Origin of the sequence: Novosphingobium resinovorum, from assembly GCF_001742225.1 — a bacterium.
Taxonomy (GTDB): domain Bacteria; phylum Pseudomonadota; class Alphaproteobacteria; order Sphingomonadales; family Sphingomonadaceae; genus Novosphingobium; species Novosphingobium resinovorum_A.
This window is the reverse complement of the sequence record NZ_CP017075.1, coordinates 229742-283612: the sequence shown is the minus strand read 5'-3', so window position 1 is coordinate 283612 and position 53871 is coordinate 229742. Positions and strand designations below refer to the sequence as shown.

General features: G+C 64.8%; 64 protein-coding genes and 2 tRNA genes (2 of these 66 only partly in view). 26 read left to right on the top strand and 40 right to left on the bottom strand.

Annotation, left to right across the window (positions count from 1 at the left end):
- From BES08_RS01195 to BES08_RS32605, 3 genes are all read left to right on the top strand, one after another.
- Positions 1-203, top strand: the 3' portion of a protein-coding gene (locus BES08_RS01195) for a hypothetical protein (protein ID WP_156799749.1). 100 nt of this gene lie to the left of the window's left edge; only the last 203 of its 303 coding nucleotides appear in the window; its start codon lies beyond the left edge, outside the window; its stop codon occupies positions 201-203.
- Positions 204-293: 90 nt separating this feature from the next.
- Positions 294-563, top strand: a complete 270-nt coding sequence (locus BES08_RS01190; RefSeq protein ID WP_069707472.1) for a hypothetical protein — start codon at positions 294-296, stop codon at positions 561-563.
- Between the two features lie 169 nt (positions 564-732).
- Positions 733-996: a hypothetical protein gene (locus tag BES08_RS32605; protein WP_155986139.1), complete on the top strand. Its 264-nt coding sequence runs from the start codon at positions 733-735 to the stop codon at positions 994-996.
- Here the strand turns inward: BES08_RS32605 and BES08_RS01185 are convergent.
- The 3 genes from BES08_RS01185 to BES08_RS01175 form a co-directional block, all read right to left on the bottom strand.
- Complete coding sequence (locus BES08_RS01185; protein ID WP_081798894.1) at positions 920-1696, bottom strand: CDP-alcohol phosphatidyltransferase family protein; 777 nt, start codon at positions 1694-1696, stop codon at positions 920-922. The two genes, BES08_RS32605 and BES08_RS01185, sit on opposite strands and share 77 nt — an antisense overlap.
- 77 nt (positions 1697-1773) lie before the next feature.
- Complete coding sequence (locus tag BES08_RS01180) at positions 1774-2523, bottom strand: phosphatidylserine decarboxylase (protein ID WP_069707471.1); 750 nt, start codon at positions 2521-2523, stop codon at positions 1774-1776.
- Positions 2524-2737: 214 nt separating this feature from the next.
- A tRNA-Tyr gene (locus BES08_RS01175) sits at positions 2738-2823 on the bottom strand.
- A 188-nt stretch (positions 2824-3011) separates the two neighbouring features.
- On the opposite strand from BES08_RS01175, the gene BES08_RS01170 reads away from it, so the two are divergent.
- Positions 3012-3851, top strand: a complete 840-nt coding sequence (locus BES08_RS01170; RefSeq protein ID WP_069707470.1) for a TrmH family RNA methyltransferase — start codon at positions 3012-3014, stop codon at positions 3849-3851.
- Positions 3852-4076: 225 nt separating this feature from the next.
- On the opposite strand, the gene BES08_RS01165 is transcribed toward BES08_RS01170, so the two are convergent.
- From BES08_RS01165 to BES08_RS01115, 11 genes are all read right to left on the bottom strand, one after another.
- Entirely contained in the window at positions 4077-4349 is a 273-nt protein-coding gene (locus BES08_RS01165) for an HU family DNA-binding protein (protein WP_008829169.1), read from the bottom strand.
- Positions 4350-4682: 333 nt separating this feature from the next.
- Positions 4683-5048: a 50S ribosomal protein L19 gene (rplS, locus tag BES08_RS01160; RefSeq protein WP_008829168.1), complete on the bottom strand. Its 366-nt coding sequence runs from the start codon at positions 5046-5048 to the stop codon at positions 4683-4685.
- Positions 5045-5791 carry a tRNA (guanosine(37)-N1)-methyltransferase TrmD gene (trmD, locus tag BES08_RS01155; RefSeq protein WP_069707469.1) on the bottom strand — a complete coding sequence of 249 codons (747 nt, stop codon included), beginning with the start codon at positions 5789-5791 and terminating at the stop codon, positions 5045-5047. Before trmD ends, rplS begins: the two co-directional genes overlap by 4 nt.
- A gap of 338 nt (positions 5792-6129) precedes the next feature.
- On the bottom strand, positions 6130-6597 hold the full coding sequence (locus BES08_RS01150) for a hypothetical protein (protein WP_069707468.1): 468 nt from the start codon (positions 6595-6597) through the stop codon (positions 6130-6132).
- 83 nt (positions 6598-6680) lie between these two features.
- Complete coding sequence (locus tag BES08_RS01145; RefSeq protein ID WP_197524412.1) at positions 6681-7058, bottom strand: type II toxin-antitoxin system VapC family toxin; 378 nt, start codon at positions 7056-7058, stop codon at positions 6681-6683.
- Positions 7055-7333: a hypothetical protein gene (locus BES08_RS01140; RefSeq protein ID WP_069707467.1), complete on the bottom strand. Its 279-nt coding sequence runs from the start codon at positions 7331-7333 to the stop codon at positions 7055-7057. The genes BES08_RS01145 and BES08_RS01140 overlap by 4 nt, the downstream gene beginning before the upstream one ends.
- Positions 7334-7387: 54 nt before the next feature.
- Positions 7388-7903 (bottom strand): ribosome maturation factor RimM, encoded by a 516-nt coding sequence (gene rimM / locus BES08_RS01135; protein ID WP_083274559.1) that lies wholly within the window; start codon positions 7901-7903, stop codon positions 7388-7390.
- 3 nt (positions 7904-7906) lie between these two features.
- Complete coding sequence (rpsP, locus tag BES08_RS01130) at positions 7907-8338, bottom strand: 30S ribosomal protein S16 (RefSeq protein WP_069707465.1); 432 nt, start codon at positions 8336-8338, stop codon at positions 7907-7909.
- Positions 8339-8375: 37 nt separating this feature from the next.
- On the bottom strand, positions 8376-9830 hold the full coding sequence (gene ffh / locus BES08_RS01125) for a signal recognition particle protein (RefSeq protein ID WP_036522535.1): 1455 nt from the start codon (positions 9828-9830) through the stop codon (positions 8376-8378).
- A gap of 161 nt (positions 9831-9991) precedes the next feature.
- Positions 9992-10067, bottom strand: a tRNA-Ala gene (locus tag BES08_RS01120).
- A 390-nt stretch (positions 10068-10457) separates the two neighbouring features.
- Positions 10458-10781, bottom strand: coding sequence for a TIGR02300 family protein (locus BES08_RS01115; RefSeq protein ID WP_008829084.1), 324 nt, complete (start codon positions 10779-10781; stop codon positions 10458-10460).
- A 221-nt stretch (positions 10782-11002) separates the two neighbouring features.
- Between BES08_RS01115 and aroA the strand changes: the two genes are divergently transcribed.
- Both aroA and BES08_RS01105 read left to right on the top strand, forming a co-directional pair.
- Positions 11003-12319 carry a 3-phosphoshikimate 1-carboxyvinyltransferase gene (aroA, locus tag BES08_RS01110; protein ID WP_069709105.1) on the top strand — a complete coding sequence of 439 codons (1317 nt, stop codon included), beginning with the start codon at positions 11003-11005 and terminating at the stop codon, positions 12317-12319.
- On the top strand, positions 12316-12942 hold the full coding sequence (locus BES08_RS01105) for a (d)CMP kinase (RefSeq protein WP_069707464.1): 627 nt from the start codon (positions 12316-12318) through the stop codon (positions 12940-12942). Before aroA ends, BES08_RS01105 begins: the two co-directional genes overlap by 4 nt.
- Here the strand turns inward: BES08_RS01105 and BES08_RS01100 are convergent.
- Positions 12930-13433: an Mpo1 family 2-hydroxy fatty acid dioxygenase gene (locus BES08_RS01100; RefSeq protein WP_069707463.1), complete on the bottom strand. Its 504-nt coding sequence runs from the start codon at positions 13431-13433 to the stop codon at positions 12930-12932. The genes BES08_RS01105 and BES08_RS01100 overlap by 13 nt on opposite strands.
- A 218-nt stretch (positions 13434-13651) precedes the next feature.
- On the opposite strand from BES08_RS01100, the gene BES08_RS01095 reads away from it, so the two are divergent.
- The 7 genes from BES08_RS01095 to BES08_RS01070 all read left to right on the top strand — a co-directional run bounded on the left by BES08_RS01095 (position 13652) and on the right by BES08_RS01070 (position 18943).
- Positions 13652-14656 carry a beta-1,6-N-acetylglucosaminyltransferase gene (locus tag BES08_RS01095; RefSeq protein ID WP_231958122.1) on the top strand — a complete coding sequence of 335 codons (1005 nt, stop codon included), beginning with the start codon at positions 13652-13654 and terminating at the stop codon, positions 14654-14656.
- Positions 14657-14693: 37 nt separating this feature from the next.
- Positions 14694-14822: a hypothetical protein gene (locus BES08_RS34460; protein ID WP_256434545.1), complete on the top strand. Its 129-nt coding sequence runs from the start codon at positions 14694-14696 to the stop codon at positions 14820-14822.
- 12 nt (positions 14823-14834) lie between these two features.
- Complete coding sequence (locus tag BES08_RS01090) at positions 14835-15089, top strand: hypothetical protein (RefSeq protein WP_008829089.1); 255 nt, start codon at positions 14835-14837, stop codon at positions 15087-15089.
- A gap of 257 nt (positions 15090-15346) precedes the next feature.
- On the top strand, positions 15347-17059 hold the full coding sequence (gene rpsA, locus BES08_RS01085) for a 30S ribosomal protein S1 (RefSeq protein ID WP_008829090.1): 1713 nt from the start codon (positions 15347-15349) through the stop codon (positions 17057-17059).
- Between the two features lie 132 nt (positions 17060-17191).
- Entirely contained in the window at positions 17192-17593 is a 402-nt protein-coding gene (locus BES08_RS01080; RefSeq protein ID WP_069707462.1) for a VOC family protein, read from the top strand.
- 46 nt (positions 17594-17639) lie between these two features.
- Positions 17640-18401 carry a hydroxyacylglutathione hydrolase gene (gloB, locus tag BES08_RS01075; RefSeq protein ID WP_069707461.1) on the top strand — a complete coding sequence of 254 codons (762 nt, stop codon included), beginning with the start codon at positions 17640-17642 and terminating at the stop codon, positions 18399-18401.
- Positions 18402-18403: 2 nt separating this feature from the next.
- Positions 18404-18943, top strand: coding sequence for a nucleoside 2-deoxyribosyltransferase domain-containing protein (locus BES08_RS01070; RefSeq protein WP_069707460.1), 540 nt, complete (start codon positions 18404-18406; stop codon positions 18941-18943).
- A gap of 4 nt (positions 18944-18947) precedes the next feature.
- Here the strand turns inward: BES08_RS01070 and BES08_RS01065 are convergent, their stop codons facing one another.
- The gene (locus BES08_RS01065) at positions 18948-19136 is read right to left on the bottom strand and encodes a hypothetical protein (protein ID WP_008829093.1); all 189 of its coding nucleotides are present in this window, start codon (positions 19134-19136) and stop codon (positions 18948-18950) included.
- A 143-nt stretch (positions 19137-19279) separates the two neighbouring features.
- On the opposite strand from BES08_RS01065, the gene BES08_RS01060 reads away from it, so the two are divergent.
- Positions 19280-19969 carry a DUF2490 domain-containing protein gene (locus BES08_RS01060; RefSeq protein WP_069707459.1) on the top strand — a complete coding sequence of 230 codons (690 nt, stop codon included), beginning with the start codon at positions 19280-19282 and terminating at the stop codon, positions 19967-19969.
- Positions 19970-20100: 131 nt separating this feature from the next.
- Here the strand turns inward: BES08_RS01060 and BES08_RS01055 are convergent, their stop codons facing one another.
- Positions 20101-21366 carry an amidohydrolase family protein gene (locus tag BES08_RS01055; protein ID WP_008829095.1) on the bottom strand — a complete coding sequence of 422 codons (1266 nt, stop codon included), beginning with the start codon at positions 21364-21366 and terminating at the stop codon, positions 20101-20103.
- Between the two features lie 191 nt (positions 21367-21557).
- Between BES08_RS01055 and BES08_RS01050 the strand changes: the two genes are divergently transcribed.
- Entirely contained in the window at positions 21558-22838 is a 1281-nt protein-coding gene (locus BES08_RS01050; RefSeq protein ID WP_069707458.1) for a cytochrome P450, read from the top strand.
- Positions 22839-22972: 134 nt separating this feature from the next.
- Here BES08_RS01050 and BES08_RS01045 read toward each other — a convergent pair whose 3' ends face one another.
- The 6 genes from BES08_RS01045 to ykgO form a co-directional block, all read right to left on the bottom strand.
- Complete coding sequence (locus tag BES08_RS01045) at positions 22973-23713, bottom strand: proteasome-type protease (protein WP_008829097.1); 741 nt, start codon at positions 23711-23713, stop codon at positions 22973-22975.
- A 60-nt stretch (positions 23714-23773) separates the two neighbouring features.
- A complete protein-coding gene (locus BES08_RS01040) occupies positions 23774-24634 on the bottom strand; it encodes a transglutaminase family protein (protein WP_069707457.1) in 861 nt (286 codons plus the stop codon).
- 12 nt (positions 24635-24646) lie between these two features.
- Positions 24647-25594 carry an alpha-E domain-containing protein gene (locus tag BES08_RS01035; protein WP_069707456.1) on the bottom strand — a complete coding sequence of 316 codons (948 nt, stop codon included), beginning with the start codon at positions 25592-25594 and terminating at the stop codon, positions 24647-24649.
- A 31-nt stretch (positions 25595-25625) separates the two neighbouring features.
- Positions 25626-27062 (bottom strand): circularly permuted type 2 ATP-grasp protein, encoded by a 1437-nt coding sequence (locus BES08_RS01030; RefSeq protein ID WP_008829100.1) that lies wholly within the window; start codon positions 27060-27062, stop codon positions 25626-25628.
- A gap of 77 nt (positions 27063-27139) precedes the next feature.
- Positions 27140-27838 carry an HAD family hydrolase gene (locus tag BES08_RS01025; RefSeq protein ID WP_231958121.1) on the bottom strand — a complete coding sequence of 233 codons (699 nt, stop codon included), beginning with the start codon at positions 27836-27838 and terminating at the stop codon, positions 27140-27142.
- An 85-nt stretch (positions 27839-27923) separates the two neighbouring features.
- Positions 27924-28049 (bottom strand): type B 50S ribosomal protein L36, encoded by a 126-nt coding sequence (ykgO, locus tag BES08_RS01020; RefSeq protein ID WP_003046794.1) that lies wholly within the window; start codon positions 28047-28049, stop codon positions 27924-27926.
- 206 nt (positions 28050-28255) lie between these two features.
- On the opposite strand from ykgO, the gene BES08_RS01015 reads away from it, so the two are divergent.
- The 3 genes from BES08_RS01015 to BES08_RS01005 all read left to right on the top strand — a co-directional run bounded on the left by BES08_RS01015 (position 28256) and on the right by BES08_RS01005 (position 30865).
- Positions 28256-28999 (top strand): DUF4136 domain-containing protein, encoded by a 744-nt coding sequence (locus BES08_RS01015; RefSeq protein ID WP_069707455.1) that lies wholly within the window; start codon positions 28256-28258, stop codon positions 28997-28999.
- Between the two features lie 121 nt (positions 29000-29120).
- Entirely contained in the window at positions 29121-29726 is a 606-nt protein-coding gene (locus tag BES08_RS01010) for a DUF4136 domain-containing protein (RefSeq protein ID WP_069707454.1), read from the top strand.
- On the top strand, positions 29723-30865 hold the full coding sequence (locus BES08_RS01005; RefSeq protein ID WP_069707453.1) for a M14 family metallopeptidase: 1143 nt from the start codon (positions 29723-29725) through the stop codon (positions 30863-30865). Before BES08_RS01010 ends, BES08_RS01005 begins: the two co-directional genes overlap by 4 nt.
- Positions 30866-31071: 206 nt before the next feature.
- Here BES08_RS01005 and BES08_RS01000 read toward each other — a convergent pair whose 3' ends face one another.
- The 4 genes from BES08_RS01000 to BES08_RS00985 form a co-directional block, all read right to left on the bottom strand.
- Positions 31072-31683, bottom strand: coding sequence for an RBBP9/YdeN family alpha/beta hydrolase (locus BES08_RS01000; RefSeq protein WP_069707452.1), 612 nt, complete (start codon positions 31681-31683; stop codon positions 31072-31074).
- 137 nt (positions 31684-31820) lie between these two features.
- The gene (locus BES08_RS00995) at positions 31821-32252 is read right to left on the bottom strand and encodes a cytidine deaminase (protein WP_069709103.1); all 432 of its coding nucleotides are present in this window, start codon (positions 32250-32252) and stop codon (positions 31821-31823) included.
- Between the two features lie 8 nt (positions 32253-32260).
- The gene (locus BES08_RS00990; RefSeq protein ID WP_069707451.1) at positions 32261-32977 is read right to left on the bottom strand and encodes a glycoside hydrolase family 25 protein; all 717 of its coding nucleotides are present in this window, start codon (positions 32975-32977) and stop codon (positions 32261-32263) included.
- Positions 32978-32984: 7 nt separating this feature from the next.
- The gene (locus tag BES08_RS00985; protein ID WP_008829108.1) at positions 32985-33467 is read right to left on the bottom strand and encodes a UPF0262 family protein; all 483 of its coding nucleotides are present in this window, start codon (positions 33465-33467) and stop codon (positions 32985-32987) included.
- A gap of 245 nt (positions 33468-33712) precedes the next feature.
- On the opposite strand from BES08_RS00985, the gene BES08_RS00980 reads away from it, so the two are divergent.
- Together BES08_RS00980 and BES08_RS00975 are read left to right on the top strand one after the other, a co-directional pair.
- A complete protein-coding gene (locus BES08_RS00980; protein ID WP_008832094.1) occupies positions 33713-35227 on the top strand; it encodes a replicative DNA helicase in 1515 nt (504 codons plus the stop codon).
- Positions 35228-35376: 149 nt separating this feature from the next.
- Positions 35377-36117, top strand: a complete 741-nt coding sequence (locus BES08_RS00975; protein ID WP_069707450.1) for an SDR family NAD(P)-dependent oxidoreductase — start codon at positions 35377-35379, stop codon at positions 36115-36117.
- A gap of 4 nt (positions 36118-36121) precedes the next feature.
- Here BES08_RS00975 and BES08_RS00970 read toward each other — a convergent pair whose 3' ends face one another.
- From BES08_RS00970 to BES08_RS00960, 3 genes are all read right to left on the bottom strand, one after another.
- Positions 36122-37615 carry an NCS1 family nucleobase:cation symporter-1 gene (locus BES08_RS00970; RefSeq protein ID WP_069707449.1) on the bottom strand — a complete coding sequence of 498 codons (1494 nt, stop codon included), beginning with the start codon at positions 37613-37615 and terminating at the stop codon, positions 36122-36124.
- A gap of 99 nt (positions 37616-37714) precedes the next feature.
- Complete coding sequence (locus BES08_RS00965) at positions 37715-38236, bottom strand: GNAT family N-acetyltransferase (RefSeq protein ID WP_069707448.1); 522 nt, start codon at positions 38234-38236, stop codon at positions 37715-37717.
- Positions 38218-39399: an aminotransferase gene (locus BES08_RS00960; protein ID WP_069707447.1), complete on the bottom strand. Its 1182-nt coding sequence runs from the start codon at positions 39397-39399 to the stop codon at positions 38218-38220. Before BES08_RS00960 ends, BES08_RS00965 begins: the two co-directional genes overlap by 19 nt.
- Positions 39400-39627: 228 nt before the next feature.
- On the opposite strand from BES08_RS00960, the gene BES08_RS33855 reads away from it, so the two are divergent.
- From BES08_RS33855 to BES08_RS00935, 6 genes are all read left to right on the top strand, one after another.
- Positions 39628-39789 (top strand): hypothetical protein, encoded by a 162-nt coding sequence (locus BES08_RS33855; protein ID WP_231958119.1) that lies wholly within the window; start codon positions 39628-39630, stop codon positions 39787-39789.
- Between the two features lie 142 nt (positions 39790-39931).
- On the top strand, positions 39932-40177 hold the full coding sequence (locus tag BES08_RS33850; protein WP_231958118.1) for a hydantoinase B/oxoprolinase family protein: 246 nt from the start codon (positions 39932-39934) through the stop codon (positions 40175-40177).
- A 56-nt stretch (positions 40178-40233) separates the two neighbouring features.
- A complete protein-coding gene (locus BES08_RS34600; RefSeq protein ID WP_338043846.1) occupies positions 40234-40797 on the top strand; it encodes a hydantoinase/oxoprolinase family protein in 564 nt (187 codons plus the stop codon).
- A 147-nt stretch (positions 40798-40944) separates the two neighbouring features.
- A complete protein-coding gene (locus tag BES08_RS00945) occupies positions 40945-41991 on the top strand; it encodes a sensor histidine kinase (protein ID WP_008829528.1) in 1047 nt (348 codons plus the stop codon).
- Between the two features lie 122 nt (positions 41992-42113).
- Positions 42114-44042, top strand: a complete 1929-nt coding sequence (ftsH, locus tag BES08_RS00940; RefSeq protein ID WP_008829529.1) for an ATP-dependent zinc metalloprotease FtsH — start codon at positions 42114-42116, stop codon at positions 44040-44042.
- Between the two features lie 156 nt (positions 44043-44198).
- The gene (locus BES08_RS00935; RefSeq protein WP_231958117.1) at positions 44199-44420 is read left to right on the top strand and encodes a hypothetical protein; all 222 of its coding nucleotides are present in this window, start codon (positions 44199-44201) and stop codon (positions 44418-44420) included.
- A gap of 18 nt (positions 44421-44438) precedes the next feature.
- Here the strand turns inward: BES08_RS00935 and BES08_RS00930 are convergent, their stop codons facing one another.
- The 10 genes from BES08_RS00930 to BES08_RS00885 form a co-directional block, all read right to left on the bottom strand.
- Positions 44439-45500: a DUF3667 domain-containing protein gene (locus BES08_RS00930; protein ID WP_069707444.1), complete on the bottom strand. Its 1062-nt coding sequence runs from the start codon at positions 45498-45500 to the stop codon at positions 44439-44441.
- Positions 45501-45571: 71 nt separating this feature from the next.
- The gene (locus BES08_RS00925; protein WP_231958115.1) at positions 45572-46402 is read right to left on the bottom strand and encodes a ParA family protein; all 831 of its coding nucleotides are present in this window, start codon (positions 46400-46402) and stop codon (positions 45572-45574) included.
- Positions 46403-46481: 79 nt separating this feature from the next.
- Positions 46482-46826, bottom strand: coding sequence for a DNA-directed RNA polymerase subunit omega (gene rpoZ, locus BES08_RS00920; RefSeq protein ID WP_008829533.1), 345 nt, complete (start codon positions 46824-46826; stop codon positions 46482-46484).
- Between the two features lie 315 nt (positions 46827-47141).
- Positions 47142-48215 carry a phosphotransferase gene (locus BES08_RS00915; RefSeq protein ID WP_069707443.1) on the bottom strand — a complete coding sequence of 358 codons (1074 nt, stop codon included), beginning with the start codon at positions 48213-48215 and terminating at the stop codon, positions 47142-47144.
- Entirely contained in the window at positions 48212-49426 is a 1215-nt protein-coding gene (locus BES08_RS00910) for an acyl-CoA dehydrogenase family protein (protein ID WP_069707442.1), read from the bottom strand. The genes BES08_RS00915 and BES08_RS00910 overlap by 4 nt, the downstream gene beginning before the upstream one ends.
- On the bottom strand, positions 49426-49986 hold the full coding sequence (locus BES08_RS00905; protein ID WP_008829536.1) for a VOC family protein: 561 nt from the start codon (positions 49984-49986) through the stop codon (positions 49426-49428). The genes BES08_RS00910 and BES08_RS00905 overlap by 1 nt, the downstream gene beginning before the upstream one ends.
- A 55-nt stretch (positions 49987-50041) precedes the next feature.
- Positions 50042-51496 (bottom strand): dihydrolipoamide acetyltransferase family protein, encoded by a 1455-nt coding sequence (locus BES08_RS00900; protein ID WP_069707441.1) that lies wholly within the window; start codon positions 51494-51496, stop codon positions 50042-50044.
- A 13-nt stretch (positions 51497-51509) separates the two neighbouring features.
- On the bottom strand, positions 51510-52523 hold the full coding sequence (locus BES08_RS00895; protein ID WP_008829538.1) for an alpha-ketoacid dehydrogenase subunit beta: 1014 nt from the start codon (positions 52521-52523) through the stop codon (positions 51510-51512).
- A gap of 17 nt (positions 52524-52540) precedes the next feature.
- Positions 52541-53530, bottom strand: a complete 990-nt coding sequence (locus BES08_RS00890; RefSeq protein ID WP_069707440.1) for a thiamine pyrophosphate-dependent dehydrogenase E1 component subunit alpha — start codon at positions 53528-53530, stop codon at positions 52541-52543.
- 163 nt (positions 53531-53693) lie between these two features.
- Positions 53694-53871 carry the 3' portion of an acyl-CoA dehydrogenase family protein gene (locus BES08_RS00885; protein ID WP_069707439.1) on the bottom strand. Its footprint extends 1031 nt past the window's final position, so 178 of the gene's 1209 nt are visible here — the last part of the coding sequence; the start codon falls outside the window, past its right edge; it ends in the stop codon at positions 53694-53696.

Below are 53871 nucleotides of genomic sequence, written 5' to 3'. Positions count from 1 at the left end.
CACCGGACGATCCGGGCAATCTCTTAACGAACGCGGCGCGCTTAGACGCCTTCGCCATCAAAATCCAGCCCCAATTCGCCGCAAACGTTTGTCAGTTCACCGTCAAAATGGCCGATTCGCACGCGATTCAAGGACTTGAACAGGAACTCGCCGCGCCTGACGGTTTTCTCAAGGCAAAGCTGGTGATAAATTGGCTAACGTAGCAAACATCTCAAATTGCACAGGTTTCGCGCCAAAGGAGGCGTCAAAAGGACGGGGTGGGGCGAAACCGGATACAAGGAGGTCGCTCGCACATGACTATCATTGCATCCATCCTGTTCTCGCTCGCTGCCGCAGCGGCCGCGCTCACGATCTGGAAAAGCCTGACCACCGCCCTACCCGCCGTCCGCGCGATGCACGCGGCGCTTTGCGACAGCGCGGCACCGCCGCCGATCCATGCAAAGACGCTGCAGACCCGGACGGACGGAAAGGTCCGGTCGCTCCGCCGCCCCCGGCGCCAGCTGCACCCCAAGCCCGTCACACACCGTCTGCACCACTATCCGCATCGCAATCACGCAGTGTGAAAGGGCATCGCGACGGGGATTTCAAAAAGCGCTTGACTCGGATGGAACAAAAAGAGAACTAACCGCCATCGGAACATTGTTAGAACAGATTCTCTTTTTCCACAAGCTGTCCACAGCCCTCTACCGACTTCAGGCGAGGGGAGCGGGCGAAGATTCGAAAGGAACGGTCATGACTGCATTCGCCGCCTGTCTCTTTGCCTTCGCCGCGATGGCTTCGGCATTCTCGATCCTGGTGACGATCAGCCGCTATGCGCCGCAGGCTCTGACCTTCCGGGAACAGCTCGCTGCGTGCCCCGGGACGATGGTTGTGACGTGGAAGGTGATCGAACGCGTGCAACTGCCCGCGCTCGGCGCGCTCAGGAAGCGGCCGATCCGTCGTACTGCGGCGCGACTGGAGTGGCCGGGTACGGCATCGATGGACCTTGCCGCCTGACCTTGGCGTAAGTGACAAGGCCGACCGGGATCAACAGCAGATATACGATGGTCACGACCGCAAGCGTGAACCAAGGCTCGATCAGCAGGGCTGCCATCGTCAGGCCAACCAGTGCAAGGACGCCAAGTCGCAGATGCGGCGGCGGACGCATCCGCGACCAGGCGAGCGTCGGAATGCTCGAAATCATCAGGAAGGCCACCAGCACCATCCACCCGCTCACGATAATCGGGTTGGCGAACTCCGGCATGCGCCCGCTCGCTACCCACAGATAGAGCGGCAGGAACGTGAGCCCGGCGCCGAGCGGCGCGGGAACGCCGGTCAGGAACCCGGCATCCTTGTGCGGCTGGTCGAGCATGTCGAGCCGCGCATTGAAGCGCGCGAGCCGCAGGACACAGCAGATCGCAAAGGCCAGCGAGGCGATCCAGCCCATGCTGGGAAGCTGATGCAGCGTCCACAAATAGACGATCAGCGCCGGTGCGACGCCGAAGGAAATCGAATCGGCAAGGCTGTCGAGTTCGGCCCCGAAGCGCGTCTGCGCCTTGAGCAATCGCGCGGCGCGCCCGTCGATGCCGTCGAGCAGACCGGCGAGAATGACTGCCTGCACAGCCTTTTCGTAATCCCCGGCAATGGCGAAACGAATGCCGGTCAGACCGGAGCAGAGCGCCGCCGCAGTGATAGCATTGGGCACCACTGCACGCATCGAAAGGCCGGGAGCCAGACGCCGGCGCGGTGCGTCGCCGGGAGCTTCGTCCAGATCGCTGCCCGGCCGATCGTCGATCACTGGGCAATGCCCTCGATCAGCGGCGCGCTGCCGAGTTCCGCAAGCACAGTTTCACCCGCAACGATCTTCTGACCCATGAGGACTTTCGGCTCAACGCCAACCGGCAGGTAGACGTCCACGCGGCTGCCGAATCGGATGAGGCCGATGCGCTGGCCGGAAGCGATGATGTCGCCCGGCTTCACGAACGGCACAATGCGACGCGCAACCAGTCCGGCAATCTGCGTGAAGCAGATGCGCAGGCCATCGCCGCGTTCGACGAGGATGTGCTGGCGCTCGTTCTCTTCGCTCGCCTTGTCGAGATCGGCATTCACGAACTTGCCGGGAATGTAGATCACCCGCTTGATCGTTCCGCTGATCGGCGAGCGATTGATGTGAACGTCGAACACCGACATGAAGATCGAGATGCGGGTGACCAGATCGGTCGGCATCGGCGCATTGCCGCTTCCGTCATCCATGGTGAGTTCGCGCGGCGGCGAGACTTTGCCGATCAGCGTGACAAGGCCGTCGGCAGGCGCGACGATGGCGCGTTCGTCCTGCGGCGTGACGCGGATCGGATCACGGAAGAACGCCAGCACGCAGACCGTCAGGACCACCAGCGGCCAGCCGAACCACGGCCCCCACAGTATCCAGACAATCGCAGCGACGACGCCCGCGATGGCGCCGAACTTGCGACCTTCCTTGTGAATGGCGGGCCATTGCCACGACGCTTCGCCGCGACCTTGATTATCTAGAATGTTTCCGGGCATCGTTCTCGTCTAGCCAGTGTGCACGTGTACCGCAATGCCACCACGCGCCCGTTGTTCCCTGTCCACGGGAAAGCGCGGGTAGAACCCGCTCGCCGCGAACCACGATCTTTCGTAGACCGCAGCCAGACGGGAACGAAGCCTCGCACCGAGAGACATCTATTTTTCTATGTGAAAACCCTGAACGGGACCGGCGCTCATTCGCCGGGTCAGCTGGTGGTGGACAGGGCTGGATTCGAACCAGCGTACGCTTGCACGGGCAGATTTACAGTCTGCTGCCTTTAACCACTCGGCCACCTGTCCACACCAGTTGCTGGCGGCTGGAAATCCAAGGAAAACCTGGGAAATCCGGCGTTGGTCGGGGCCCCCGAAGGTGCCCCGTTGCCGAGGAGCCGCGCCTTTGCCGAAGCGAGCCTTGCCTGTCAATGCCCTCCCTGTCAGAGGGGGCAAGATTTTTGCATTTACGCTTAGATTTTTCGAAAGGACTACAGATGACCAAGCGTGGCGGACACGTCGGCCCCCAGGGCGGAGACGAAGGCGAAGCCCGCCGGGGCAAGGCGCTGCGCGGCCGCGCAGGCCGGATGAAGAACGGCCGCGGCAGCGGTCGTGCCTCCACGGGCATGGTGCGCCTATGGGGCCGGCACGCCGTCGAGGCCGCGCTCAAGAATCCGGACCGCAGCCATCGCAAGCTTTGGGCGACTCGCGAAGGCGTCGAATCGCTCGACGGCGAACTGCCCAGCGACTTCCCGGTGGAATGGGCGCAGGCCGCCGACCTCGCCCGCCTCGTCGCCAAGGACGCGCCGCATCAGGGTCTCGTCCTGGAATGCGCGCCCCTCGACGACATGTTCCTTGCCGATGTGCTCGACGGCGACCCGGCCCGCCCGGTCGTGGTGCTCGACCAGGTGACCGATCCGCACAACGTCGGCGCGATCATGCGCTCGGCCGCTGCCTTCGACGCCTGCTGCATCGTCACGCAGGACCGCCACGCACCGCCCGAATCGGGCACGCTGGCAAAGTCCGCATCGGGCGCGCTCGAAGTCCTGCCCTGGATCCGCGTGGTGAATCTCGCTCGCGCGCTCGAAGAAATCGCCGAAGCCGGTTACTGGCGCATCGGTCTCGACGGCGCAGCCGAATCCACTCTTGGTGAAGCCCTCCCCACCGGCCCGGTCGCACTCGTGCTCGGTGCTGAGGGGGACGGAATGCGCCACAACATCACCCAGCACTGCGACGCGATCGCGAAGCTGCCGATCAGCGAGGCCATGGAGAGCCTGAACGTCAGCAACGCCGCCGCCATCGCGCTTTACGCAGCGGCGACCCGCGAGACGGAATAGGGAACCCGACCAGTTGCGTATGGCCCCATCATATGAAGGGGCCGTACGCACTGTAACCGAGTGTCCGGGCGCCTTAGCTCACCGCTAGGTGCAGTTAAGTACACTTTGGGTACTCCTATAGAGGCTTGCACCCAAGCCCAAACGACAAACGCCGCGCCGGCCCTGACGGACCGGCGCGGCGCTTATTCTGGTCAACCTGCGAGGCGTTGCAGGCTGCCGTCCGTCTTAGTTGACGGCGTCCTTCAGGCCCTTGCCGGCCTTGAACTTCGGCTGAGCCGAAGCCTTGATTTCCATGGGCTCGCCGGTGCGGGGGTTACGGCCGGTCGATGCCTTGCGCTTGGCCACCGAGAAGGTGCCGAAGCCGACGAGACGCACTTCGTCGCCCTTCTTCAGCGCACCGGTGACCGCGTCGAACACGGACTCGACAGCCTTGGTGGCGTCGCTGCGGGTCAGTCCGCTGGAATCGGCGACTGCGCTGATGAGATCGTTCTTGTTCATTATGGGAACCCCCTTACCTTTCAGTGGAGCGGATGGTTGAGAAATTCTACTCGCCTCGAGAGGGACGGAATTGAGCCGTTTTTCCTGCGGGTGGCAAGGCCCAAATAGAGCCAAAACTCGCAGTTAATCGCGTTTTTCCGCCGTTTTCTCAGAGACAAAGCGTTGTGCGGCGCAGCATCGGACAAAACCCGGCGCTGCGACTCGCTTGCAGGACTCGCGCCAGCCGATCCGCCGAACATGAACATCAATGGATCGGAGACACGAAAAAAGGCGGCCCGAATCCGAACCGCCTCTTCGTGCAACCCAGCGGTGAGACCGGGCCGCTGCTTTCGCTTACGCGTTGTCGGTGATGCGACGCTCGGCGATACGAGCGCGCTTGCCGGTACGACCACGCAGGTAGTACAGCTTGGCGCGACGCACGACACCGCGACGCACGACCGTGATCGAATCGATGTTCGGCGAGTAGAGCGGGAAAACGCGCTCCACGCCTTCGCCGAAGCTCATCTTGCGCACGGTGAAGTTCGAACCCATGCCACGGTTCGAGCGCGCGATGCACACGCCCTCGTAAGCCTGGACGCGGGTACGGGTGCCTTCGACGACCTTCACGCCGACGCGGACGGTATCGCCCGGACGGAACTCAGGGATATCCTTCGCAGCCTTGGCGATTTCCTCGGCTTCGATCTGCTGAATCAGGTTCATGAACCCAAATCCTCGTTTTTTCGCCGCGCGCCAGAGGCAGGCTGAACCCGAGCGTCCCTGTGACGCTCCCAGAGGTCCGGCCTGCGTGACCGTGTGTCGTCCTCCGCCTGTCGTTTCCGCCAGGCGGCGATCTTCGCATGATCCCCCGATCGCAGCACTTCAGGGATCGTGCGCCCTTCCCACTCGGTGGGTCGGGTATAATGCGGGTACTCGAGAAGACCGTCCTCGAACGATTCCTCGGCCCCGCTGGAAGGGGCGCCCATTACGCCGGGAAGCAGCCGAATGCAAGCATCGAGTACCATCAAAGCGGCGCATTCTCCGCCAGACAGGACGATGTCGCCGACCGAGACTTCCTCGACCTCGCGGCCTTCGAATATCCGCTCGTCGAAGCCCTCGAAACGGCCGCACAGCAGGATGACGCCTGGGCCGTCCGCCAGTTCGCGAATGCGCTTCTGCGAGATCGGCTTTCCACGCGGCGTCATGACGATCACCGGCGCGCCCGGGTTGACGCTGCGGGCATGGTCGATGGCGGCGGCGAGGATATTGACCTTGAGCACCATCCCGGCGCCGCCGCCCGCGGGCGTGTCATCGACGGTGCGGTGCCTGTCGGTGGCAAAGTCGCGGATGTGGACGGGATCAATCGACCACGTGCCCTCCGACAGCGCCCTGCCCGCCAGCGACACGGCGAGCGGGCCGGGGAACATCTCGGGGTAGAGGGTGAGCACGGTGGTGGAGAAAGTCATCGCACGCCCTTGGCCTGACACCGCGCGGCGATCAAGGTGCTGACGACGGAGCCGGCCGCGCCGACGAAGGGCTGAGGCCTGCTCATCGGTCTTGTCCGGTTGACACGGATGCGTGTGTGAACCAGCGGAGATTTTCGGTATTAGTAATTGATATTATTATTTTTTCATGGTTAGCACTGTGACCTTTGGCGGAACCGCAAGGTGACAGGTCGGAAAAGCACGGCGGTGTGGTCATGCGGGACATGCTACCGATCTCGCTACGTGTAGGACAGAGCGCGAATTCCGGCACGAAGAAAAGCTCACCGCCCACCGTGGATCGATAGGTCTGGTTTGGGTGGTTAGCGGACATAGGGAGCGATTGGCTCTCCATCCCACTGCGACCGACTTGTAAACGGCCATACGCTTAGATCGCCGTGTTGCTCCATGGCCGCGTCGATCTTGGCGTTCCGCGCTTTGATTATCCGGTCAACTGGCCTCAATAAACCCAATGAAAGCGGCACCAAAGCGCCAAGACCCTCAATACGAATGAAGCTGTCTTCGGGCCATTCGTATGGCAAATCGCCGTGCAGATAGGCTTGGTATCGAGCGAAAAGCGTCAGTTCCTCTGGATTTGCTGCATCTTTTCCCACTGCAAGACGCGGTTTGTGATCATCGTAATGCAGCCAGAGCATTGAACCGACAGCTTCCAACGCTCGATCTTCTTTGGATGTGGGCCAGTCCGATTCCAAGTCGTCACTGTCGATCTCCCCGCTGGCAAAGCGTGCGATCAGAGAGGCAGCTTCATCTCTTTTTTGTCGGTCGATCATCACCGCATAATGCGAGGTTGTTCTACGACTGCAATGGGGCGGAAGCAGTCGCCAGACTTCTCTCCCGACCGCGCCGCCCGGCATTATCTCGTCCAGTTCTCCACCTTCAACCCGGCCACGTCCGCGAAGTCGGCTTCGTTGTTCGTGACGACGATCGCAGCGATGCTCAGCGCGTGTGCGGCCAGCAGGCGATCGAAACGGGCGCGCCTGAACGGCAACCGAGCATATTCGCGCGCGGCCATTTCATCGAACGGCATCAGCGGCACGGCTTCGAGAAATGCCTCGAGGACTCCTGGCGGCGGCGGCTCCTGCAGTTGCACGCCCAATGCGATCTCGGCGAAACTGATGGTCGATATGACCACATCACCCGGTTCGCAATCGGCCAGCCGGGCATTGACCGGACTTGCCTGATCCACCATCGCGTAGATCGAGCTATCGGCGTCGATCATATAGCGCGTCACTCGCCGCTCTCAGCCTTCTCGCGGGCAGCGATAGTGCTCGGCCGTTCCTCGAATTCGCGCAGTTCCGGTGGCAGCGGCTTGAGCCAGGGCGCCTTGCCCGCGAAGCCACTGACGTCGATCTTGCGCCTTGGCTGCTCCTTGGCATGCAGGCGCAAGTCACCGTCGACCCATTCGGCGATCCATTCGCGGTCCGGCTCGATACCCAGACCAGCGGGCATCCGGATCGCGACCGAATTGCCCGACTTGAAGCTTCTGGTGGTGTATACCTTGCCCATGACGCGCTCCGGCAATGTATATATACATCGCCGGACAGCACGCGACAAGGCGAGCTATTCTTCCGCGAAGGCCGCGTTGAGGACGATACGCTCGTCGTTCCATTCGGGCACGGCGGCGGGCGTCATCGGCACCATGAAGCGGCGGCGCTTGCCGTCCTCGCTCACCGGCCGTTCGATCTCCAGCACGTCGCCCGCGCCGAAGTTCTCGACCGCCACGCACGTACCCAGCGCCTCGCCCTCTTCCGAGACAGCGGGCAGGCCGAGAAAGTCAGCGTGATAGTACTCGCCCTCCTCAAGCGCGGGCATCGCCGAGCGTGGGACAGTAAGCACGGTGCCGCGCAGCTTTTCCGCCGCGTTGCGGTCCTTCACCTCGTCGAATCGGGCGATCGCGCCGCCCTTGCCGTCGTCCTTCAGCTTCACGACAGTGAGGCTGGAATCGTTGAAGGCGCGGTAGCGCTTGAGCGCAGCCACGCCTTCACCGAACAGCTTGAGGCGAACCTCCCCCATCACGCCATGCGCGCCGGAAACGGCGGCAAGCGTGACGGGGCGATCCTTACCGGGCTGTACCAAGACTTACGCCTCGGCCGATTCCTCGGTGGCTGCTTCGGGAGCAACTTCCTCGGCCGGAGCAGCGGCTGCAGCGGCAGCGGCAGCGGCTTCTTCGGCTTCGCGCAGCTTGGTCGCGCGGTCTTCAGCGCGCTCCTTGGCCTTCTTGCCGGGCTCTGCCTGCTTCGGGTTGTTGGTAGCGGCGCGCTCCTTCACACCGGCCTTGTCGAGCAGGCGGGCAACGCGGTCGGTCGGCTGGGCGCCAACGCCGAGCCAATAACGCACGCGGTCCTCGACCAGACGTACGCGGTTCTCGTCGTCCTTGGCGAGGATCGGGTTGTAGGTGCCGACCTGCTCCAGGTACTTGCCGTCGCGCGGCGCGGTCGCGTTGGCGACGACGATCTTGTAGTACGGGCGCTTCTTGGCACCACCACGCGAGAGACGGATCGAAACGGACATGAGACTTACCTTTCTATAATTCTGGGAATATTTGAGATTATCGTTTCAGGAATTTGCTGAGATCGGCCCCGCCGCCACCAAGCCCGGGGAAGCCCCCGGCCGAGGGACCGAGACCGGCACCGCCGAGGCCCGGCATCGCGGCATCGAGACCGCCCTTGCCGAACATCGCGGCCAGCCCCTTGAGGCCGCCCATCTTCTTGATCTGCTTCATGGCCTTGGACATCTCCAGGTGCATCTTGAGCAGCTTGTTGACGTCCTGGACCTGGGTGCCCGAGCCGTTGGCGACGCGGATCTTGCGCTTGGCGTTGAGCAGCGCGGGATTGCTGCGCTCCTTCGGCGTCATCGAGCCGATGATCGCGTCCATGCGCAGGAGGACGCGGTCGTCCATGCCCGACTGCTGCATCGCCGCCTTGGCCTTCTTCATGCCCGGCATCATGCCCGCCAGCGCGCCGAGACCGCCCATGTTCTGCATCTGCTTGAGCTGCATGCGCAGGTCGTTCATGTCGAACTTGCCCTGCTCCATGCGCTTGGCGAGCGCCTCGGCATCCTCGATCTTGACCGCTTCGGCGGCCTTCTCGACCATGGAGACGATGTCGCCCATGCCCAGGATGCGGTTGGCGACGCGGCTGGGGTGGAAGACCTCCAGCGCATCCATCTTCTCGCCGGTGCCCGCGAACTTGATCGGCTTACCGGTGACGGCACGCATCGACAGCGCCGCACCGCCGCGCGCATCGCCGTCCATGCGGGTCAGCACAACGCCGGTGAGGTCCACCTGCCCCGCGAACGACTGCGCGACGTTAACCGCGTCCTGACCCGTCAGCGAATCGACCACGAGCAGCGTTTCGCGCGGGGTCGAGATGGCGGCGACCGCCTTCATCTCGTCCATCAACTGCTGGTCGACGTGGAGGCGGCCCGCGGTGTCGAGCAGCAGCACGTCCACGGCCTGCAGGCGCGCGGCCTGCATGGCGCGCGTGGCGATCTCGGTGGGCTGCTGGCCGGCGATGATCGGGAGCGTGGCGACGCTCACCTGCTCGCCCAGCACCTTGAGCTGTTCCTGCGCCGCCGGACGGTTCACGTCGAGCGAGGCCATCATCACCTTCTTGCCCTGCTTCTCCTTGAGAAGCTTGGCGATCTTGGCGGTGCTGGTGGTCTTGCCCGAGCCCTGAAGGCCGACCATCATGATGACGATCGGCGGCACAGCTTCCAGATCGAGGCCGGGGGTCTCTTCACCGCCCAGCGTCTCGATCAGTGCGTCGTTGACGATCTTGACGACCTGCTGGCCCGGCGTGACCGAGCGCAGGACGTTCTGGCCGACGGCCTTTTCGGTGACGGTATCGATGAAGCGGCGCACCACCGGCAGCGCGACGTCGGCCTCGAGAAGCGCGATGCGCACTTCGCGCATGGCATCGAGAACGTCCTGCTCCTTGAGCGCACCACGGCCGCGCAGCTTGTCGAAGACGCCACCAAGGCGATCTGACAGACTGTCGAACATAGGCCGTTCACTCCTTCAAATCCGGCGCGAAACACGCCAAAAACGCCGGTGGGCGAAACCTCGCTGACCGGCGGATGCATGACCCGATAGCAAAAAACGCCAGTGGACGAAACCTCGTCAACCAGCGTGTCGCAATCATGCGAAACTTCAATGTAGCGAAATGGTGGAGCCTAGCGGGATCGAACCGCTGACCTCCTGCATGCCATGCAGGCGCTCTCCCAGCTGAGCTAAGGCCCCAATCATTTCAGCAAGTTAGCCCTGGGAGGACCAACCCGTTTCCCTCGTTTTCGGCGTTTCGAAGAAGCGCCTCCGCTTGGGAGGCCGCCATCTACGGGCGGTCCGAAAACTTGGCAAGAGGAAAATTTGCGTGATGTCGATTTTTTTCGGCAGCGAGTTTTGAAGCCCGCCTCGCCGTTCAAAACCACACCTGCGCTCCTGCTCCCCCGTCATCCCCGCGAAGGCGGGTGGCCCAACTGATGCGGGTTCAACAGGAGCCGTCGGGAGATGGGTTCCCGCCTTCGCGGGAATGACTGGCGGAGCAAAAGCGCGGCAGCGTGCGCCACCGAACAAGCACCCCAGAATCAGCCGGGGCCGGTTCGCTATAAAGCGGACCAGCCCCGTGTCAGATCAGTTGTCGTGGTCTTCGTCGTCGCCGCCGGCGCCGATGCCGAGATCGTCGTCGCCGCCGAGGTCCACATCGTTGTCCGGCGAATCGCCGTCGTCATCGATGTCGAGATCCTCTTCGGCCAGATCCTCGTCCTCGGTCTCGACGACTTCCTTCTTCTTCTGGATTTCCTCGTAGGGAATCGGCTGCTTGGACTTGAGCACCGGCTCGGGGGTCCATTCGTTGCCGCATTCGATGCAGGTGACCGGGTCATCCTTGCCCAGGTCGTAGAAGCGGGTGCCGCATTTCGGGCAGCCATGCTTGGCGCCCCATTCAGCCTTGGCCATGGAAAGTCCTCGTCTGGCCCGTTCCGGATGGCGCGGGCGAAGTAAATTGCGTGTCTTGATGGGAAAGCCTGCGAACTTAATCAAGTCTCGCGAGATTAGGCGCGCAAGGCCGCATCAGGGCGCGCGCCTTGCCATAGCGGGCAGGCGCTGTCAAAAGCCGCCCCGTTTTTGCAGCATTCCAGCCTCGAAAGTCCAACCCCGTGAGCCACGACACCCTGAACATGCGCCCCCGCCGCTTCCTGCCGACCGGGCCGCTCAAAGGGCGAATCCGGGTTCCGGGCGACAAGTCGATCAGCCATCGCTCGATCATGCTGGGCGCGCTGGCAGTGGGCGAGACGAAAGTGACCGGCCTGCTCGAAGGCGAGGACGTGCTTTCCACCGCCGCCGCGATGCGCGCGATGGGCGCCACCGTGACGCGCACCGGGGAAGGCGCCTGGACCGTCAACGGCGTCGGCGTGGGTGCGCTGCTCCAGCCCGAAGCGCCGCTTGACATGGGCAATTCGGGCACGTCGACGCGCCTCTTGATGGGCCTCGTCGCCAGCCACCCGATCACCGCGACCTTCATCGGCGACGGCTCGCTCTCCAAGCGCCCGATGGGCCGCGTGATCGATCCGCTTTCCGAGATGGGCGCCAGCTTCGAGGCATCGGAAGGCGGCCGCCTGCCCCTTATCCTCAAGGGCGCCAGCCCGGCGGTGCCGATCCGCTACCGCCTGCCGATGGCCTCGGCACAGGTAAAGAGCGCGATCCTGCTGGCCGGCCTCAACACGCCCGGCATCACCACCGTCATCGAGCCGGTGCCCACCCGCGACCACTCCGAGCGGATGCTGCGCGGATTCGGCGCCGACCTCACCGTCGAGACCGATGCCGACGGCGCGCGGGTTATTTCGATCCGGGGCGAGGCCGAACTGGAGCCGCAGACCATCGAGGTTCCGGGCGATCCTTCGTCCGCCGCCTTCTTCATCGTCGCCGCTCTGGTGATCCCGGGCAGCGAAGTGCTAATCGAGAACGTCGGCCTCAACCCCACCCGCGCCGGGATCGTCGAAGTGTTGCGCCAGATGGGCGGGTCCATCGAGGAAGTGAATCCGCGCGAGGTCGGCGGCGAACCGGTCGCCGATTTGCTGGTCAGGCACTCCGCGCTCAAGGGCATCGATGTCGATCCCGCGATCGTGCCCGCCATGGTCGACGAGTTCCCCGTCCTGTTCGTCGCCGCCGCGCTGGCCGAGGGCGTCACCACCACCACGGGCCTCGAGGAACTGCGCGTCAAGGAATCGGACCGCATCTCCGTCATGGCGACCGCCCTCGCCGCCGCTGGCGCCACGGTGCGCGAGACCGAGGACGGCCTGATCATCACCGGCACCGGCGGCGAGCCGCTGGTCGGCACCAACGGCACCATCGCCACGCACCTCGACCACCGCATCGCCATGTCGATGGCGGTCGCCGGCCTTGCCAGCCGCGCAGGCGTCGAAGTGGACGACGTGCGCCCGATCGCCACCAGCTTCCCCGTATTCGAAACCATGCTGGAGGGCCTGACCGCATGATCATCGCCGTCGACGGACCGACCGCCTCGGGCAAAGGCACGATCGCCAAGGCGCTGGCGGCGCACTTCCACCTGCCGCATCTCGACACCGGGCTTCTCTATCGCGCGGTCGGCCACCAATGCGCGTTGAGCGGCGGCGACCCTGACGATCCCGAAGATGCGCTGGCCGCCTGCACGTTCGCGCCCGAACTGCTCTCCGATCCCGAACTGCGCTCCGAGGCGACCGGCGGCCTCGCCAGCCGCGTTTCGATCCACCCGGCCGTACGCCAGGCCCTGTTCGAACGGCAGCGCAGCTTCGCCACCCAGCCCGGCGGCGCCGTGCTCGACGGGCGTGACATCGGCACTGTCATCGCGCCGGAGGCCGAGGCCAAGCTGTTCGTCGTCGCCTCGGTGGAGGCCCGCGCGCAGCGGCGCTTCCTTGAGATGCAGGCGCATGGCCGCGACGCTTCGCTGGAAGAGATCGCCGCCGACCTCGCCGCCCGCGACGCCCGCGACAAGGGCCGCAAGGACGCCCCGCTGGCCGCCGCCGCCGATGCGCTGCTGATCGACACCTCCACCCTCAAGCGCGAGGAAGCAATCGCCGCCGCCATCGCCGCCGTGGACGCGCTCGTTCAGTCGGCCTGAGCGAGCCGCCTTTCGATTGCTTCGCGCAGTTCGAGCCGCCTGCCGAAGTGGAACACCGCCTCGGCCAGCACGAACAGCGGGCCGATCAGCAGACCGCGCACGTCGTCGAGGAAAGCGGGCTTGCGCCCCTCCCACTTGTGGCCGAGCAGCTGGAACAGCCAGCCCACCACGAACAGGCTTAACCCCCAGCCCAGCCAGGTCGCGGTATCCTGCTCGGCCAGCTTGCCGCCGATCACCTTGCCCACCGCAAGCACCGCCGCCATGCCGCAGGCCAGCCTGCGGTCCAGCGTGAAGTAGAAGCAGCACACCGCGACGATGGCGAAGTCGACGGCTGCAAGGCCGATGCCGGCGATCTCGATCCGGGGCCGCGCCAGCAGCACCTCGACCGCCAGCACGATCATCGGAATGCCGATCATGTGCGTCATGACATTGCGCCGGTCGCGGTGATACGCCGCATATTGCGCCAGATGGCACACGAGCCGTTCGGACATCTCTTTTCTCCCGAACGACATGATAGCGGCATGAAAAAATTCAGCCAGCGATGTTGGCGGCCCCATTGCGCGAGAAACGGAATTTCCCGCCCTGCCCCGTGAGCGCTGCTCCTGATCGAGTGAAACCATCGCCTTCGGGAAACCTTGTAATATCTCCAGCGAATAGCCATGTATTCGCCACGCTGTTGCAATTTATTTCGTCGCAACCCTGTCCAGCGGTGTCTCTTCACGATCAAAAATACTTTTCGATCGGCTTTCCTGAGACAGGAAACGTTGCCGCCATTGCCTGGATTTTGACAGCCAGTCATGCGCGGCTCGAAATGGACAACCGCATGATTGCTTATTTCCTGCTCGTTCACCGCTATCCGGCACAGTTCAAGCGGCTATTCGAGGCCATCTATCAAGCGGGAAATCAATACGTCATCCATGTCGACAAAAGCTCAGGCGAGGCCCTTGCGAATGACATTGCGTCCTTTCTGCAGCCCTATCAGGGGGTCGCAATCCTCGACCCCCAAAATGCGCTGTGGGGTGGCTACAGCCTCGTCGATGCGGAACTGCGCGGAATGGCTCGTCTCCTCGAAATGGACGGTCGCTGGACACATTACATAAACCTGTCCGGCCAGGACTTTCCTCTCAAAAGCCAGAACTACATCCGTCAATTCTTTGCAGCCAATCCGGGCAGGCAGTTCATCCGCGCGCTCGATCAGCGCCAGGAACGGCCCGACACCCTGAATCGCATCAGCCATCGGTTCACCGAAGAGCATGGCAAGCTGACGCCGGGAGCCGCCCGCCCCTACCCCGCGGGCAGCACCCCCTTCATCGGCACTCAGTGGAAGGCCGTGACCCGCAGCTTCTGCGAATATGTCTGCCATGATCGGCGAGCCGACTCGTTCAAGACATTCTATCGCAACAGTTTTATCGCGGACGAAGCCTTCTTCCAGACCGTGATGATGAACGGCGGCGACCACGGCATCGTCATGAACGACGATCTGCGGATGATAGACTGGGTCCCCGATGGTGACATCAAGCTGCGCCCGCGCAATTACGACGAACGCGACATCGACCGCTTGCGGGCAAGCCCAGACCTGTTCGCGCGCAAGTTCGACGCGGAGACCGACACCACGATTCTCTCGCTGCTCGAACGCCATCTGTGCTCGGAAGCGGCAAATATCTACCGTCCGGCAGCCGCATTTTCGAGCCTGCCGGACGTCGTCGCCGCCTGACGGCGCGCTCCATCGAACCAGCACAGGAAGAACGAACATGGCCAAGTCGCAGAAAAAATCGAACCGCGAAGTCCGCAAGCCCAAGGCGGCAAAGCCGAAGACCAACGCGTCGAAGCCGACCGAAAAGCCGGGCGTGGTCGCCGGTCTTCAAAACATGAAGCGCTAAGGGAGCAACAAAATGCGCATGTCAGCAACTTTCTGCAGAGAGCAAGAAGCGCTGCAGCGCGCGAAAGCCCTCAGCGAGCCGCTCGAAAACCGCCGGGGTATCGCGATGGCTGCAGCGAAAGCCTGGGAGGCAGAAGCCATCTCGGCCGAAAAACGCGATGCCAAACTGACCCCGCTCGACAAGCTTGATACTGCCATCGTCCTGCAGTTCGCGCTCGAAGCCGACGAGGTCGGTGAAGGCCAGCACATAGGTCCCGGACACGTGTGACGCCGCCGCTTGCGCACCGTGGTCGTTGCGGGGCCGTCGATGTCACGGGAAATGCCAAATCCCTTGCATTTCCGCCCCCTCGCGCGTAATGGCCCCGGGTCCCGAAAGGCATCTGCCTCAGGGGCGCCGCGAACGGCATCCGGCCGCCGTGGCAGTTCGGCCCCTTTGGCCCGTTTTCCTGCATGGTGCAGGCAGCGGAGAAAAGACCGGCGGATACAACCGCCAGGCCGGAAAAATCGAACGAAGGAAATGTGTTGATGGCATCTGTTGCCAATCCGACCCGCGACGATTTCGCGAAGATGCTCGACGAGCAGCTCGGCGGCGTCGCTGACGACGGCTTCGAAGGCCGCGTCGTCAAGGGCACCGTCACCGCGATCGAGAACGACAAGGCCGTCATCGACGTGGGCCTCAAGAGCGAAGGCCGCGTGTCGCTGCGCGAGTTCGCTCGTGGCGAAGACGACCACGGCCTGAAGGTCGGTGACGAAGTCGAAGTTTACGTCGATCGCGTCGAGAACGCCGACGGCGAAGCGATGCTGTCGCGCGACCGTGCACGCCGCGAAGCCGCCTGGGACAAGCTGGAAAGCGAGTTCGGCGAAGGCAAGCGCGTCGAAGGCGTGATCTTCGGCCGCGTCAAGGGCGGCTTCACCGTCGACCTCGACGGCGCCGTTGCATTCCTCCCCGGCTCGCAGGTCGACATCCGCCCCGTGCGCGACGTCACCCCGCTGATGGACGTGCCGCAGCCCTTCCAGATCCTCAAGATGGACCGTCGCCGTGGCAACATCGTCGTGTCGCGCCGCGCCGTCCTCGAAGAGACCCGCGCCGAACAGCGCAGCGAGCTGATCGACAAGCTGAGCGAAGGCCAGGTCATCGACGGCGTCGTCAAGAACATCACCGACTACGGTGCGTTCGTTGACCTCGGCGGCATCGACGGCCTGCTCCATGTCACCGACATGAGCTACAAGCGCGTCAACCACCCGAGCGAAGTGATAGCCATCGGCGACACCGTGAAGGTGCAGATCATCCGCATCAACAGCGAAACCCAGCGCATCAGCCTCGGCATGAAGCAGCTGGAAAGCGATCCGTGGGAAGGCGCTGGCGTCAAGTACCCGGTCGGCGCGAAGCTGCAGGGCACGGTCACCAACATCACCGAATACGGCGCCTTCGTGGAGCTGGAAGCCGGGATCGAGGGCCTCGTCCACGTTTCGGAAATGTCCTGGACCAAGAAGAACGTCCACCCGGGCAAGATCGTCTCGACCTCGCAGGAAGTCGAAGTGGTCGTTCTCGAAGTCGATTCGGACAAGCGCCGCATCTCGCTCGGCCTGAAGCAGGCCCAGCAGAACCCCTGGGAAGCGTTCGCAGAGCGTCACCCGGTCGGCTCGCAGGTCGAAGGCGAAGTCAAGAACGCGACCGAATTCGGTCTGTTCATCGGCCTCGATGGCGACGTGGACGGCATGGTCCACATGTCGGACATCGCATGGGGCATCTCGGGCGAAGACGCGCTGGCTCTGCACCGCAAGGGCGAGCAGGTCTCGGCCGTGGTTCTCGACGTCGATGTCGAGAAGGAGCGCATCTCGCTCGGCATGAAGCAGCTTGAGCGTGGTGCTCCGGCTGCCGGCGGCACCGGTTCCTCGGCTGAGGGCAACCTGCGCCGCGGCCAGGTCGTCACCGTCACCGTTCTCGAAGTTCGCGACGGCGGCCTGGAAGTCCAGGCTGGCGACGATGGCGCCACCGGCTTCATCAAGCGTTCGGACCTCGGCCGCGACCGCGACGAGCAGCGCCCCGACCGCTTCCAGGTCGGCCAGAAGCTGGACGCCATGGTCACCGGTTTCGACCGTTCCAAGAAGCCGAACTTCTCGGTCAAGGCCCGCCAGCTGGCCGAAGAGAAGGAAGCAGTCGAGCAGTACGGTTCGTCGGACTCGGGCGCTTCGCTCGGCGACATCCTCGGCGAGGCCCTGAAGGCGCGTTCGTAAGAACGGTCTTCGGCTTCATCGAAGCTGAAACAGTGAAAGCCCGCCCGGAGCGATCCGGGCGGGCTTTTGCTTTTGGGGAACCGCGATGCCCCGCCCGCTTTGTTTCTGCGAGCCGGGCAAGGATCGAAAACCATGCAAGCCACTCCCTTCCTCATGTTCCAGGGCGATGCGCAGGAAGCGTTGATCCTGTGGAAGCGTGCGTTTCCCGATCACATCAAGGTTACGGAACTGGAGCGCCACTCCGGCGGCGAGGCGCAGGGTAAGCTCTCCTCCGCGCGCTTCACGCTCGGCGGCACCGAGTGGCGGGTGTTCGACAGCCCGATCCCGCACGCCTTCACCTTCACCCCCGCGACCTCGATCTTCGTCGATTGCGAGGACGAGGCGCAGCTTCGCCACGCCGCGAAAGTCCTGGGCGAAGGCGGCAAGGTGATGATGCCGCTGGACGGCTACGAGTTCGCGGCTCTGTTCACGTGGCTCAGCGATGTGCACGGCGTCAGTTGGCAGCTCTCCCTGCCCTTTCCAGAGCCCGACTGAGGACCTACATCGCTCTCGCAAGGATAGCCCTCGCAAGGAGAGTGCCATGCTCGAAGTCCACCAGTTCCCCTGCCTGTCCGACAACTACGGCTACCTGCTGCACGATCCGGTGAGCCAGGAAACCGTCTGCATCGACACCCCTGACGCCGATGAATATCTGCGACAGGCGGGCCGGAAGGGCTGGCAGATCACCCAGATCTGGAACACCCACTGGCACCCGGATCACGCAGGCGGCAATGCCGCGATCAAGGCGGTCACCGGCTGCCGCGTAACCGCTCCGGCCGGGGACGCGGACAAGATCGAGGCGGTCGATCGCACTGTCGGTCAGGGCGACATCGTCACCATCGGCGACCGGCAGGCTTTCGTGATCGACGTCGGCGGGCATACCAATGGCCACATCGCCTACCACTTGCCCGGATCGTGCATCGCCTTCGTCGGCGACGCCCTGTTCGCGCTCGGCTGCGGCCGGATGTTCGAAGGCAACCCCGAGCAGTTCTGGGCGTCGCTCAAGCGCCTCAAGGCCCTGCCCGGCGAGACGATGATCTACTGCGCGCACGAATATACGGCGTCGAACGCCCGCTTCGCGCTCCATGCCGATCCCGACAACGCCGACCTCCAGGCCTACGCCGAGGAAATCACCCGCCGCTGCGACAAGGGCCTGCCGACGGTGCCGACCAAGCTGGAGCGGGAACTGCGCACCAATCCCTTCCTGCGCGCCGACGACCCCGCCCTCCAGAAGCGCTGGGAACATTCCGGCGACGCGGTGGCGACGTTCGCAGCGCTGCGCAGTGCGAAGGATTCGTTCTGACCGTGCTGAAAAGCGTCGCCGCCGCGCTCATGGCCCTGCCGCTCGCTTCCTCGCCTGCTCTCGCCGCCGAAGTCATCGTATCGCCCACGCCGCTACCGTCCTCGCATGACCGGCCGCGCGTATTCCTCGGCGGCAGCATCGAGATGGGCGTCGCGCGGGACTGGCAGGCGGACCTGATCGCCGCGCTCGCCGACCAGCCCGCGATCCTCCTCAACCCGCGCCGCCCGGACTGGGACCCTGCGTGGAAACCCGTGGCCGAAGAGCCGCATTTCCGCCAGCAGGTCGAATGGGAGCTTTCCGCGCTCGACAGCGCGGACGTGATCGTCATGTACCTCGCACCCGGCACGCAGAGCCCGATCAGCCTGCTCGAACTGGGCCTTCACGGGCGCAGCGGCAGGATCGTGCTGCTGTGCCCCGACGGCTTCTGGCGCAAGGGTAACGTCGACATCACCGCCGAGCGTTACGGCATCACCCGGGTCGCGGCCTTCGAGGACCTCGTCTCCGAAGTCCGCGCCCGGTTGAAGCGCTGGAAAGCGGAATAGCCCTTCAGGTCTCCGGGAAGGAGAGTGTCTTGTTCAGCCGCTCGATCACTTCGTCGAGCGGCTCCACCACGGTGACCGAACGCCCTTCGCCGAAACGGATGCGGGTGCCTTCGGTCACCTGGGACACGAATGTCACCTGCGAGGCGTTGATGGCGGTCGCGGTGCGGTCTGCCCCGGTTAGCTTCACGAACATATGACACCTCTCCTGCTTATTATTGGACAGCCAGACTAGTGCGGGATCATCCTTCGCGAAAGAGGGCTTTGCGAGACTGTCGGCGATACAAGACCTGACGCCCCAGCAATGAATGCGACACGTTCCAGCCATATCGCCGCGCCATGATTTCGCGCCTCGCCCACCTCGCCCTGACCGCTGCCGCCGTGTTGACCTCCAGTTCCGTTCACGCGGAAACGACACAGGACGAGCAGGCCTGGATCAATCTCACGGCGATGGGACCGATTTCCGGCGACGTGGTCTATTTCGCCGAATTCCAGCCCCGCATCGGCGACGGCATCTCGCGCCTCGACGCCCTGCTGCTGCGCGGAGCGGTGGGGGTTAAGCTCTCGTCCTCGGCCACTCTGTACCAAGGCTACGCGCATATCGTGTCGCCCGTCGACGGCGGCCGCGACATCAACGAGGAGCGCAGCTTTCAGCAGTTGAACCTCGCCCTCGGCAAGCCTTTCGGCGGCGAGTTGTCCTCACGCACGCGGCTGGAGCAGCGCTGGCGTTCGGACGGCAGCGACGTGGGCTGGCGCCTGCGCGAGATGATCCGCTACGAACACCCGCTCAAGGCCGGCAGCGATGCGGTGAATGCGTTGGTCTATGCCGAAGGTTTCGTGGCGCTCAACGACACCGACTGGGGCGCACGCAGCGGCTTCGACCAGCTGCGCAGCTTCGTCGGTGCGGAAGTGGGCCTTCCCGGCGCCTCGACGCTGGAACTGGGCTATCTGAATCAGACCATCGATCAGACCCGCGGACGCACGCGGATGAACCACGTGGCGTCCGTGACGCTGTTCTACCGGCACTAACATCCTCCCTGTCGCGAAGCGATGGGGAGGTGGCAGTCCGCAGGGCTGACGGAGGGGGTTCTCCCCTCCACCACCCGCTACGCGGGCGGTCCCCCTCCCCATTCCTTCGGAACGGGGAGGATTCTCCGGCGTCAGAACGGCAGGTTGTACAAACGCACCGCGTTGTCCTGCAGCACCTTCTTGCGGGTCGCGTGGTCATAGCCGCCCAACACGTCCTTCAGGTGCTCCTGCACGCCCGGATAGAGCGAGGTCGGGTGCGGGAAGTCGGTCTCGAACATGACGTTGTCGACGCCGATGATCTCCAGCAGATACTTGGGCGCTATCTTCTCGAACCAGAAGGTGCAGAAGAAGTGATCGCGGAAGTAGTCCCAGGGCTGCTTCTTGAGCACATCGCGCTTGATCGGCAGCATTTCGCGGAACTGGTGCTCCAGCGCCTCGACCGCGAAGGGCACCCAGCCCGCGCCGCTTTCGATCAGGCCGATCTTGAGCTTGGGATGCCGGTCGAGGCGACCCGAGACCATCCAGTTACCCAGCGTCGCCGCGTTACCGATCGAGAACATCGTCGCCACCACCGACAGCGTCTGCTCGAACTGGAAGCCTTCCCAGGTCAGGGTGTTGGGATCGATCGCCGCGTTTAGGTGGAAGTTCAGCGGCATGCCGGTCGCCTCGCACATCTCGAGGAACGGCGTCCAGTATTCGTAATTGAAGCTGGGCACGCCGACGCGCTCAGGCGTGTCGGGCAGCACGAAGCCCTTGAGGCCGAGATCGTGGCAGCGCCTCGCCTCGGTTTCCAGAGCCTTCTGGTCCCAGAACGGCAGATGCGCCATGTTGAAGATGCGCTGGCCCGAGGTCTCCTGGAACTCGGCCGAGGCGTCGTTGTAGATCTGGATGACCTTGAGCGCGAGGTCGAGGTCACCCAGGCTCATCAGCGAACCAGCCTGCGTCACGCCGGAATTCTGGAAGCAGATCTGCGCATGGACGCCCATATCGTCCATCGCCTGCAGGCGCGCCTTGAGTTCATGGCCCCCGGGATGCGCCTGCTCCAGCTTCGGGAAGGCCAGGCGCCCGAGCAGCTTGTTGTTGTCGGCGCGAATGACGTTGCCGCCCAGCGTGCCGAAGTCGCGGTCGCCCACGAACCAGCGGTCGGTGCCGTTGACCCGCTCCACGCGGGGCATCTTGTCCTTCCAGCCCGCTGGCGCGCGGCTGGTGAAAAGGTCCGGCGCCTCGGTGATGTGGGTGTCGGTATCGACGATCTTAATACCTTCGAACATCGGGTCGAGGCCACCAGACTGCGAGGCATAATCGACCTCGCGGATCACGCCGCCTTCGCTATATCCATCCGCCGACCAGTACTTGCGCGCGTTCTGCGCCATCTCCTGGGTTTCAGACTCGGCCATCACTCAATCTCCCGAAAAACAATTGCCTCTCATTTCGCAACCGGGCCGGGTTCGCACAATCGCGCAGGGCAACGCCGGGACGATGACTGGCATTGCGAGGCGCGAGACGGCGGGATTGCGTCGCTTGTCTCGCTTGCGGCCCTCTTGTTGCGGAGCGGCCATCCCGGCATCTATTCATCCGGGAGACGAACATGCCACAATCGCGAACGCTTGACGACATCCGCGTGGACTACGAAGCGCCGGACAACGTACCGAAGGACCGCATCGTAGATCTGTCCTTCGCGAACGGCAGCGAACCTAACGACCTCGTCGATCCCTACGAGCCCTTTGCGTGGCTCAACAGCGAGGATATTCCCCGTCTGCTCTACAATCCGCCGATGCGGCATGGCCTCGGCGCGATTTCGGGCAACCAGCGCGGCAACTGGGTGGTCTCGCACTATGCCGACATCGAGCGGGTCTATACCGACAACGACCACTTCTCGAACGCCGGGACGGCCGAGTTCCAGCGCCTGATCGGCGAGACCTTCAAGTCGATCCCTCTCGCCATCGACCCGCCGGACCACCAGAAGTACCGGCTCTATCTGATGCCGTATTTCAGCCCGGCGCGGATCACCCGCGACCTTGAACCGCGCATCCGCAAGGTCGTGACCGAGATGATCGACGCCGTCGCCGACAAGGGCGAAGTGGACATGGCCTGGGACTTCGGCCGGGTCTATCCGGTGCGCATCTTCATGGGCCTGATGGGCTTTCCCGAAGAGATGTTCGAGCAGTTCCTCGATTGGGAGTGGGAAATCCTGCACTCGGGCGACCTTGCCAGGATGCAGGCGGCGCTGCGCGGAGTTCTCGATTTCCTGCGCGCTTTCATTGCCGAGAAGGAGCGCGCGCCGGACGGCCATCTCGTCTCCGCGATCGCCCATGGCCGGATCGAGGGCCGACCCCCGACCGAGGACGAGAAGATCGGCATGGTCTGGTTCCTCTGGCTCGGCGGGCTGGACACCGTGGCCGCGACGATCGCGCAGATGTTCCGGCGCATGGCGCTCCAGCCGGAAATCCAGCGCACGATCCGCGAACGGCCCGAGCTTATCAACGGCGCGGTCGAGGAATTCCTGCGCACACAGCCGATCCTGTCATCCACGCGGACGGCGACGAAGGACTTCGAATGGCACGGGGTTCAGGTGCGCAAGGGCGATTCGTTCCAGTGCCTGAACCCGGCGGGCAACTTTGATCCGGCGCGCTTCGACGATCCGCGCACGTTCGATCCGGAGCGCAAGGCCAACCGGCATTTCACCTTCGTCGGCGGGGTGCACATCTGCCTTGGCGCGCACCTGGCACGGCGCGAGTTGCGGGTACTGCTGGAGGAATGGTTCAGCCGCATACCCGAGTTCCGGGCGAAACCGGGTGCGGATACGACGGTGTTCCCGGGGCTGCTCTCGATCCGTAACCTGCCGCTGGTGTGGGATGTAAAGACCTGAGGCCCACCCCTGCCCCCTCCCGTAAACGGGAGGGGAATGAGAGACCTGCACTTTGCCCTCCCGTTTACGCGAGGGCCGCGAGACTTGTGAGCGCAGCGAACTAGTCGCAGCGGGGTGGGCCTAAACCGAAGCCCTCAACCCATCCGATAATCCGGCAACCCGTCCAGCGCATTGCGCAGCGCCTCGCTCCAACTGGTCGACACCGACTGGAAGTACGGGTCCGAAGCGTCGATCCGCCGCTCGTGCCGGGGGGTGAAGTTGTCCCGCTCGATCACCAGCAGGTCAAGTGGCAGGCCCACCGACAAGTTCGCCTTCAACGTCGAATCGAACGACACCGTCATCAGCTTCACCGCGCTTTCGAAGCTCATGTCGCGGTCGTAGCCGCGGATGAGGATCGGGCGGCCGTACTTGGTCTCGCCGATCTGGAAGAACGGTGTGTCGAAGCTGGCCTCGATGAAATTGCCCTCGGGGTAGATCAGGAACAGGCGCGGTTCCATGCCCTTGATCTGGCCCGCCACGATCATCGAGGCGCTGAAGGTTCCGGCGGCGGCCTTCTGGCCGTTGTCGGTGGCGCGTTCCTCGATGATGTCCTGCAGCAGGTTGCCCACGATCGAGGCGACCTTGAACATCGTCGGTGCCTCGAGCAGCGAATTGTGCCGCTCGGAAGGGGCCTTGGTGCGCTCTTCCAGCTGGCTGATGACCGCCTGCGTGGTGGCGAGGTTGCCCGCCGTCATGACCGAGATGATCCGCTCGCCGGGAATTTCCCAGTGGACCATCTTGCGGAAGGTCGAGATGTTGTCGACGCCCGAATTGGTGCGCGTGTCGCTCATCAGGACGAGCCCGCGATCCAGCATCATGCCGACACAATAAGTCATGGTACTACGTCAAACCCCGTGCAAACCCGTGCCGCCCGTACCCCACCGTGCGGTGAGGGTCTAGCTGCCTTGCGTCTGCTGCTGCCCGCCCTGTGCGGACTGCTGCTGCATTCCTACCCGATTCTCATCTACCGATAGATGAACGTCGAGTCGGGTTTCTCCCGCCCCCATGGCGATGCCGGTGACCGGCGCGGCTTCGGAGTAGTCGCAGCCCGTCGCCACGCGGATATAGCGCTCGTCCGGACAGATCGCGTTGGAAACGTCGAAGCCCACCCAGCCGAGCCCGGGCACATGCGCCTCGGCCCAGCCGTGGCCGGCCTCCTGCTCGACACGGTCATCGATCCGAAGATAACCGCCGACGTAACGCATCGGCACGTCGAGCATACGTCCGGCGGCGATGAAGATATGCGCGTGATCCTGACACACGCCCTTCCCGGCCGCTAGCGCCTGTTCGGCAGTCGTTTGCGAATCGGTGGTGCCCGGCACGTATTCCACCTGCTCGCCGATCACGCTCGACAGGGTGTGGAGATAACCCAGGAGGTCGGAGCGATCGGCCTCGATTCCGGCGAGGAGCTGCCGCACCTTGGGACCGGGCTTCGTCAGCTTCGTCGGCCGCAGGAAGCACCACAGCGGCATAAGCCCGAAGTTCTGGCCGACGACGCCGTTGTTGTCGACCGTCCGGACGGTGCCCTCGCAAGTCACCACCACCTCCGGCACGCCCGGCTCGATCGAGACGAGATCGACATGATTGTAATGCTGGTCCTCGTAGGACGCCTGAGTGGCCGCGCCCTCCAGCGTCATGCGCCAGTCGAGCACTTCCTGCCCGTGCGTCGACTTGGGCTTGAGACGCAGGCGCTGCAGCCCGTGAGTCACTTTACCGGCGAAGGCATAGCGCGTGGCGTGCTTGACGGTCAGGAGCACTCTTGTGCCCTCCTACTCGCTGAACCGATAATCGGCGGCGATAGCGCTGCTGATCTCGATGGTCTTGCCGATGAAATCCTGCAGGAATTCGTGCAGGCCGGTCTCGAAAATCTCCTCGATCGAGGTCTGATGCAGCCTGGCCCCCGCATCGCGCAGCAATTCGTGCGCCGGAACCTCCACACCGTATTCCTTGGCAAGCCCCGCCATGTTGCTGCGGATCTTGTCAAAGCAGAACACAAGGCTGCGCGGGAACTGCCCATCGAGGATCAGGAACTTCGCGATGCCGCGCGGGTCCATCGAACCGGCGTTGAGCCACGAATAGGCCCGGTTGCCTGCCACCGAGCGCAGCAGCGTGTCCCACTGCACGTTGTCGAGGCTGGAGCCCACCCACGCCGCCGAGGGCAGCAAGACGTAGTACTTCACATCGAGGATGCGCGCGGTGTTGTCCGCCCGCTCGATGAAGGTGCCGATGCGCGAGAAGTTGAACACCTCGTTGCGCAGCATCGTGCCCTCGAGCGCGCCGCGCACCAACGTCCCGGTGCGGCGGATCTCGCGCAGCACTTCACCCAGACTCGTCTCGCGGACCGGCCGCGCGAGCAGTTCGCGCAAGTTCATCCAGCCTTCGTTGGTGGTCTCCCACACCGCATTGGTCAGGCTGGTGCGCACCACGCGCGCATTGGTCCGTGCGTTCTCGACCATCGCCAGTACCGAACCGGGATTGTCCTTTTCGCGCAGCAGAAAATTGAACACCTGTGGGCCGGTGAACTCGCTGTGGGTTTCACAATAGGCTTCAAGCTGGCCGGTCGTGGTGAGGACCGACTTCCACTCCTCGTCCTGCGACTGGCGACTACCCCGCGTCAGCGCGAGGTGAAAGCCCACGTCGATCAACCGTGCGGTATTCTCCGCGCGTTCGAGATAGCGGCTCATCCAGTAGACGCCGTTCGCGCCTCGGCCCAGCATCAGTTCTTGCCCCTGCTCATATCCACCGCGCTCATTCGTCCAGCACCCAGCTGTCCTTGGTGCCGCCCCCTTGCGAGGAATTGACCACCAGCGATCCCTTCTTGAGCGCCACGCGCGTCAGCCCCCCCGGCGTGATGTCGATTCCGTCGGGCGATACGAGCACGAAAGGCCGTAAGTCCACGTGCCGGGGCGCGAGGCCCTCCTTGGTGAAGATCGGCACGGTCGAGAGCGAGAGCGTCGGCTGGGCGATATAGTTGCCCGGCTTGGCGCGCAGTTTCTGCTCGAACTCCGCGATCTCCTTTTTCGAGGAAGTCGGGCCGATCAGCATGCCGTAGCCGCCCGAACCGTGCACTTCTTTGACGACGAGGTCCGCAAGGTTGTCGAGCACGTAGCCTAGCGAATCCGCCTCCGAACAGCGCCACGTCGGCACGTTCTGGAGGATCGGCTTCTCGCCGGTGTAGAATTCGACGATCTCGGGCATGTAGCTGTAGATCGCCTTGTCGTCGGCGATGCCGGTGCCCGGAGCATTGGCGATGGTGACGCCGCCCGAACGGTAGACGTCGAAGATGCCCGCGACACCCAGCACCGAGTTCGGATTGAAGGTCAGCGGGTCGAGGTAATCGTCGTCCACCCGGCGGTAGATCACGTCGATCGCCTTGTAACCGGTGGTCGTGCGCATGCATACACGCCCGTCCATGACGCGCAGGTCGCTGCCCTCGACCAGTTCCGCGCCCATCTGGTCGGCGAGGAACGCGTGCTCGAAATAGGCGGAATTGTAGATGCCCGGCGTCAGCACCGCCACGACCGGCCGCTTGCCGCCCTTGTAGGCCGCCGGGGCGCAGGCCCGCAGCGAACGGGCGAGGCGGCGCGGATAGTCGGAGACGGGGCGTACCGGAACTTTAGTGAACAGTTCCGGGAACATCGCCATCATCGTCTCGCGGTTCTCCAGCATATAGGAGACGCCGGAGGGCGTGCGGGCGTTGTCTTCGAGCACCATGAAGTCGTCCGGCCCGGTGCGGACGAGGTCGATGCCGACGATATGCGTGTAGACCCCGCCCGGCGGCGTGAAGCCGATCATCTGGCTGAGGAACGCCTCGTTGTTGCGCAGCGCCTCGATCGGCAGGCGGCCGGAACGGATGATCTCCTGACGGTGGTAGAGATCCTGCAGGAAGGCGTTGATCGCCCGCACCCGCTGCTCGATCCCGCGCGTCAGCTTGCGCCATTCGCGCGCGGTGATGATGCGGGGGATCATGTCGAAGGGGATCAGGCGTTCCTCGCCCGCGTCATCCCCATAGACGTTGAAGGTGATGCCGATGCGGCGGAAGAAGCGCTCCGCCTCGGCATCCTGCCGCCTGAGCCAAGTGGTGTCCTGACCGTCGAACCATTGGCGGAATTCTTCGTAAGCGGGACGTACGGAGCCGTCCGCGTTGAGCATCTCGTCGAAGTTCTTGCTGCCCGCAGTCGCCATTGTGACTCCCTGTTGACCGATTGATGCAACAGGAATCGGGACTTGCCAAGCTGTCTCGCTGCAAGTGCGAAATAATTTTAACCAGACGGTGAAGGCGGCGAAATCAGAGCGATTCGATCGTTAATACCCTTCGTCGTCCCGGACTTGATCCGGGACGACGCGAGCACCCCCCGCACCGCCAGATCTGCTCGCAGCGCGTCGGCGCCATCGAAGTGATGCACCTGCCAGCCGAGGTCGCGCGCAGCGGCGATGTTGTCGGCATTATCGTCTATGAATAACATCGCTGCCGGATCATGGCCGAAGCGCTGTGCGGCCAGGTCAAAGATACGCGCATCGGGCTTGAGCAGTTTCTCGTCGCCCGAGACGACGATGTCTCCGAACAGGTCGAACAGCGGCTCTCCGGCGCGGTATTCATGCCAGAACGCGCTAGCGAAGTTGGTGATGGCGAAGAGCGGCACGCCGCCCGCAGCCAGTTCGCGTACGATCTCGTGGCTGCCGGGGACGTTGCCGGGGATCGTCTCGCCGAAGCGCGTGGCGTAGGCGTCGAGCAGGTCGTCGTGCCCGGGAAATTCGGCCTTGCGGGCGGCGACCATCTCGGCGAGGTCGCGGCCGCCGTCGTGCTCGACGTGCCAGTCCTGCGTGACGACGTTGGCCATGAACCAGTCGAGCCGGTCGGGCTCGACGATCAGCTTGCCGAACAGCAGGCGCATGTCCCACTCGATCAGCACCTTGCCGACGTCGAAGACGACAGCATCAATTCCACGGACAGCAGACATGACAAGACCCCCGCGATCGGCGGGGGCCTCATGCACGCGACGAAACCGTCCGCCTGTTATCGCCCGCCGAAGCGGGCGGACAGGATCAGCCCTGGCGGGCCTTGAAGCGACGGTTGGTCTTGTTGATGACGTAAGTACGGCCGCGACGACGGATCACGCGGTTGTCCCGGTGACGGTCCTTGAGCGACTTCAGGCTGTTGCGAATCTTCATGGTCTATCTCGTCCGTGTCATCGTGGCGGTTACCGACCGCCGGAAATTCGAAGTGGCGCCGTTAGTGGTAGCCCGCGACAAAGTCAAGTGTTGCGGGCCGTTGCGGGCACCCGTGCCAACGCCTATCTTCGTTCAGGCGCGGGCAAGTTGCGGCCCGCATAAGATAAAACTTGGGCGCGACGCCACCGAATTCGGACCGGAACACAATGAAATTTCTAAAAGGCGCAGGAATCGCCGCAGGGATCGCAGCCTCGTTGCTCGCTTCCTCGGCGCAAGCCCAGTACGGCCCCGGCTGGGGCGGCGGAATGGGTGGCGGCTGGAACCGGCCCGGCTGGGGCGGCTCGATGCTCGATTCGCCGCGCATGCAGACCCGGTCCAAAGATTCGCGCGAAGGTCATGTCGAAGTAAGCCGCTTCGTCTCGCCCGACGCCGCTGCGGTGGCCGAACTGGGCCATGGTCCTGTCTCGGTCGAATCGGAATCGGGTGACGGTGCCTGGGTCGATGCGGGCGCGCGCCGCGCCTACGAGGCCGCGATCGTCGATGCTCTGGTCGGCGCCGGGTACGACACGCTCCATCCCGACACGCCGCAGCCGCAGATTACCAAGCTGCGTATCTCCCGTCAGGTGCTCACCCCGGCCGAGGAAAAGCGCAGCCCCGTCAGCGGCACCGCCGCGATGGAAGTGGGCACGTACGGGCAGGCTTACGGCCTTGGCATCAACATCGACATGACCAAGCCGCGCTCGGCCCTCGTCTCCACCCGGCTCGACGCGCAGATCGTCGATCGCGCCAGTGGCAAGGTGCTGTGGGAAGGCTACGCCACGATCGCCACCCGCGAAGGCGACGACAAGTGGCCCGACGGCATGATCGCCACCAAGCTGGCGGGCGCCCTCTTCGACAACTTCCCCAAGGCCGACGCGATCGGTCCCGACAGGGTCGGCCGCGCGGGATAAGACGGAACTGCCGGGCCCGGCTGCGGGTTATATAACGTCCGCTCAGGCTGAGCTTGTCGAAGCCCCCTCGGCAGGGCACTGAGGCTGCCTTACAAGGCCCCGCGAAGAGGACTTCGAAATCATGCGCACCCTGCCCGCACTGCTTGCCCTCACCGCCGCGCTGGCGCTCAACGCCTGTGTTGCCCCGATTGGTCCGGTCGAAGTCACCCGCTTCCACGCGCCCGACATGTCGCGCCTCGGCCGCGGTACGATCCGCGTCGAGCCCGCAACCGGGCAGGCCGACAACCTCGAATTCCGCACTTATGCCGCCGCCGTGGCGCGTGAATTGACACGCATCGGCTATACCGAACCGCTTCCCGGACAGGCAGCCAGCGCGCAAATCGCGTTGCTGACGCTGGAGCGCAACACCTACCAGCCCCAGCGCTCGAACAGCCCGGTGTCGGTCGGCGTCGGCGGCGGGACCGGTGGTTATGGCTCGGGCGTGGGCCTCGGTATCGGCTTCGATCTTTCCGGCAAGCCCAAGGAGCAGGTCGAGACGCGCGTGTTCGTCTCCATCCGCGATCGCGCCGCCGCTCCGACCGCCACCGCCTTGTGGGAAGGCCGCGCCGGCTTCGTGGTGCGCGGCGATTCGCCGCTCGCGCAGGCGCCGCTCGGCTCGGCGAAAGTTGCCGAAGCGCTGTTCAAGGGGTTTCCGGGACAGTCGGGCGAAACTATTCAGGTAAAATGACCGACATCCAGATCACCGCTTCGTTCGATTCCGGCAACATCGAAGTCCTCTCCGCCTCCGGCCCCGAGGCGAGCCTCGCGATCCGCAAGGATCACGAATCGGACTTCTTCCAGTGGTTCCACTTCCGCGTCTCCGGCGCGGCGGGCCGCGAACTGGTGCTGCGCATCAACGGCCTCAACGGCTCGGCCTATCCGATGGGCTGGCCGAACTATGACGCCGTCGTCTCCGAGGACCGCGAATACTGGAGCCGCGCGGAAAGCACGTTCGACGAAAGCCGCGACGGCGGCACCCTTACTATCCGCTACGAGCCGGTCGGCGACCTCGCATGGTTCGCCTACTTCGCGCCCTATTCGATGGAGCGTCACCACGACCTCGTCGCCGCGATTGCCGGTGCTGACGGCGTGTCGCATCGCTCGCTGGGCCTGACCCTCGACGGGCAGGCGATCGACTGCCTCGACATGGGCGACGGGCCGCTGCAAGTCTGGCTCTACGCCCGCCAGCACCCCGGCGAATCGATGGCGGAGTGGTGGATGGAAGGCGCGCTAGACCTGCTCGCCGATCCCGCCAGCTCGGTAGGCCGGGAACTGCGCAAGCGCTGCACCCTGCACGTCGTTCCCAACGCCAACCCCGATGGCTCGCGCCGGGGGCACCTGCGGACCAATGCCGTAGGCGTGAACCTCAACCGCGAATGGGCCGAACCCACGGCCGGGAAGTCCCCCGAAGTGCTGGCGATCCGTGATGCGATGGACGCAACAGGCGTCGACTTCGCCATGGACGTCCACGGCGACGAAGCGATCCCGGCGGTATTCCTTGCAGGGTTCGAGGGCATCCCCTCGCTAAAGCAGGAGCAGCAGGCAGGCTATACCCTCTATGCCGACCTGCTGGAGCGCCGCACGCCCGATTTCCAGACCAAGGTGGGCTACCCACTCACCCGGCCGGGCAAGGGCAACCTGACGATGTCCACCAACCAGTTGGCCGAGCGCTACGGCGCCGTGTCTATGACGTTGGAAATGCCGTTCAAGGACCACAACCCCGCCGCCGACAAGGCGCAGGGCTGGAGCCCGGAACGCTCGGCACAGCTGGGACGCGACTGCATGGCCGCGCTGCTGGAATGGCTGGTGGAGCGCGAAACGGCCTGAGCCGCGTGGTCCCGGATTTGCTCCGGGACCACGCGCCGTGAACTGCCGAAATGACGGCGTGTAATGCGGGGGCTTCGACAAGCTCAGCCTGAGCGGATTTGAGAGAATATCTCGATGCCGCTCAGGCTGAGCTTGTCGAAGCCCCCGCCGATGGCAGGTCCTAAAGACAGCCACTAGTCCCGGAGCAAGTCCGGCACGAAGACATCCTAGAACGCCGTTCGCCGGCGCTCCTCGCGAACCGTGCCGCTTGCCCAGTGCGGCTCGGCGAGTTCCACGCCCAGCGCACCGACGATGGACTGGAGCAGTACCCAGCCCTCGCCCCAGTCGCCGCGCGGCTCGTCGGCGATCGGGCAAGCCCCCCAGTCATTTGCCAGCCGCAGCATCGAGCGCTGTGCAGAACCGTCGAGATCGGCGACGAGGAACGAGGTGAACGGCAGCGGCTGGCGCGGGCAGGCACCGAAGGCGGCCAGGCGCGGGTCGGCGCCCGGAAGGTCCACGTTGGGCGCATCGACGATCAGCGCGCCGATTACGGGGCTTTCTGCCCCGGCCACCTCGAACTCCACCCACCAGGCAAGTGCCAGCGCGGCGATGTCGTCGGTCACGATCACCACCGGCCGATCGGCACGGCGGATCGCGAGGTTCAGCTTGTTCACCCAGGTATTGCGGTGCGGCTCATCCCAAAGGCCGAGTTCCACCACGCGGCAGTGCTCGCTCCACTGTGCCCAGCGGCTCATCCAGTGTTTGGGGGTAAGCGGCGTGCCGGGCACCAGCAGGATAAGCGGCGTCTCGCGTTCAGGTAAATTGCGAAGCGTTGCCATGGGAATCTCCAGTTGATCGAGCTTCCGCCGGTCGACTCTATGTGTCCCGACTGGCCTGGAGACTATCTCAACTTGAAAGGTAGACAATAGGACATGCGACGGATGGTGCCTGCCCGTCGCCGTGTGGGACCGGGTGTTCAGCCCAGGTTCGCAGGTCCGAAGGCGTAAGGCAGCAGTTCGGAGAGCCGGGTTTCCAGCACGCCTTCGGCGCCGTCGCACCAGACCACGGGGTCAGTGCCGCCAAGCTGCGCGATCTCGTTGATGATCTGGCGGCAGCGCCCGCACGGCGTCACCTGAGGCCCCTGCCCGGCCGCGCCTGGCGCGCCGCCGGTGACGGCCAGGGCCTGCAGCTGCGGCCGGTCGCCCGTCGCCAGAATCCCGGCGATCGCGACCGTCTCCGCGCAGAGCGACAGGCCATAGCTCGCGTTCTCCACGTTGGCGCCGGTCACCAAGGTGCCGTCGGCCAGCAGCAGCGCTGCCCCGACATGAAAGTTGGAATAAGGCGCATAAGCTCCGGCAGCGGCCTTGCGGGCGGCCGCCATAAGGGTGTCGCGGGTGTCGTCGTTCATGTCGGTAGTCATGGCAGCACGACTACCCAGCGCAGCCCCCCTTGCGCAACCTCGTTGGCGAGCGAATGGTTCGCCGTCCACATCGTCCAGGGCCGGCCCGCATAGCCCGGCTCGAAGCGATCCTGCACCAGCCACAGGTTACGGTCGAGCTTGTGGGCGATGGTGTAGCGCGATTGGAAGGCCGGCGTGACCTTGAGGATCACCGGCTTGCCCGCGTGAGTTTCGACCTGATTGAGGAAGGTCATCAGCTCGCTCTCGACCCGCGCGTCGGAGACTTTCACCGGGCAGTCGTCGGCCAGCATGTCGAGTTCGACGGCGGGCGGCAGCAACTTGGCGTCGCGCGGGACGGTGGTGACGAAGTTCGCCGCTTGCGTTCCCGCAGGCTGGCATGGATCGTAGCGGTGGAGCGCCCCCACCTGCATGCCCGCCGCCTTGGCCGCCTCGAAGTTGTCCACGAAGGCCGGATCGCGCGCGAAAGCGCTGGCGCTCGCGTCGATATAGGCGAAGTCGGCGCCGATGGCCTTTAGCGACTTCCAACTGACCTCGCCGTCATCCACGCCGATCTCGACGCCTTGTAGCGGGTAGACGGCGCGCTCCGGCGTCCAGTGACGCAAGTGCCACCAGCCCCATGCCCCGGCGACGATCGCCACGAGCGCGAGGGCGCCCAGTGCGCGCCACAACAGCCCCCTGCCGCCCGAAGCGGTCCTTGTCTTGCGTGCCACGATGTCCCCTTCAGCCGCGGATATGCAGGACGCAGATCAGCGTGAACAGCCGCCGTGCCGTGGGGTGGTCGGTCTCGACCTTGCCCTGCAGGCGTTCGAGCAGCAGTTCCGATGCCTCGTTGTGGATCGCGCGGCGGGCCATGTCGATGGTTTCGATCTCCTGCGCGGTCGCCTTGCGAATCGCCTGGTAATAGCTCTCGCAGATCGCGAAATACTCGCGGATCGGCCGCCGGAATCGGGCGAGGCCGAGCACCAGCGTCTCCAGCGCCGCTCCGTTATCGGCGGTGATTTCCAGCGACAAGCGCCCGTCCTGTACCGAAAGCCGCAACCGGTAAGGGCCCTCGTGCCCCGCCTCTGATGAGCGCAAGGGCTTGAAGACATTGTCTTCTATGAGATCGAAGATGGCGATGCGCCGTTCCTGCTCGATATCGGCATTGCGCCACAGGATGGTCGCATCGTCGAGTTCGATGTGGGAGATACGCGGGTCGGCCATTACGGCACGCCCTTTACGCGGTTGCGGCATGGGCGGGCAAGTGGGCTTTGGATTGAGTGCGAAGGGGAAAACCCACCCCCAACCCCTCCCGCTTGCGGGAGGGGAGCGAGACTTGGGCCGCAGGCCCTAGTCGCAGCGGGGTGGGCAGCGCCGCACACAGCCCACACACATCCACAGCTTGTGGATTAATATCCCTCCCCGCCTGACTTGTTCGCGCAGCGCTGCCGGAGCATTGTCCGGCGCTTATGGTCCAGCCTGTTGCCCTTGCCCGTACCGATGGTGCGGAAGTCCGAACCCTGCCCGCGAACGTCGAGGCGGAAGCCGCGTTCCTCGGCGCGGTCCTCATCGACAACCGCGTGATCGAGGAACTGCAGACCCCGCTCACCCCGCTCCATTTCTTCGAGCCCGTCCACGGCCGCCTCTACGAGCGCATCCTGCAGCTGCTAGACCGCAAGGCGGTGGTCACGCCGGTCACCCTGCGCCCCTATTTCGAGGCCGACGAATCGCTGAAGGCGCTGGGCGGCGTCGCCTATCTCGCCCGGCTTACGGCAGACGGCCAGGGCCTGCTCGCCCCGCGTGAGCTGGCCGAGCAGATCTACGACCTTGCCCTGCTGCGCGAACTGATCTCGGTCGGCCGCAATCTGGTCGAGAGCGCGATGGATACCTCCGAATCGGTCGAGCCGATGGAGCAGATCGAGCACGCCGAAGCCGCGCTCTACAAAGTGGCCGAAGGCGCCGCGACGCAGAACGAGGCCAAGAGCTTCGGCTCCGCCACCCGCGTCGCGATCCAGGCGATCGAAAAGGCGTTCAATTCGGGCGGCCACATCTCGGGCAAGACCACCGGCCTCACCTCGGTCAACCAGAAGATCGGTGGCCTTCACGATTCCGACCTTATCATCCTTGCCGGGCGTCCCGGCATGGGCAAGACCTCGCTGGTCACCAACATCGCCTTCAACACCGCGCAGCGCTACGTCGACGACACCGTGCGCGACGGCATGCCGCACGAGAAGTCGGTGGGCGCGCCGGTGGCTTTCTTCAGCCTCGAAATGAGCGCCGACCAGCTAGCGACACGTATTCTGGCCGAGCAGTCCAACATCAGCTCCGAAGCGCTGCGCATGGGCAAGATCAGCCGTGAGGACTTCCAGTCGCTGTCCTTCGCCAGCCAGCGCCTTGCCGAACTGCCGCTCTACATCGACGACAGCCCCGGCCTGACGATCGCCGGCCTGCGCACCCGCGCCCGCCGCCTCAAGCGCCGCCACAACATCGGCCTCGTCATCATCGACTACCTGCAGCTGCTGTCCGGGTCGGGCCGCGCCAACGACAACCGCGTGAACGAGATTTCCGAGATTTCGCGCGGCCTCAAGACGCTGGCCAAGGAACTGGGCGTTCCGGTGATCGCGCTCTCGCAGCTCTCCCGTGCGGTGGAACAGCGCGACGACAAACGCCCGATGCTGTCCGACCTTCGCGAATCGGGCTCGATCGAGCAGGACGCCGACATGGTCTGGTTCGTCTACCGCGAAGACTACTACGTGAAGGCAACCGAGCCCAAGTTCCCCAGCGACACCGACGGCGTCGATGTCAAGGACAAGTGGGAGACCTGGCGCGCCAAGATGGAGGAGGTCACCGGCCTCTCCGAACTGATCATCGCCAAGCAGCGCCACGGCGCCACCGGCAAGGTCCGCCTGCGCTTCGAGGCGCGCATCACCAAGTTCTCCGACCTCGCCCCCGACGACATGCGCGCCGCATTCGAAAGCGACTGACCGCGCAAATCCTCCCTGTCGCGCGGCGATGGGGAGGTGGCAGCGCGAAGCGCTGACGGAGGGGGTAGTGCTTTCCCCCTCCACCCCCGCTTCGCGGCGGTCCCCCTCCCCATTGCGATGCAACGGGGAGGATGTCAGAACGAGAGCGCATGACCGAGACCCGCGTTCTCCTCATCGCCGGTGGCTCCGGCTCCATCGGCAGCGCCATTGCCCGCCTGGCTCTGGATCAGGGCTGGAAAGTCGCGCTTCACGGCCGCAGTCCCGAGAAGCTGCAGGACATGGTGGTCGATCTCTCCGACTTCGGTACGATAGACGGCTTCGCTGCCGACATATGGGCGGAGGACGCCGCCGAAGTCCTCGTTGCCGAAGTGGCCGAGCAATACGGCCGCATCGACGCGGTGATCGACTGCACCGCGACCGGCCCCCAGGGCATAACCGGCCTGTTTCCCGGCACTTCGCCGGGAGTATTCGGCGATTTCCTCAAGGTCTCGGTCGGCTGGATCGAGCGGCTGGCCCATGCCGCCTACGAACTTCTGGCGCAGCAGGGCGGAACGCTGATCGCCTTCGTTTCGGATGCGGGTATCTATGCGGCGCCGCGCCAGACGCTGATCGGCGCAGCACGGGCCGGGACCATAGGTTTCATCCGCAACTTCGCCGTCGAGGCCGCGCGCGACGGTATCCGCGCTCACGTCATCTCGCCGAGCTATGTCGAAGGCAGCGAGAGCGCGCAGCGCATGGGTTCCGAACGCATGGCCAGCGCAGCGCAGCGGGCGGGCCTCGGCCTCCCCACCGCCGAGGACATCGCTCCCCTGGCGCTGTTCCTGTGCGGTGACGGGGCGCGGCGGATCACCGGGCAGGTTCTGAGCGTAAACGGCGGCCTGAACGCCTGAAATATCAGGCCGTCTGCGGCTCCAGCATCAAAGGCGCGCCGCGGCCGCGCATCATCAGCGCATAGGACGCCAGCGCAACACCCACGCCGACGAACCACGCATATGTATAGATCACAGACCATACCTCGCCGAAGCCGCCGAACAGGCCCGGCGCCGAAACCTTGAGGAAGCCCGGCACATTCGGCGCGATACCCAGCGCCAGCGCGATCAGCGCGCGCGGGTTCCAGCCATTGCCGTACACGTAAGGGCCGGTCTCGCTGTAGAGGCCCTCGACGTCCAGCTTCGTCTCGCGCACCAGCCAGTAGTCGGCGATCAGGATGCCGGTGATCGGCCCGAGCAGCGCGCCGTAGCCGGTCAGCCACGTGAAGATGTAGCCATCGGTACTGGCCATCAGCTTCCACGGCATGATGACGAGGCCGATCACCGCCGTGATCAACGCGCCGGTGCGGTAGGAAATGCGCGAAGGGCTCAGCGAGGCGAAGTCATAGGCCGAGCACACCAGGTTCGCCGCGATGTTGCACGACACCGTATCGACCGCGATCACGATCAGCCCCAGCAGCACGAACGGCCCCGACAGCGTGCCCGCCAGCGCTACCGGGTCCCAGATCGCATGACCGTAGATCACCACGGTCGCCGAAGTGGTCATCACACTGATCAGCGCGATCAGTCCCATCGTCGGCGGCAGGCCGAGCGTCTGGCCGATCATCTGGTCTCGCTGGGTCTTCGCAAAGCGAGTGAAGTCCGGAATGTTGAGCGCCAGCGTGCCCCAGAACCCGACCATGGCGGTCATCGACGGAAGCCAGACCGCCCAGAACTGCCCTTCCTTCGCTCCGCCCGGCCCGAAGGCGGACGGCGCCGAGAAGATCGGGCCGATCCCGCCGGCCGCATCGATCGCCCACCACAGCAGCGCCACGCACGCCACGATCTTGAGCGGCGCGGTCCAGGTCTCCAGCCGCCGGATCGTCAGCAGGCCCTTGCGCACGAACAGCAGTTGCACCAGCCAGAACGCCATGAAGGCCAGCAGCTGGCCCAGCCCGATCCCGAAGAACGGCAGCGGCGGGCCTCGAAGGTCCGCCCCGAGGAAAATGCCGAGCAGGGTCAGCAGGGCCTCTCCGCCGATCCACGTCTGGATACCGTACCATCCACAAGCGACAAGCGCGCGGGCGAGCGCAGGCAACCGCGCGCCCACGGTGCCGAAGGAGGCCCGCACCAGTACCGCGAAAGGCACGCCGTAGCGCGTTCCGGAATGCCCGATCAGCAGCATCGGCACGAGGATCACGACATTGCCCAGCACCACCGTCAGCGCCGCCTGCGTCGCCGACATGCCCTGCTCGATCAGACCGGCAGCAAGCATCCACGTCGGAACGGCGACCACCATGCCCACCCACAGCGCCGCGAAGTGCCACCAGCGCCAGTTTCGCTGCGTTGCATCAGTGGGCGCAAGGTCCGCGTTCCAGAGGGTGCCGTCCCCAGTTGCGTGCGTCTGTGCGTGATCCATCTGGCCCCCACCGGTGTCTGGAAAGGACGAAGGATGCCGCAGCGCAGCATGGCGTCAAGCCCCTGATTTCATCGCTCTCCGGCAGACGGAGAAGCGCCTTCAGATCGCGCGGCGCATGTACCGCGCGTCCGGCCCGTAGCTGGAGAGCTTGCGGCGCAAAGCATCGTCTGCGGCGACCGCCGCAAAGCCCTGACCCCGCCAGAACGCCAGGGTGTCGTTGACCGAAACCAGCGCAACCTCCTGCCCGCCAAGCGCGCGCAGGCCCTTGAAAAGCCGCCGTACTGCGGGACCTGCATGTCCCAGTCCGCGCGCGTCCGGATGCAGGGCAAGATCATGAAGGTAGAACGCCTCGCGCTCGTCCGGCAACGTGCCGAGCAGACTGTCGAGTGGAGGGATGGCCCCAAGCGGCCACGGATAAGCGACGAGGTAACCTTTCACGCCTGCCGTCACCGGATCCGCCAGCACGAAGCAGCCCGGCGCGAACAGCGCGAACCGCTCGGCGAAACACGCCCGCGCCTCGAAATGGTCGGGGAACGCCGTGCGCGCCACATCCACGACGCCGTCGATGTCTTCGGCGCGCATCGGACGCCAGCGCAGGACGCTCACAGGCCGCGCACCCATGCGGAGATCCGCTCCAGCGCCTCGTCGAGCACGTCGTCGGGCTTGGTGAAGCACAGGCGCACGATATGGCTCGGCGCGCCTTGCCCGTTCTGGCCGCTCTCATACAAGGCGCTGACCGGAACCGTAGCCACGCCCGCCTCGCGCAGCGCCCGCTCGCTGAATTCGCGGTCGGTCAGAGCGATGCCGGATGCGGCGAGGTCGATGCACAGGAACCACGTCGCCGCGTTAGGCAGGACGGTTAGCCCCGCCGCCTCCAACCCCGCCTTGAGCCGGGCACGGGAAGCCGCCCAGTCGGCGTGCAATCCATCGAGAATGTCCGCCCGCTCCAGTCCTTCGGCGACAGCCCATTGAAGCGGCACCGCCGTCGTGAACGTGAGGAACTGGTGCACCCGCGCGAGCGCAGAACCGAGGTCTCTTTTCGCGGCCATCCAGCCGATCTTCCAGCCGGTAAGGCCGAAGATCTTACCCGCCGAGCCGATCTTCACGACCCGCTCCGCCATGCCTTCGCAGGCCATCAGCGAGCGATGCGCCGCGCCGTCGAAGCGCACCTGCTCCCACACCTCGTCGCAGATGGCGACAAGATCGTGCCTGGTGCAGAACCGCGCGATCATCTCAAGCTCATCGGCGCTCGCCACGGTGCCGGCGGGATTGAGCGGATCGTTGAGCATGATCGCGCGTGTCCGGGGCGTCACCGCCGCCTCCAGCGCCGCCGCATCGTAACGGAAATGCGGCGGTTGCAGCAGGACCGAGACGGGTAAGCCTCCAGCCCGCCGCACCATTGGCGCATAGGCGTCGTAAGCAGGCTGAAACAGGATCACCTCGTCGCCCTCCGACACCAGCGCCAGCACTGCGGCGGCGATGGCCTCGGTGGCGCCGGACGTGACGACGACCTCCGAGGGCGCGAGTGCCAGCCCCTGCGTGAGCGCATAGTGGGCGCAGACGGCCTCGCGCAGCGCGGGAAGCCCGACACTCGGCGGGTACTGGTTCGACTGTTCATGTAGCGCCCGCGCCGCTGCTTCCAGCAGGGGCGCAGGTGGCGGGCCATCGGGGAAGCCCTGCCCGAGATTGATCGCGCCGGTCTCGCGGGCGAGCGCGGACATCCGCTCGAACACCGTCGTGCCCATTTCGGCGTAGACGGGATGGATGCGGGGTCTCGTCTTCATCGCGGGATAGGCTCCGATACACTGGCAGGCCTGGCCGATAGCGCCGCCTTTCGTAAAATGCACGCCGCCCGGCGCGCTTTGTCGAGAAGACAATCGCGCCCGCACGTATCCCCGGCCCGTCAGGGAGGAGGAAGAGGCAGGCATGTCCTATGAGTTGAACCGCAGGCTGGCCGGGCGGCAAGCTCGCCGATCATCACCAGTCGAACGAGCGCAATGCCGCGATCGTCGATGCGTAAGCGCCAACTCGCGATGGGGGCCGTAGGCACGCCGCACCTCACTTTCGTGAACCAGATGGAGACGCGCTGGGTCCTGATGAACCGGGAGCGCTACGACTGGGGGCGGGCGACGTGTTCCTCGCCAACGACCCCGACCATGGCGGTGGCCACCTGACGGACTAATGCGTCTATGGACCGGTCTACGACGGGAACGGCGAACTCGTCTGCATCCAGACCCCGCAAGCGCACCAGGGTGATGCCGGCGACAAGAACCCCGGCGGGTTCTCGCTCGACGCCGCCGACCTGTTCGTGAAGGCGTGATCTATCCCTGCCTCAAACTGGTCCACCGGGGCAGCCTGCGCCGCGACGTGTTCGATACCGTGGTACGCAACAACCGCTTCCCGAGCTTGGCCGGAGACCTCGCGGCGATGATCCGCGGGGTCCGGCACGCGGTGGGGATGCTTAACGCGCTCGTGGCCCGGTGGGGGGTCACAGGTCGCCCGCGCGGCGATCAACCAGTCCATCGCCCAGACCGAGCGGCGCGTGCGCGAGGAAGTGGCTAAATGGCCGGACGCCGGGGTCGCTCAACGTCAAGCAGTTGCTCAGGCACACTTCGGCAATGGCGGGGATGGTCTCGGTCGAGCACCCCATGAGCGGCCTGTGCGGCGGCGGCTTCGGCCCGGCGCTGCAGCGCGATCCCAAGGCCGTGAAGAAGGACGTCCTCGACGAATACGTCAACCTCGAAGCGGCGCGCGCCAAGTACGGCAGGGTGCTGACGGGCATGCACCACCGCTACCTGATCGGCGTGCCCATGGTGAAAGTGGAGACGCTGGGTGCAGGCGGCGGCTCGATCTGCCACGTCAACTCCGGCACGCTGCAGGTCGGCCCGCGCTCGGCCGGCTCGGAGTCCGGACCATCTGCTACGGGCGCGGCGGCACGGAGCCGACCGTCACCGATGCCCTCGTCATGCCGGGCATCCTGTCTACCGTGGAAGGCTTTGCGGGCGGCAGCCACCCGTTCGCGCGGCGGTGTGGCCCCTCGCACTTCCCGCCATCGCCGCGCCAACCTCGGCCGGGGCGTTGCGCAAATGCCGATCCACTTCGGACGCGATCTCCTGCCCGGCATGGCGATCGCCGGGCCTGCCATCATCGAGGAGACCACGATCGTCGTCTATCCCGGTTGAGCGGCGCAGATCGACGACGCAGGCGACTACCAGCTCGTCCGCCGCTGACGCCTTTCCCCAACATCGGAACTGCCCTCCCTTTCGCGCGTCTCACCCATGCGATACCAGTCATGCGAATGGATCGCGCAAAGGTGATTGAGGTCCGCGTTGAACAGTCCGAGCCGATTCACCGAACGCCTGCCCTTCCTTCCCGACCGGCCTCTGGTACGTTACGTCACCACCGCTGCGCTCTGCTTGTTCGCCTTCTGGCTGCGCTGGGTGCTCGATGCCGCATTCCCGCCGGGCTACCCGTTCCTGACCTTCTTTCCGGCCGTCATCCTCAGCTCGTTCCTGTTCGGACCGCGCCCGGGCGTCCTTGCCGCGATCCTGTGCGGGCTGTTCGCCTGGTACGTCTTCATCCCGCCGCGGATGGCCTTCGCCTTTGACCACGGCACATTGACCGCGATGCTGTTCTACACCGGCGTCGTGGTGGTCGATATCGCCCTCGTCCACTTCATGCAGGCTGCCAACCACCGCCTCCACTGCGCCCGCGAGGAAGTGCGCGCCCTCGCCGAGGAACGCCGCCAGCTGGCCGAGCGCGCCGAACTGCTGTTCCAGGAGATGCAGCACCGCGTCGGCAACAACCTGCAGATGGTGGGGGCCGTGCTGTCCCTGCAGATGCGCACCCTTACCGAGCCTATCGCGCGCCGCGCACTGTCGGATGCGGCTGCACGGCTTCAGGTCATCGGCAATATCCAGCGCCAGCTCTACCATCATGACGGCCGCCTCGTCCCGCTCGACCGCTTCCTCGGCGAAGTGTGCGCCAAGACCATGGCGTCGAGTGCACGGACCGGGATCACCTGCGAGGTCGAAGCGCAGGAAGGCGTCACCCTGCGCCCCGACAGCGCCGTACCGGTCGCGCTGATCGTGACGGAGGCTATCGCCAATGCCCTCGAACACGGCTTTCCCGATGACGCATGCGGCGTCATCACCGTGCGCCTGGAGCGCCGCCAGGACGATGTGCTGCTGCGGGTCGAGGATGACGGATGCGGCTTGCCGCCGGGTTTCGACCCCGTCTCGGCACAGTCGATCGGCTTACGCATATCCCGCATTCTCAGTCAGCAGTTGGAAGGGCAGATTGCTCTGGAGAACGGGGAGCGCGGCACCCGTATGACGCTGGAACTGCCGCTTTCCCGCCTCGCGGTGAACACCTGAGACACCGCCGGACGATCATCGCCGCGGATATCGCGCCGAAACGACGCTACTCCTGCCCGCGCTAACTTGTGATTCAGCGCCATGCGCCTACATTGGAGCGCGAAAGGACGGATTCCCGCAAAATGAACGACGACCAGCCCAACGGCAACCCATGGGTCAAGAGCCTGCTCGTATGGGGCGGCATCTTCCTCGCGCTCCTTATGGTGGTCTCGATGTTCGGATCGCGCGCCACCACCGGCCCGGCGATTCCCTACTCCGACTTCCGCAGCAAGGTCGCCGAAGGCAGCGTCGCCTCGGTCGAGATTTCCGAAGACCGGATCGACGGAAAGCTCAAGAATGGAGACAGTTTCTCGACCGTCCCCGTTCCCAACGACCAGACCCTGACCGACCTGCTCCAGCGCAACGACGTCAAGTATTCGGGCAAGGAAGCCGAACAGGGCAGCCTGCTGCTCTACATTCTCGCGCAGACCCTGCCGTTCCTGCTGATCGTCGGTATCGCCTTCTTCGCGCTGCGCCAGGTCCAGAAGGGCGGCGGGTCGGGCGCGATGGGCTTCGGCAAGTCCAAGGCCAAGATGCTGACCGAACGCTCCGGCCGCGTTACCTTCGACGACGTCGCCGGCATCGACGAAGCGCGTGAGGAACTGGAGGAGATCGTCGAGTTCCTGCGCGATCCCACCCGCTTCTCCAAGCTCGGCGGCCAGATTCCCAAGGGTGCGCTGCTGGTCGGTTCGCCCGGCACCGGCAAGACCCTGCTCGCCCGCGCCATCGCCGGTGAGGCGGGCGTGCCGTTCTTCACGATCTCGGGCTCCGACTTCGTTGAGATGTTCGTCGGCGTCGGCGCCAGCCGCGTGCGCGACATGTTCGAACAGGCGAAGAAGAACGCGCCCTGTATCGTCTTCATCGACGAAATCGACGCTGTCGGCCGCCACCGTGGCCACGGCCTCGGCAACTCGAACGACGAGCGCGAGCAGACGCTGAACCAGCTGCTGGTGGAGATGGACGGCTTCGAGGCGAACGAAGGCATCATCATCATCGCGGCGACCAACCGCCCCGACGTGCTCGACCCCGCGCTGCTGCGCCCGGGCCGCTTCGACCGCCAGGTCGTGGTTCCTGTGCCCGACATCGAGGGCCGCGAGAAAATCCTCGCCGTGCACATGAAGAAGGTGCCGCTCGCCCCCGACGTGAACCCGCGCGTGATCGCGCGCGGCACTCCGGGCTTCTCCGGCGCTGACCTCGCCAACCTCGTCAACGAGGCTGCCCTGCTCGCCGCGCGCCGCAACAAGCGCCTCGTCGCCATGCAGGAGTTCGAGGACGCCAAGGACAAGGTCATGATGGGCGCGGAACGCCGCTCCATGGTCATGACCGAGGACGAGAAGAAGATGACCGCCTACCATGAGGCAGGCCATGCCATCGTCTCGCTGAACGAAGCGGCTTCGGACCCGATCCACAAGGCGACGATCATCCCACGCGGCCGCGCGCTGGGCATGGTCATGCGCTTGCCGGAGCGGGACAGCTACTCGTACCACCGCGACAAGATGCTCGCGAACCTGTCGGTGGCGATGGGCGGCCGCGTGGCGGAGGAACTGATCTTCGGCTACGACAAGGTCTCATCGGGCGCCTCCTCGGACATCCAGTATGCCACTAGTCTGGCGCGCTCGATGGTCACCAAATGGGGCATGTCGGACAAGCTCGGGCCGATCCAGTACGAGGACAGCCAGGAAGGCTACCTCGGAATGGGCGGCACCCAGCGCACCATGGGCTCCAGCGAGACCAACCAGCTGATCGACAGCGAAATCCGCGCTCTGGTCGATAATGCCCATGCCCGTGCGACGCAGATCCTCAAGGATCAGAACGTGGCGCTGGAAACCTTGGCCCAGGCCATGCTGGAATACGAAACGCTCTCCGGCGACGAGATCAAGCAGCTTCTCGAAGGCGGCCAGATCGACCGCCCCTCGGAGCCGCGCGGCCCCTCGGCGGCGCGTCCGCTCTCGGGCTCTGCCATCCCCAAGGCCGGCCGCCGATTCACCGGGACGGCGCCGCAGGGCGCCTGAGCGGAAAAGATAGGGTTCTCCCCAAAGGAGAATGCAGGAGGGGCGTCAGATGCGAGTCTGACGCCCCTTTCCTTTGTCGCGGCCGGATGAAGGTGTGTTCCGGTTCGATCAGGTTCCCACTCCGCCGCAAGTGCGGTATTGTAACGCCGGATAATCATGAACCGCGAGGGAGCGATGGCCCAGGTCGAGATATATGACGGCGAAGGCGACCAATTGCTCTTCACCGGAGGGTTCGATTTCCTGCCCCGCGTCGGCGAATCCATCGCCAGGGATGCGGACGGATACTTCCACTACTACGAAGTCATCGACGTGTGGCATCGCGAAGAGCCCGAAGCCGGCAGATTCCAACCGTGCCTTGCGGTCAAGATCATCGACTGAGGCCCGGCTTGTCGTGGCCTACATGCTCGTCTGTGCCATCAGCAGGGTAAAGAACACCCCGAGCGCCATGGCGGCGAAGATGAGCAGTACCGCCGTACGCCACAAGGCACCGACCCGGCCGACGGCATAGGCCCCGCGCAACTGCCGATACATATGCAGCGGCGGAGTCAGGACCAGCGCCGCGACCAGACCGCCCACGCCTATCGCCCCGGCAATCATGCCGACGATCGCCAGCAGCGTCATGAAACACAGCGAATACGTCACGAAGACCGTGTGATCGTAAAGGTGGAAGCGTCGGCTGAACGGAAACAGCAGCCACAGGAACGGCACCGAGATCGGGATCAGCGCCCAGCTGTATTTGTAGGCGTAAGTCTGGATCTTGTAGCTCGCCAGATCGGGATTGGAGCGGAACTTCTTGATCGCCTTGTCGAGCGCGGGGATGTCGCTGACCTTGCGGGTCGGATCCACCTTCCGGTCCACGCCCTCCGCCTCGATATCACGCAAGGTGTCGAGCGCCGTGCGCTGCCCCTTCAACTGGTATTCGAATTGCGCCGTCGGTTGACCTTGCGCGGCGGCGGCCTTTTTCTTGCCCTCAACACCGGCGATCTCGCCTTCGAGCCGCTTGATGCTGTCTCCGACACCCTGGGAATCGGCGGTCTGCGCTACGGGCTCCTCATGCCCTTCGGTCGCGTGAAAGACCGCGAACATGAGGAAGACGCAAAACAGGAACAGCGCGATCGGTGACACATAGCTGGCGCGACGCCCCTCGATATATTCGCGGGTCAGCCGTCCCGGCCGCCAGGCCAGGAGCGGCAGAGTGCGCCAGATTTTCCCCTCGAAATGGAAAACCCCGTGCAGCAGATCGTGGAAGAACGCGCCCAGCGTACGATGGACGTGCGCCGCCTGACCACAGGCATGGCAATGCGAACCGACCAGATGGGTCCGGCAATTCAGGCAATCCGCTTCGTGCGTGTGGCCGTCATGCCTTTCGCCCTGGCCCTGCACAGCCTCCGGCTCCACCGCCGATGCGAGGGCGGTGCCCTGCCCAAGCTCCGCCAGTGCTTCGCTGATCCCGTTCATGTTCGCCCCCGTTTGACGGCGCAAAACCTAAGCCGCGATCGGAATTCGCGCAATGCAGACGTGAGGCCCCCTCAGCCGCGCTGGTCCAGTTTCTTCTCGATCGCTGCCCAGAGACGGGAAAAAGCCTGCGTGGCCGCGCTTTGCGGCGCCAGTGCGCCTACCGGCTGGCGGTGGACGGCGCATTGTTCGACAGCGCTGGCGTAAGGGATGGCGGGCCAGTTCGGGCTCGTCTCATACGCCTGTCTGTGCAAGGCGCGGCGCATGTCGAGCATCGACAGAACCGGCAGGATCGGTGGGTGCCGCTTAGTATTCCCGGCAATCTCCCGAACCACCAGATCGAAGGCGCGCGAAGAGAGCGGCGACGGCGGCAGCGGCACGATAACGAGGTCCGCTGCACGCACGACTTGCGCCGAAAGCTCGTTCATCACCGGCGGGCAATCGAGGATGATCCGCGGATAGTCGGCCGAAAGCTCCTCGGTCAGCTTCGCCAGCCGTTTGCGCTTGCCGATCTTCACCAGTTGCGCGTCGAGCGCACGGATCGATTCATCCGCCGGGAGCACGTCCAGCCCCTCGAAAGCCGTATGCTGGATCAGCCGCGTGGCGGGGCGTTCGCGTGCGAACACCTCTTCGGCCAGCCGCGTATCCTGCGGCTCAAGGCCGTAGAGAAACGCCGATCCGCCTGCGGCATCGAGATCCCACAGCAAGGTCCCGTGTCCGCTCTGCACCGCCGAACACCACGCGAGGTTGGCGGAGAAAGTCGTTTTCCCGACCCCGCCCTTGACGCTGTAGATGGCGATCGTGGCGCTCTTGCGCTCGCCGACCGCATTCGAGCGAGCCTCGGACGCGCGAAGGGGACCAGCCCTCCTGGGCGGTCCCCCGGTCAATCCGATGATACGTGGCAATTTCGATTTCGCGGACACGCCCGCATCGTTGCCTGCCGCCCCCTCACAGTCAAGTACGGGCGGCAGTCAACGGTTACGATCAGCCGTCGTAATCGCCGCCCAGCGACGTGTTGCGGGTCGGAGCCGACGCGGTAATACGCAGAGCCTCGGCCGACTGGCTGAGCGAGCCGACGTCATCCATCTCGTCGTCGTCATCGGGCAGGACGCGCTGCATCGAAGTAACCAGCGTTTCCTTGAGGTTCTTGGGAACCACGGTTTCCTCGGCGATTTCGCGCAGGGCGACGACGGGGTTCTTGTCGCGGTCGCGATCGATGGTCAGTTCCGCGCCGCCCGAAATCTCACGCGCACGCTGCGCGGCAAGAAGGACGAGGTCGAAGCGGTTGGGGATCTTGTCGACGCAATCTTCGACAGTAACGCGCGCCATGGGCACTCCCGGTAAAGAATCTGTGGGATCGGAAAGGCTGGCAGTTAGGGCCGGGGGCAGGGAAAGTCAAGGAAATGGGCGACGTGTCACTTGTCTGGGCACTGACAGGCTAGGTCATACCTGACTTCGCCATAAACTCCCCATCACCCTGAACTCGTTTCAGGGTCCATCGGACAGCTTTGGCTTAAGCGTGGTCTCGCCATCGGCCCGTACGGTTCACTGCATTATCGCACGCGGCTTCCGGCCAGATGGACCCTGAAACGAGTCCAGGATGATGGAATGAGTTACGAAGGACGTGCATCGCCCTTTGCCGCTTCAGCCCCGCGTGAACCCCAGCGCCAACCGTGCCAGTTCGGGGAAGGCCTCTGCCCGCTCCTTCGCCTGGGCGTTGGAGGCGGTGCCCCGGATCACGCGGCCCTTTATGCCGTGGAAGATCGCGGCAAGGCGGAAGAAGTTGAACGCCATGTAATAGCGATAGTCCGGCAGCCCCTCGCGCCCGGTGCGGCGGCAATAGGCAGCGACGTAGTCTTCCTCGCTCGGGATACCCAGCGCGGCGATGTCCGCGCCGCCCAGCCCCGCGACGATGTGCGGCGGCATGTGGTACATCATCGCGTTGTAGGCGAAGTCCGCCAGCGGATGGCCCAGCGTCGACAGCTCCCAGTCCAGCACCGCCAGCACGCGCGGCTCGGTGGGATGGAAGATCATGTTGTCGATGCGGAAATCGCCGTGGATCACGCTGGAGGCGCCGTCGTCCGCAGGCATGTTCGCTTCGAGCCAGGCGATCACCGCGTCCATGTCCGGATTGCGGCCCGCAGCCTCGTCCTCGAAATACTGCTTCGACCAGCGGCTGACCTGACGGGCGAAGTAATTGCCCGGCCTGCCATAATCACCAAGGCCAATGGCTTCGGGATCGCAGGAATGCAGCTGCGCCATCGTGGCGTTCATCGCGTCGAACAGCGCCGCGCGTTCCTCGTTGGAGACGCCGGGGACGGTCGCATCCCAGAAGATGCGGCCTTCCACCATTTCCATCACATAGAACCAGGTGCCGATGACGCCATCGTCTTCGCACAGGCCATAGACCTTTGCCACCGGGAAGCCCGCACCGTGGAGCGCGGAGAGCACCTTGGCCTCGCGCTCCACCGCGTGCGCGCCCTTGAGCAACTGGCCCGGCGGCTTGCGCCGCAGGACGTAGCTGCGCGAGGGCGTCACCAGCTTGTAGGTCGGGTTGGACTGGCCGCCCTTGAACTGCTCGACGCTTAGCGGACCGGCGAAGCCCTCGACATTGGCTTCCAGCCAGGCGGTCAGCGCCGCCTCGTCGAAGGCATAGCCCTCGCGCACAGCGGTGGTGCCCGAGTTGGCGTCAGCAAGGTCTGGGGCTACGTCGCTCATGCGGGTTCGGCTTCCTTTGCAGCCGCTTCCTGCGCCTTGCGCCAGTCGCGACGGATCTTCTTGGCGAGGCTCCACTTGTGGACTTCGGTCGGGCCGTCATAGATGCGGAAAGCGCGGATCTCGCGGAACACCTGCTCGACGATGGTGCGCTCGGTAACGCCCGTGCCGCCCATGACCTGCACGCAGTTGTCGGCGATCTTCATCAGCGCCTCGGAGACCGAGACCTTCGCCATCGAGCTTTCCACCGTGCCGAGCGAGCCGGTGTCGAGCACCGAGGCGCACCAGTCGATCATCAGTTCGGACTGCTTGATGAGGATTTCGTTCTCCGCCAGCATGAAGCCGACGCCTTCGTGCTCGATCAACTGCTTGCCGAATGCCATGCGGCGGCAGGCATAGTCGCTGGCGATCTCGTGCGCGCGGATGCAGCAGCCCAACCAGCGCATGCAGTGCGAGAGGCGCGCCGGGGACAGGCGGATCTGGGCATACTTGAAGCCCTCGCCCGGGTCGCCCAGCATGTGTTCGGCCGGCACGCGCAGGTTGTCGATCGTCAGGGTGGCGTGGCCGCCCGGCATAGAGCTGTCGATGGTGTTCGGCACCTCGTCGATGCGGATGGCATCGTCGGGCAGGTCCACCAGGAACATGCAGGCGCCGCCCTTGGTGTCTTCCTCCGCCGAAGCCGCCATGACGATGCCCACCATCGCGCCCTGCGCGCCGGTGATGAAGGTCTTGCGGCCGTTGATGACCCAGTGGTTGCCATCCTTGTGGCAGGTGGTCTTCATCATAGACGGGTCGGAACCGGCGCCGCCCCATTCGGCCGGCTCGGTCATGAAGAAGGCGGAGCGGCCCTTGCCCTCGACCAGCGGCTTGAGGAAGCGCTCCTTCAGTTCGGGCGAGCCGACGTGGCCGATGAGGTACATGTTGCCCTCGTCGGGCGCCATGGTGTTGCAGGCCAGCGGGCCCAGCGGCGACAGGCCCGACTTGATGAGCACAACCGCCGTCTCGCGCTGCGTCAGGTGCGAGCCATCCGCGCGGATGTGCGGGGTGAGCACGCCGGCCTCGCGGGCCAGACCGCGCAGTTCCATCAGCAGTTCGTCGGTCGGCGCGCCGTGGTGATCGCGGCGCGGGTCCTTCTCGTAAGGGACGACCTTTTCACGGACGAAAGCCTCGACCTTGTCGGCCATGTCGAGGGCGTATTGGGAAATCTCGCTCATTATTGCAGCACCCGGATCGGATCGGAGCCATCCCAGTCGCGGGCGGCATCCTTCATCATCTGAAACAGACCTTCGGTGCCGGTAAGCGGCTGAAGGTATTCGATTACGTGGCCGGGGCCCTGACCGGGATCGACATAGATCACCTCGCCATCGGCGCCCACTTTGCCCTCCACGATCACCTCGGCGCCGGCTTCGGCGCAGGCCTTGCGGGCTTCGGCGATCGATTCAACGAAGACGCAGACGTGGTGCAGGCTATCGCGCACCGCATACTCGCCCGAATAGAGCGAGGGAGCATCGGAATCGGTCTTGATAAGCTCGATCTGGATGTCCCCCCAGTAGCCGATGGCCATGGTGAACGTGGCGTCGGTGGGCTGGCCCTTGTACTTCATGTCGTCGAGCCGCACGTCGTTGAGGACGAAGAACGGGCCGACGCCGACCGTTTCGATCCAGTATTTCATGGTCGCATCGAAATCGGTCGGGAAATAGGCGAGTTGGATCACGTCGCCCAGCCGCTTGAGCGGGCCGGGCTTCACGACGGTTTGGGTGGCCTCTCCGGTCATTCGCTTATCCTTTTGTCTTCGTTATCCCCGCGAAGGCGGGAATGACGGCGGAAGTTCATCCGAACAGGTCCTCGGGCGCCTCGATCAGACCCTTGAGCGTCTGCAGGAACTGCGCGCCCGCAGCCCCGTCGATGGCGCGGTGATCGACCGAGAGGGTGAAGGAAATGCGGGTTTCGAACGCCACATCGCCGTCATCCGTCTCCACCGGCTGACGCAGTGCCGCGCCAACGGCGAGGATCGCGCCTTGCGGCGGGTTGATGATCGCGTCGAAGTTCTCGATCCCGAACATGCCGAGGTTGGAGACGGAGAAGGTGCCGCCGTCCATATCGTCCATGCTGAGCTTGCCGGCCTGCGCCTTGTCGATCAGGCGGCGGGTTTCCACCGCGATCTGGTCGATCCGCATCAGGTTGGCCTGACGCACCACCGGGGTGACGAGGCCCTTGGGGCTGGCGACCGCGATCGAAACGTCGGCGTGCGGGAAGCGGTGAATTTCCTGACCGTGGACCTGCACGTTGACGTCCGGGTGCTTCGCCAGCGCCATGGCCGAAGCCTTGACGATCCAGTCGTTCACCGAAGCCTTGCTGCCCAGCACGACGTTCGCGGTCTTGCGCATCGCGATCAGCGCATCGGCACTTGCCGACATGCGCAGATAGAAGTGCGGAAGCTCCTGCTTCGCCTGGGTGAGCCGCTGAGCGACGACCTTGCGGACGCGGTCGAAAGGCACGACTTCGGGGCGGTTCTCACCCGCCACGAATTCGGGTGTGCCGATCGTGCCGGGCGAGGCCTTCGGTGCGGGCACCAGCGCAAGCACGTCGGCCTTGGAGATGCGCCCACGCGGGCCGGTGCCGGTGAGGCCCTGCAGCGAGAGCCCGTGTAGCGCTGCGATACGGCGCGCAAGCGGCGAAGCGAGAACCTTAAGGTCGTCCGCCTCGACGGGAACCGTGCCCTTGAGCGAGGGAGCACTTGTCCCGCGCAGCGCCTTCACCACGTCCTGATGGGTGATGCGACCGCCACGGCCCGAACCCTCGATACCGGCTATATCGACGCCCTCTTCTTCCGCGAGGCGCAAGGCTTCGGGGCTGATCGGGCGGTTGGTGTCGATCTTGATGCGCTGCTTTTCGGGAGCAGGCGCAGCGGCGGCAGCCGGAGCGGGTTCCGGCGCCTTGGTCTTCTCGGCGCCCCCCTTACCTGCACCTTGGGCGATGCCACCTTCAGCCGGCTTGAAATCGGCCACGAAGGCGTCGATCTCGGCGTCCGAGTGCGAACCCTCGTCGAACACCGCCAGCAGCGCGCCGACGGGTTCCTCGCCCGCGCCGCCGCCCACGATGATGCGGCGCACGGTGGCTTCGTATTCGGCCTCGACCTCGTTGGTGATCTTGGCGGTTTCGATCAGGCACAGCGTCTGGCCGCGCTTGAAGGTTTCACCCTCCTTCACCATCCATTCGGCGATCGTGCCTTCGGTCATTTCGATGCCCCACTTGGGCATCGTGAATGCGCGGATGCGACTCATGTCAGCGCTCCCCTCAACGGTATTCGAGCGTCTTGCGCACGGCAGCGGCGACCTTGGCCGGGCTCGGCAGGTAGGCGCTTTCCAGTTCGCGGGCGAACGGGACCGGCGTGTGCGGCGGGGTCACCATCTCGATCGGCGCCTTGAGGCTGGCAAAAGCCTTCTGGGCGACGAGCGCGGAGATGTCGGTGGCCAGCGAGCAGCGCGGCGGGGCCTCGTCCACCACGACCAGGCGGCCGGTCACTTCGACCGAGTCGAGGATCGCTTCCTCGTCCAGCGGAGAGGTGGTGCGAAGGTCGATCACGTCGCAGCCGATGCCGTCCTGCGCCAGATCGTCCGCAGCCGTCTCGGCGTAGCGCACCATCATGCCGCTGGCGACGATGGTCACGTCCTGACCGGCGCGGGCAAGGCGGGCGTGGCCGAAGGGGATGCAGAAATCCGGATCCTCGTTCACTTCGCCGCTCATCGCGTAGAGGAACTTGTGTTCGAGGAACACGACCGGATCGTCATCGCGGATCGCCTGACGCAGCAGGCCGCAGGCGTCTTCCGGGGTGGTCGGCATGACCACCTTGATGCCGGGCATGTTGGTGACGAACTGGCTGATCATCTGGCTGTGCTGCGCGGCGGCGTTGTAGCCCGCGCCCACCGGCATGCGGATCACCGCCGGGCAGACCGACTTGCCGCCGAACATGTAGCGGAACTTGGCGATCTGGTTCCAGAGCTGGTCCATGCACACGCCGATGAAGTCGGCGAACATGATCTCTGCCACCGGGCGCTTGCCGGCGAGGGCAAGGCCGCCCGCCGCGCCCATGATGGCGCTTTCGCTGATCGGAGTGTCGATCACGCGGTTGGGGCCGAACGCCTCGTAGAAGCCGGTCGAGGTGGACCAGATGCCGCCGATCGCTTCGGGGCCGCCGGCCGTGCCGTTGCCGCCGACGACGTCCTCGCCCAGCACGACGACACGTTCGTCACGCTGCATTTCCTGGAAGATCGTGTTGCGGATGGCATCGCGATACATCATTTTTGCCATGGGTCTCGCTCCTGCCGTCAGTAGCTGATGTAGACGTTTTCGAGGACGTTCTCGGGCTGCGGGCGCGGTGCGGCGCGCGAAGCCTGGACGGCATCCTCGATGGCCTTGAGGGATTCGGTGTCGATCGTGTCGAGATCCACGTCTTCCAGCAGCTTGGCGCCGGTGACGCTGGCGCGGAAGATCTTGAGGCAATCACGCTCGGCACGCAGGCGATCGAGTTCGCCGTCGCCGCGATAGCGCTGCGGATCGCCTTCGAAGTGGCCGAAGAAACGCTCGGTATCGAATTCCACGGCGGCCGGGCCGTTGCCGGGGGTGCGGACATATTCCAGCACTTCGCGGAAGGTGTCGTAGACGGCGAAGAAATCGGTGCCGTCGCCGCGCCATACCTTCATGCCGAACGCTTCGGCGCGGCTGGCGATGTCCCTGGTGGTGCCCACCGCGTAATCGACGCCGGTATGCTCGGAATAGTGGTTGTTCTCGAAGACGAAGATCGCGGGTGCGTTGGTCACGACCGCAAGGTTCATCGCCTCGAACGTGGTGCCCTGGTTGCAGGCGCCGTCGCCCGAGAAGGCGATCGAGACGGCCAGCTTGCCGTTTTCGTCCGGACCATCGATCTTGTTGGAGATCGCCGCGCCCACCGCGATCGGCGCGCCGGCGCCGACGATGCCGTTGGCGCCGAGCATGCCCTTGTTGATGTCGGCGATGTGCATCGATCCGCCCTTGCCGTTGCAAAGGCCTTCCTGGCTGCCCCAGATTTCCTTCATCATGCCGTCAAGGTCGCAACCCTTGGCCAGACAGTGGCCATGGCCGCGGTGGGTCGAGACGATCTTGTCACGCTCGGTCAGGTGCTCGCACACGCCGACAGCGACGGCTTCCTGGCCACAGTAGAGGTGGGTGAAGCCCGCGATCTCGCCGGTCTGGATCTCCTCGTGGAGCCGTTCCTCGAATTCGCGGATCAGCTTCATCTGCCGATAGGCGCGCGTCAGCGCCTCGCGGTTCAGCTGCATCAGGGATTCCTCTCAGTTATGGTGTGAATTTCTGCGTATGAACGCGGGGGTTTCGACAGGCTCAGCCTGAGCGGGAAGGAGAACGGATTGCCCGTCCCACCCCGCTCATGCTGAGCTTGTCGAAGCATGGATTCCCACGCGAGGTTGGCTGCGAGCTGCGAAGTCACAGGCCCAGCACCGACTTGGCGATGATGGTGCTCTGGACTTCGTTGGTCCCGCCAAAGATGGTCCACGCGCGGCTGTTGAGATAGCGGGCCGAGGCGACCTGCGCGGCCTTCGAATGGACGGCGGCCGGCGCGTTGTCGCCGTAGAGCGGGCGCGCGGTTTCCAGCTGGAGGCCG

Coding starts and splice junctions, on each gene's coding strand:
- BES08_RS00910 (WP_069707442.1), bottom strand. CDS start 49,426: ATGAGCGAGATTTCCCAATACGCCCTCGACATGGCCGACAAGGTCGAG.
- BES08_RS01150 (WP_069707468.1), bottom strand. CDS start 6,597: ATGATCGACCGACAAAAAAGAGATGAAGCTGCCTCTCTGATCGCACGC.
- BES08_RS01090 (WP_008829089.1), top strand. CDS start 14,835: ATGCGCATGTCAGCAACTTTCTGCAGAGAGCAAGAAGCGCTGCAGCGC.
- BES08_RS01180 (WP_069707471.1), bottom strand. CDS start 2,523: ATGCCCGGAAACATTCTAGATAATCAAGGTCGCGGCGAAGCGTCGTGG.
- BES08_RS32605 (WP_155986139.1), top strand. CDS start 733: ATGACTGCATTCGCCGCCTGTCTCTTTGCCTTCGCCGCGATGGCTTCG.
- BES08_RS00930 (WP_069707444.1), bottom strand. CDS start 45,500: ATGAACGGGATCAGCGAAGCACTGGCGGAGCTTGGGCAGGGCACCGCC.
- BES08_RS01080 (WP_069707462.1), top strand. CDS start 17,192: ATGCAAGCCACTCCCTTCCTCATGTTCCAGGGCGATGCGCAGGAAGCG.
- BES08_RS34600 (WP_338043846.1), top strand. CDS start 40,234: ATGGCGGGGATGGTCTCGGTCGAGCACCCCATGAGCGGCCTGTGCGGC.
- BES08_RS01045 (WP_008829097.1), bottom strand. CDS start 23,713: ATGACTTATTGTGTCGGCATGATGCTGGATCGCGGGCTCGTCCTGATG.
- rpsP (WP_069707465.1), bottom strand. CDS start 8,338: ATGTCCGTTTCGATCCGTCTCTCGCGTGGTGGTGCCAAGAAGCGCCCG.
- rplS (WP_008829168.1), bottom strand. CDS start 5,048: ATGAACCTGATTCAGCAGATCGAAGCCGAGGAAATCGCCAAGGCTGCG.
- BES08_RS33855 (WP_231958119.1), top strand. CDS start 39,628: ATGCGTAAGCGCCAACTCGCGATGGGGGCCGTAGGCACGCCGCACCTC.
- BES08_RS01015 (WP_069707455.1), top strand. CDS start 28,256: ATGAAATTTCTAAAAGGCGCAGGAATCGCCGCAGGGATCGCAGCCTCG.
- BES08_RS00975 (WP_069707450.1), top strand. CDS start 35,377: ATGACCGAGACCCGCGTTCTCCTCATCGCCGGTGGCTCCGGCTCCATC.
- BES08_RS00890 (WP_069707440.1), bottom strand. CDS start 53,530: ATGCAGCTGAACCGCGAGGCGCTGACGCGCGCCTATCGGCAGATGAAG.
- BES08_RS00960 (WP_069707447.1), bottom strand. CDS start 39,399: ATGAAGACGAGACCCCGCATCCATCCCGTCTACGCCGAAATGGGCACG.
- BES08_RS00915 (WP_069707443.1), bottom strand. CDS start 48,215: ATGAGCGACGTAGCCCCAGACCTTGCTGACGCCAACTCGGGCACCACC.
- BES08_RS00905 (WP_008829536.1), bottom strand. CDS start 49,986: ATGACCGGAGAGGCCACCCAAACCGTCGTGAAGCCCGGCCCGCTCAAG.
- BES08_RS01115 (WP_008829084.1), bottom strand. CDS start 10,781: ATGGCCAAGGCTGAATGGGGCGCCAAGCATGGCTGCCCGAAATGCGGC.
- BES08_RS00995 (WP_069709103.1), bottom strand. CDS start 32,252: ATGAACGACGACACCCGCGACACCCTTATGGCGGCCGCCCGCAAGGCC.
- BES08_RS00985 (WP_008829108.1), bottom strand. CDS start 33,467: ATGGCCGACCCGCGTATCTCCCACATCGAACTCGACGATGCGACCATC.
- BES08_RS01035 (WP_069707456.1), bottom strand. CDS start 25,594: ATGCTGGGCCGAGGCGCGAACGGCGTCTACTGGATGAGCCGCTATCTC.
- BES08_RS00980 (WP_008832094.1), top strand. CDS start 33,713: ATGGTCCAGCCTGTTGCCCTTGCCCGTACCGATGGTGCGGAAGTCCGA.
- rpsA (WP_008829090.1), top strand. CDS start 15,347: ATGGCATCTGTTGCCAATCCGACCCGCGACGATTTCGCGAAGATGCTC.
- BES08_RS00970 (WP_069707449.1), bottom strand. CDS start 37,615: ATGGATCACGCACAGACGCACGCAACTGGGGACGGCACCCTCTGGAAC.
- BES08_RS01100 (WP_069707463.1), bottom strand. CDS start 13,433: ATGTCCGAACGGCTCGTGTGCCATCTGGCGCAATATGCGGCGTATCAC.
- BES08_RS01140 (WP_069707467.1), bottom strand. CDS start 7,333: ATGGGCAAGGTATACACCACCAGAAGCTTCAAGTCGGGCAATTCGGTC.
- BES08_RS01165 (WP_008829169.1), bottom strand. CDS start 4,349: ATGAACAAGAACGATCTCATCAGCGCAGTCGCCGATTCCAGCGGACTG.
- BES08_RS01055 (WP_008829095.1), bottom strand. CDS start 21,366: ATGGCCGAGTCTGAAACCCAGGAGATGGCGCAGAACGCGCGCAAGTAC.
- ffh (WP_036522535.1), bottom strand. CDS start 9,830: ATGTTCGACAGTCTGTCAGATCGCCTTGGTGGCGTCTTCGACAAGCTG.
- BES08_RS00935 (WP_231958117.1), top strand. CDS start 44,199: ATGAACCGCGAGGGAGCGATGGCCCAGGTCGAGATATATGACGGCGAA.
- BES08_RS00900 (WP_069707441.1), bottom strand. CDS start 51,496: ATGAGTCGCATCCGCGCATTCACGATGCCCAAGTGGGGCATCGAAATG.
- BES08_RS01190 (WP_069707472.1), top strand. CDS start 294: ATGACTATCATTGCATCCATCCTGTTCTCGCTCGCTGCCGCAGCGGCC.
- aroA (WP_069709105.1), top strand. CDS start 11,003: ATGCGCCCCCGCCGCTTCCTGCCGACCGGGCCGCTCAAAGGGCGAATC.
- gloB (WP_069707461.1), top strand. CDS start 17,640: ATGCTCGAAGTCCACCAGTTCCCCTGCCTGTCCGACAACTACGGCTAC.
- BES08_RS01025 (WP_231958121.1), bottom strand. CDS start 27,838: ATGTCTGCTGTCCGTGGAATTGATGCTGTCGTCTTCGACGTCGGCAAG.
- ftsH (WP_008829529.1), top strand. CDS start 42,114: ATGAACGACGACCAGCCCAACGGCAACCCATGGGTCAAGAGCCTGCTC.
- BES08_RS01000 (WP_069707452.1), bottom strand. CDS start 31,683: ATGGCAACGCTTCGCAATTTACCTGAACGCGAGACGCCGCTTATCCTG.
- BES08_RS01060 (WP_069707459.1), top strand. CDS start 19,280: ATGATTTCGCGCCTCGCCCACCTCGCCCTGACCGCTGCCGCCGTGTTG.
- BES08_RS01105 (WP_069707464.1), top strand. CDS start 12,316: ATGATCATCGCCGTCGACGGACCGACCGCCTCGGGCAAAGGCACGATC.
- BES08_RS01030 (WP_008829100.1), bottom strand. CDS start 27,062: ATGGCGACTGCGGGCAGCAAGAACTTCGACGAGATGCTCAACGCGGAC.
- BES08_RS00895 (WP_008829538.1), bottom strand. CDS start 52,523: ATGGCAAAAATGATGTATCGCGATGCCATCCGCAACACGATCTTCCAG.
- BES08_RS01065 (WP_008829093.1), bottom strand. CDS start 19,136: ATGTTCGTGAAGCTAACCGGGGCAGACCGCACCGCGACCGCCATCAAC.
- BES08_RS34460 (WP_256434545.1), top strand. CDS start 14,694: ATGGCCAAGTCGCAGAAAAAATCGAACCGCGAAGTCCGCAAGCCCAAG.
- BES08_RS01010 (WP_069707454.1), top strand. CDS start 29,121: ATGCGCACCCTGCCCGCACTGCTTGCCCTCACCGCCGCGCTGGCGCTC.
- BES08_RS01005 (WP_069707453.1), top strand. CDS start 29,723: ATGACCGACATCCAGATCACCGCTTCGTTCGATTCCGGCAACATCGAA.
- rpoZ (WP_008829533.1), bottom strand. CDS start 46,826: ATGGCGCGCGTTACTGTCGAAGATTGCGTCGACAAGATCCCCAACCGC.
- BES08_RS01170 (WP_069707470.1), top strand. CDS start 3,012: ATGACCAAGCGTGGCGGACACGTCGGCCCCCAGGGCGGAGACGAAGGC.
- ykgO (WP_003046794.1), bottom strand. CDS start 28,049: ATGAAGATTCGCAACAGCCTGAAGTCGCTCAAGGACCGTCACCGGGAC.
- trmD (WP_069707469.1), bottom strand. CDS start 5,791: ATGACTTTCTCCACCACCGTGCTCACCCTCTACCCCGAGATGTTCCCC.
- BES08_RS00965 (WP_069707448.1), bottom strand. CDS start 38,236: ATGGGTGCGCGGCCTGTGAGCGTCCTGCGCTGGCGTCCGATGCGCGCC.
- BES08_RS01185 (WP_081798894.1), bottom strand. CDS start 1,696: ATGCGTGCAGTGGTGCCCAATGCTATCACTGCGGCGGCGCTCTGCTCC.
- BES08_RS01050 (WP_069707458.1), top strand. CDS start 21,558: ATGCCACAATCGCGAACGCTTGACGACATCCGCGTGGACTACGAAGCG.